The sequence below is a fragment of the Phenylobacterium composti DSM 19425 genome (assembly GCF_059568645.1).
In genome coordinates this window covers 1-57,671 of record NZ_JCANTT010000001.1, presented here as the reverse complement: position 1 = coordinate 57,671, position 57,671 = coordinate 1, and the positions used below count along the sequence as shown (strand labels likewise).

The window sequence follows — 57,671 nt, the reverse complement described above, 5'->3', positions numbered from 1 at the left end:
TCGTGCGGCTCACCCGCATGGTCGTCGCCCCCCTGGTTTTCGTCACCATCATGGCCGGGGTCATGGCGCTCGGCGATCCGAAGCGGCTGGGGGCCCTGGGGCTGCGGACGGTGGGCCTGTTCGTGGGCACCGCCGCGATCGCCGTCTGCATCGGAGTGAGCCTTGGCCTGCTGCTGCAGCCGGGGGTGGGCGTAAGCCTCGCCGCCGCCGTCCCGCAGGAGATCAAGCCCGGTCGGAGCCTGAGCGAGCAGCTCCTGGCGATCATCCCGCTCAACCCGGTGCAGGCCCTGGTGGAGGGCGACATGCTGGCGATCATCTTTTTCGCCGTTCTGTTCGCCGCGGCGCTTCTGAAGCTCGGCGAGCGGGCCAAGCCGCTGGTTGATGCGATCAACGTCGCATCGGACGCCATGTTGACGGTGGTGAAGTTCGTCATCGAGACCGCGCCGTTCGGCGTCTTCGGCCTGGTGGCCACTGCGGTGGGGGTGAACGGCTTGGGCGTCTTCGTGAACGTCTCCCTGCTGGCCCTGGGCACGCTGGTCTGCTGCACGATCCAGACGCTGGTGGTGCAGCCGGGGCTGATCCGGCTTGCGGGCGCTCTTCCGGCGGCGCCCTTTCTGCGGGGCGCGGCCGACGCCATCCTGGTCGCCTTTTCCACCTCGTCCAGCTCGGCGAGCCTGCCGGTGGAGATGACCGTCGCCGAGAAGAACCTCGGGCTGCACAAGAGCATTATCTCTACCGTCCTGCCGGTCGGCGTCAGCATCGGCCGTGACGGAACCGCCCTCTATGTGGCCTTGCTTTCTGTGTTCGCCGCCCAGGCCCTGGGCGTGGCGCTTCAGCCGGTGGATGTGGCCCTGATCATCGGTGCGGCGACGCTGCTGGCGGTCAGCACGCCGCCGGTTCCTTCGTCTTCGCTGTTCATGATGGCGGCGGTGCTGTCGGTGGTGGGGATCGATGACGCCCAGTCCGCGCTCATCGTCGGCTTCATATTGCCGTTCGACCGGCCGCTCGACATGATCCGGACCGTGCCGAACGTTATGAGCAATCTGACGAATGCGACGCTGGTGGCGCGCTGGTCCGGTGAGATGGATCCCGATGTCCTGCGCAAGCCGCCTCGCGTCTGAGAATTTCCCGCCGGGATTTTCGGCAGAGCGGCGATCCTTGCGCATGACGAAGCAGCAAGAGAGCGCCGTTCTCGCCGTCGCCGCGAGCGGATGCGCGTCAGCGCGCTGGTCTCGCGCCATTTCCTATGCAGCCGTTGGGAGGCGGTCGGGGACAGGGGGCGATTATCATGATGAACCTGAGACACATCGAGGTCTTTCACGCGGTCTATGTGAACGGCACGGTTAGCGGCGCGGCCCGCGCGCTGAACGTCTCCCAGCCATCCATCAGCAAGGTGCTGAGGCATGCGGAGATCCGGCTCGGCTTTCCGCTGTTCGAACGGGCGAAGGGGCGCCTCACCGCCACCGAGGAAGCCCATGCACTGTTCCGCGAGGTGGACGAAATCTACGGCCGGGTCGGGTCGCTGCAGCAGACGGCCAAGAACATTCGCCGGGGAGGCGAGGGCCGCATCCGCCTTGCGGTTCTGCCGGGTTTCGGCTTGAGCGTCGCCCCCCAGGCGGTGGCGCGCTTTCGCAAGGAACGGCCCAACGTCTCCTTCGACATCCAGACGCTCCATCACGCCGACATCCTGCGGACCCTCACCGAACGCGAGTGCGATCTCGCCATCGGCTACGAGCCCCCGAAGCATCCCCGCCTGGCCCATACCCAGATCGGTTCCGGCGAACTGGTTCTCATGTTCCGCAAGCAGGACCTGCCGGACGCGCCGCCGCGTCTGAGCCTCAGGGTCCTGGAAGGGCGCGAGTTCGTGAGCCTGGCCCACAGCGGGCCGATGGGCAACCTGTTCAACAACGAGGTGGCGCGCCAGAACCTCTCGCTCCAGGAGAGCATCACCATCCAGACGCTCTATACGGCCGCGCCCCTGGTCCGGCAGGGCATGGGCATGGCGGTGGTGGACGATTTCACGGCCCGGGCCTGTCTGGATCCCGAACTCGACTATCGGCCCCTGGATCCGCCGGTGCGTTTCGGCGTCCATTGCATCTACCTCGCCGACCGGCCGTTGCCGCGGCTCATGCAGCCCTTCATCCGCGTGCTGTCGCAGTTCACCACCGAGACTGTGGCGAAGCCGCCGACGAATCGGCCGCCGCTGCGCGTGATCGGCGCCCGCTGAGGCGCCATTCCCCAGCGGGACGGATAGCTGCCGGCTATGGCCTCGCAAAGCATTGATCACTCACCTCGCGAGGCGCCCGTGACACTCTCGTGTCGCTGTTGGCGACGCGGCTGAAGGGGCCGACGAACGCCGCGGACAGGCCCGCCGGCGTCGCCTGTCGCCGAGATGAGGCGATGAGGGACGAGACGCGGACGAGGGCCTCGACACGATCTGAGGGGGCCAGCCGATGCTGAACGAACTGATGACCTGCGACGCTCGCCAGCCGCGCGTCGCGGCCTTGTGGAAACAGGGGCTTGCGTACGGCGCCTCGGCGCTGGTGCTTGCGGTAAGCGCCGGACCCGCGGCCGCTCAAGCCGTACTTCCCACCACGATGGAGCCGGAAGCCCGGTCGGTTGAGGAGGTGGTGGTCACGGGGAGCCGTGTCGTCCGCGACGGCTTTCAGGCGCCGACCCCGCTGACGGTCATCAGCGAGCAGGATCTCGAGGCGGCGGCGCCGTCCAATCTCGCCGACTTCGTGAATGACATCCCGTCCATCCAAGGCAGCGCCACCGTCCAGACCGGCAACGCCAACATCAGCGCGGGCACCGCCGGCATCAACGCGCTGAACCTGCGCAACCTGGGCGGTTCGCGGACCCTGGTGCTGCTTGACGGTCAGCGCTCGGTGGCCTCGACCATCACCGGGCAGGTGGACATCAACACCTTCCCGCAGGGCCTCATCAAGAGCGTCGAGATCGTCACCGGCGGCGCCTCGGCCGCCTATGGTTCGGACGCGGTGTCGGGGGTGGTGAACTTCATCCTCGACAAGGAGCTCACCGGCATCAAGGGCTCGATCGAGGCGGGCCAGACGACCTATGGCGACAACGACCAGTATCGCCTCAACCTGAGCGCCGGCCTGCCCTTCATGCAGGGCCGCGGCAAGGTGCTGCTGAACGCCGAACTCACCGATCGCGAGGGCATCTATGGTGTGCCGCGCGACTGGAACAACAAAGGCTACTACATCGTCAACAACCCGGCCTACGCGCCGGGGAACGGTCAGCCCGAGCGCCTGGTCACCTACAACGCCGGCCCCATCGCCGCCCCCGGGGGCGTGATCTGGAACGGCCCCCTGCGGGGCACCGCCTTCGGCGTGGGCGGGGCGGTCTATCAGCAGTCTATGGACGTCGCCCGGGACCCGTGGCTGATCGGCGGCGACTGGGAACGCAACCAGGCCAACAAGCTAAACACCCTCGACGCCGACGAGCGGCGCAAGAGCCTCTTCGGACGTGTCAGCTACGAGATTGCCGACAATCTGGAGGTCTTTGGCCAAGCGTCGTGGACTAAGCATGCCTCCTACGGCTGGCTTGGCCGGCAATATAACCAGGGCAACGTCAGCATCCGATCGGACAACGCCTTCCTGCCGCAGAGCGTGCGCGAGGACCTCCAGGCGCTGAACATCACCAGCTTCAACCTGGGCACCAGCAACGCCGACTTCCCGGTTCGCGGCACCAACAACAACCGCCAAGTCGGGCGCTACGTGGTCGGCGCCAACGGCGAGTTCGAGGCCTTCGGCGACTCCTGGCGATGGGACGCCTACTACCAGTACGGGCGCACGCGCTCATTCGAGATGGCGAAGGACATCACCAACAATAACCGGCTCGCCATGGCCACGGACGCGGTGTTCCACCCCGTCACCGGCGAGATCGTCTGCCGCTCGACGCTGACCGATCCCAACAACGGTTGCGTGCCGCTGAACCGGTTCGGGGTGGGCGTCGCCTCTCCCGAGGCCATCGCCTGGACCCATGGGGACATCCACCGGATCCAGTACTTCACCCAGGAGGTGATGGCGGCAAACCTGTCGGGCGACCCTTTCTCGACCTGGGCTGGTCCGGTGTCGCTAGCGCTCGGTGTCGAGCACCGTAAGGAGAAGGTCAGCGGCTATGTGCCGCCGGGCCACAGCTCCGGGTGGTTCGTGGGCAACTACCTGCCGAATTTCGGCGCCTACGACGTGACCGAAGGCTACGTCGAGACGGTGATCCCGCTTTGGGAGGGCTTGGACTTCAACGGCGCCGTCCGCGCGACGGACTACTCGACCTCGGGCTTTGTGATGACCTGGAAGGCGGGTTTCACCTACTCGCCGATCCCCGACATCCGCTTCCGCGTCACCCGCTCGCGGGACATCCGGGCGCCAAACCTGAACGAGCTGTTCGCCGCCGGCACCAGCCGCTCGAACCAGTTGATCGACCCTTTCATGGGGAACACGAACACCCAGTTCCTGGAGGTGACGACCGGCAACCTGGCGCTGAAGCCCGAGAAGGCGGACACCCTGGGCCTTGGGGTGGTCGTCCAGCCGCGCTTCCTGCCGGGCTTCGCCGCCTCGCTCGACTATTATGACATCAAGATCAACGACGCGATCGGCTCGGTAGACGCCCAGCGCATCGTCGATCGCTGCTTCCAGGGCAAACAGGAGTACTGCGCCGCCATCCAGAGGTCGGGTCAGTTCATCACCCGGGTCTCGATCAGCCCGTTCAACTTTGCCAAGCGCCAGGCCCGCGGCTTCGACATGGAGGCCTCGTACCGCTTCGACCTGGGCGCGGGGACGATGACCCTGCGGGGCGTGGCTACCCGCTATCTGGAGAACTACAACGACAACGGCATCGACCCGCCGACCGACAGCGTCGGCTCGATCTCACTGCCGAAGTTCGTGTACCGGGCTACGGCCACCTGGCGCGCCGAGCCCTGGACGATCCAGGTCGTTGGCCGCGGCGTGAGCTCCTCCACCATCAGCAACGACTATGTGGTCTGCCAGAGCGCCTGCCCGGGCTCGACGACCTTCAACCCGACCATCAACTACAACCACGTCAACTCGGCCTTCTACCTGGATACGTCGATCACTTACGACATCGACGTGCCGCCGTTCTCGAGCACCCAGCTGTTCGTGAACGTGAACAACATCCTGAACGCGGATCCGGAACTGGTGCCCTACGGGCCGGCCGGCACGGCCTGGAGCGTGCCCCAGACCGACCAGGGGGTGTTCGACATCCTGGGGCGGGTGTTCCGGGTGGGGCTGCGGTTCCGCTACTGAGTTCGCGCGCAGAGAGATTTTGGGGGAGAGCATGACCCGTCGCAGATCGATCTTCCGTCGGTTCCGGACATTCGCAGCCGCGGCGGCCATGGTGCTGGGCGTCGGCGCGGCCGGCGCCCAGGCTGAGGACTATGACGTCATCATCCGGGGCGGCCTCGTCTATGACGGCACGGGAAGCCCGGGCCGGACGGTCGATGTGGCGCTCAAGGGCGACCGCATCGCCGAGGTCGGCGCCATCCCGGCGTCGGCGACGGCCTCCAGGGTGATCGACGCCAGGGGCCTCTATGTGACCCCCGGGTTCATCGATCCTCATTCCCACGCCGCGCCTGGGATCGGCACGCCCAAGCTCGCCGCGGCGGAGTCGATCCTCTACCAGGGGATCACCACCGTGATGATCAATCCCGACGGCGGCGGACCGGGCGATCTGCGTCCGCAGATCGCCGAGATCGAAAAGAATGTCCCTGGCGTGAACGTCATCCCGATGATCGGCCACAACGGCGTGCGCCAGGCGATCATGGGGCTCGACAACCGGGCGCCCACGTCGGCCGAGCTGGAGAAGATGCGGGGCCTGGTCAAACAGGCCATGGATCTCGGCGCCTTCGGGTTCTCCAGCGGCCCGTTCTACGTGCCGGGCAAGTATTCCCAGACGTCGGAACTGGTGGCCCTGGCCAAGGTGGCGGCCGCCTATCCGAATGCCTTCCACATCAGCCACATCCGGGACGAGTCCAGCTACGACGTGGGCGTCCTGGGCGCGATCAAGGAACTGATCGAGGTCTCTCGCCAGACCGGCATCATCGGCGTGGTCACCCACATGAAGATGCTCGGCCCTTCCGTGTGGGGGAAGTCGGCCGAGGCCATCAAGCTGATCGAGGACGCCCGGGCCGAGGGGCTCTCGATCTGGGCCGACCAGTATCCCTACGCCGCCTCGGGCACCTCGCTGCAGGCCTCGCTGGTGCCCGGCTGGGCGCAGGAGGGCGGCCGCGACGCTCTGGCCAAGCGCCTCGCCAACCCTGAACAGCGGGCGCTGATCCGCAAGGAAATGGCCGGCAATCTCGAACGGCGGGCCGGCGCCAACGCGATCATGATCCGCGGTTATGCGCCCGATCCGTCCCTAGAGGGCATGCGGCTGGACGAGATCGCCAAGCGCAAGCTGCAGGACCCGCTCGACACGGCGATCGATATGCTGATGAAGGGCGGCGCCGGCGTCGTCTCGTTCAACATGAATGAGGCCGACCTGGAAGCGATCATGAAGCAACCCTGGACCATGACCTCGACCGACGGAGCCCTGGTGGAGTTCGGCAAGGGCGCCGAGCACCCGCGGGCCTACGGCGCCTTCCCGCGGAAGTTCCGGCGCTATGTGCTGGACCGCGGAGTGATCAGCATGGAGCAGGCGGTCCATTCATCCACCGGGCTGCCCGCCCAGGTGTTCGCCATCAAGGACCGGGGCGTGCTGAAGCCCGGCGCCTATGCCGATGTGATCGTTTTTGACCCGAACACCATCCGCGACGTGGCTACCTACGAGAAGCCGCACGCCTATTCCGAAGGGATGCGGTACGTGTTCGTCAACGGCCGGCTCGCCCTGGCCGAGGGCAAGGTCACCGCGGAGCGCCACGGGCGGGTGCTGCTGCGGGAACGCTGAACCGGCGGGGAGAGGTCTTGGACGGCGGAGTGCAGGTTGGGGCAGGGCAGACCTGGGCGCGACGGTTGTCGGCGGAGGTCGGCAAGGCGGTGCTCGGGCAGGCCCATATCGTCGAGCGGTTGCAGGTCGCGCTCCTCGTCGGCGGGCATGTGCTGCTGGAGGGGCTGCCGGGCCTCGCCAAGACCCTGCTGGTGAAGTCGCTGGGCTCGGCCCTGGGGCTCTCCTGCGAGCGGATCCAGTTCACGCCGGACCTGCTGCCCAGCGACATCATCGGGACCATGGTCTATTCGCCCAAGGACGGGGGGTTCACGCCCCACCTCGGGCCGGTGTTCGCCAACCTGGTGCTCGCCGACGAGATCAACCGCGCTCCGGCCAAGGTCCAGAGCGCGCTGCTCGAGGCCATGCAGGAACGTCAGGTCACCATCGGCCGGACGCAGCATCGCCTCCCGGACCCGTTCCTGGTCCTGGCCACCCAGAACCCGGTGGAGCACGAGGGAGCCTATCCGCTGCCCGAAGCCCAGATGGACCGGTTCCTGTTCAAGCTCGGCCTGGACTACCCGTCGCATGACGACGAACTCGCCATGCTGCGCCGCTGGGGGTCGGCCGCCCAGGCGCCGGTGCTGGAGGCGGTGTCCGACGGGACTGAGCTTCTGCGCCTCCGGGCTGCGGTGGACGGGGTGCATGTCGCCACGGAGATCGAGGGCTATGTCCTGGCCTTGGTGCGGGCCACCCGGGATCTTGTGAAGCCGGGCGCCGACGGCGTGGCGCTGCTGGCTTTCGGCGCCTCGCCCCGGGCCTCCCTGGCGCTCTATCAGTCGGCCCGGGCCCTGGCCTTCCTGCGGGGGCGGGATCACGTGACGCCGGCCCTGGTGCAGGAGTTGGCGCAGGATGTCCTGCGGCATCGCATCGCCCTGACCTATGAGGCCGAGGCGCTGGGGCTCACGCCCGACGACGTGGTCGCCCGGACGGTCGCAACCGTGGCCGTGCCGGACTGAGCGAAACCCCATGCAGGCTCCGCCCCGGACGCTGGATCCCCGCGCGCTGGACGCCCTGCGCAAGCTCGAGTGGCGTCTGCGCCGCAGTCCCGTGGCGGGCCCCCTGGCGGGGGCGGCGCGGTCGATCTTCCGGGGGCGCGGACGGGACTTCGACCAGGTGACGCCATATGTCTTCGGCGACGATGTCCGCGACGTGGACTGGAACGTCACCGCCCGGCTCGGCGAGCTGCACCGCAAGGTCTTCATCGCCGAACGGGAGCCGACCGTGCTCGTGGTGGTCCAGGACGGCCCGGCCCTGCAGTTCGGCTCGGGCGCCGTCAGCAAGCGCGACGTTCTGCTGGAGCTGGCCGCCCTGATCATGCTGCTGGCGGTCATCAACCGCGAGCGGGTGGGTCTCATCCACCTGCGCGCCGACGGGGTGAGACTCCGGTCGCCCAGCCGCCATCGCGCCCACGCCCTCGCGGCGGCGGCCGAGCTGTTCGCGGGGACGGCGCCCGATCCCCTGGCCGGGCCGCCGCCATCGGTACTCGGCCAGCCGATCCCGCAGGGCGCCTTCCTCGTGCTGCTGGGCGATCCGCCGGAGGGGCCGCCGCCCCCGGATTGGACGCGGCTGAGGCGCCGGCACGACGCCATCGGCGTGCGCGTAGAAGACGCCTGGGAGCGGACCGGGCCGCCCGCCGGGGGCTTTGCGGCCTATGATCCCACGGCCCAGGCGCTGGCCTGGGTGGAGGCGAGTCCGGCGAGCCGGGCGGCCCACGCCGCCTGGCGGGCCGCGCGCGAGCAGGCCTGGGCGGCCTGGTGGCCGGATCCCGCCGACCGACTGATGGTGGATGCGGCGGCCGATCCCCTGGCGGCCCTGGCGAGCTTCCTGCGCCGCCGCGGCGCCCGCGGCGCGGCGGCATGAGCGCCCTCCGTTTTGAGCATCCCCTGGTCCTCGCGGGTCTGCTGATCATCCCCGCCGTGCTCGCCCTGCGCGCCTGGCGCGGCCGCGCGCCGGTGCTTCTCGTGCCCTATGCCGCCGCCTGGGCCTCGGGCCGCCGCCGCACCCGGCCAAGCCTTCGGCTGATCCTCGGCTGCCTGGCGATGGCCCTGATCACCGTGGCGGCCGCCCGTCCGCAGCGCATGGAACGCCATGCAGAGGCGATCACCCATGGCCATGACCTGATGCTGGTCATCGACCTGTCGACCTCCATGCTGGCGGAGGACTACCGGGGGGAAGATCGCCGGCCGATCAATCGGCTGGAGGCCGTGCGGCCGGTGATCCGGCGCTTCATCACCGACCGCCCCAATGACCGGATTGGCGTCGTAGTGTTCGCCGGCCGGGCCTACACCCTGGCGCCGCTCACCCGCGACCTCGCCTGGGTGGAGAGCCGGATCGAGGGGTTGAAGATCGGGCTGATCGAGGACGGTACGGCCATCGGCGATGGCCTCGGCCTCGCCCTCGCCGGCCTCGAACAGGGGCGGCGAGACGGTGAAGACGCCACGGGGCAGTTCGTAGTCCTGCTCACCGATGGGGCCAGCACCAGCGGCCGCCTGACCCCGCCTGAAGCGGCGATGATCGCCAGGACCCGCAAGATCCCGGTCTATACCATCGGAGCCGGGCGCGGGGGCGTGGCGCCGTTCCCGGTCTTCGATGACACCGGCCGGCGGATCGGTACGCGCCAGTTGCCTTCCAGCCTGGACGTGGAGGCCTTGCAGGCCATGTCCGCCGCGACGGGCGGACGATACCTCGCCGCGGGCGATGTCGAGGGGCTGAAGCAGGCTTTCGCCGCCATCGACAAGGCTCGCAAGGCCGAGGTCGAGGTGCGGCATCGCACGCAGGCCGTCGAACTCTACCCGTGGTTCGCCGGGCCGGCCTTGGCGGCCCTGTTGTTGGCCTTCCCGGGAACATCGCCCCGGTGGCGGAGGCGGGCGGCGGCATGAGTTTCGCCTGGCCGCACATGCTCTGGCTGTCGCTGCTCGCGCCGCTGGCCCTGGCGATCCAGGCCTGGCGCGACCGGCGCGCCGGGCCGGATGTTGAGGGGCCGCGAATTCTACGGGGCGAGGTTCTCGGCGGCCGGGTGCGTCTTGGCCGCATCGGGCGGCGTCGCGCCTGGCTGCACGCCGGGGCGGTGTTGCTGGTGGCGGCGGCCCTGGCCCGTCCGCAGGGCGCGCCCGGATCGGCGCCCGAAGCGGGTCTCCCCGCGGGACCGGTGGTGATCGCCCTCGACCTCTCCCGCAGCATGCTCGCCGCCGACGCCGCGCCGTCCCGCCTGGAACGGGCGCGGGCGCTCGCCCAAGGGCTGGAGGCCGAGTTGGCGGATCACCCTGTGGGGCTCCTGGCCTTCGCCGGCTCGACCCATGTCCTGGCGCCGCCCAGCGAGGATCGCGCCCTGATGGGCGCCTTTCTGCCGGCGCTGCAGCCGTGGCACCTGGTGGAGGCGGGGACGGATTTCGCGGCGATGCTGGATGGGTCCTTGGCGGCCTTCGGCGAGACGCCGCGGCCGGGCAGGGTGCTGGTGGTGCTGTCGGACGGCGAAGCCCAGCCCGGCGCATGGCGTGACCGCTTGGGCGCTCTGGACGAGGCCGGCGTCGCGGTGGTGGCCGTGGGGCTTGGCAGTCCGGATGGAGCTCCCGTCGTCGATGTGGATGGTCGGCCGGTGCGAGACGCCGCGGGGACGCCTGTGGTCTCGCGTGCGCAGCCCGCGGTCCTGACCTCCTTGGCCGAGGCGACGGGCGGCCGCTACCTGGAGGCGTCCAGGCTCGACGGCCCCGGGGCGCTGGCCGAGGCCGTCCGCACGATCCAGGCGCGCGCCGGAGAGGCGGCGAGTCCCGTTGCGATGGGCCCCGGCGCCGGACGGCGGGAGTGGTCTGCGCTTTTCCTCGCCGCGGCCCTGATCATGCTGGCGGTCAGTCTCGTGCGGGAGCATCCGGCCGAGCCGAGGCCCCCCCCGCGGCGGGGCGGTCGGTTTGCGGCGGCGACGATCTGCCTGGCCGCGCTTCTGCCGCTCCTGCCGCCGAGCGCCCTGTCGCAGAGCCGGCCACCGGATCCGTCTGAGGCCGAGCCGCTGGATCGCATGGTCGCCTTGGTCGAGCGCCTGATCGCGAAGCCCGCCCTGGACGCGGGCGACTATCTTGCGGTGGCCGAAGTGGCGATCCGGTATGGCGAGATCCACCGTGGACATGGCCACGCCTTGGAAGACGGCGTCCTGCGCGATGGCCTTGAGGCGGTGGACGCGGGGCGTCGGCTCGATCCGCGACGCGCCGACTGGACGGCCCTGGAAGCGCGTCTGCGGCGGCTGCGTGTTCCTCCGCCGCCCGTTCCCCTGGACGATCCCGGTCCGGCCGACCCTGCCAACGAGCCCCTGGACGGGACGGGCGAGCTCAAGGCGCCGGACGAGGCGGGCGACGCGGGCGGCCAGAAGGGGACGGCGGGCGAGACCCAGGAGCCCACGGCGGGCGAACAGGGCCTGCAGAGCGTCGGCGGCGCCCAACGAGACGTGTTCGATCCAGCGGAGTGGCGCAATACCGCCCTGGTGCGGCCGCTTGCGGTCCTGGAGGCGCTGCGTCGTGAAGACTCGCCTGCGGACCTATTCCGTCTCATGCAGCCGCCCGTCCCCCATGGCGAGCCTCTTGCGGAGCAGACCTGGTGATCTGCGCCTTGCTTCGTTCATGGCTGACGATCCCGGCGTTTGCGGGCTTGGCGGTCGCCTTGGCAGCCGGCGCCGGCCAAGCCCAGACGCCGCCCGCAGCGCCCAAGGCCACGGGCGCCTTTGAGACCCCCCGGGAAGTGTGGGCTGGAGAGGTGTTCGACCTCGCCCTGGCCTGGCGGGTGAACTGGGCGGATTTCGGACACCTCGAAGGCGACATGGCCTGGACCGCCGCGCCACTGGTGGCCGAGGCCTGGAGCGAGCCGAAGCTTCGCGAGATGGCGACGGGCTCGGACATGGCCGTGATCGAGCGGCGGACCCAGGCCGTGGCGCTAGAGCCGGGGACCGTCCGCCTGCAGCCCGCCCGCCAGATGATGGTGCTGCGCACGGGCGTGCTCAGGACTGAGGACTACGAGCGGGCGATCACCGCGGCCGTGCCGGTGCAGACGACGGCGGCCCAGTTGACGGTTCGCCCCTTGCCGTCGCCGCCGCCCGGTTTTTCCGGGGCAGTCGGCGCCTTCCACCTCACCTCCACGGTCGACCGGACTATGGTGCGCGTGGGCGAGACGCTGTCGTGGACCGTGTCCCTTGATGGCGCAGGCTCCTGGCCGGCGATCCGGGGGCTGCCCGCTCGCCGCCTGTCCCGGGACTTCGAGTTGATCGGGACGCCATCGGTGGAAGAAGCGGGCGAGACCCTATTCGCGCGTAGTCTGCGAGAGACGGTGAAGCTGACGCCCCGTCGCGCCGGCGACTATGTCCTGGGGGCGGTGGAACTCGTCGCCTTCGACCCGGCGGCGGGCCGATATGTCCGTCTGCGGTCCGCGCCGGTCCCGGTGCACGTCCAGCCGGGGCCCGGCGGCGAGGGCGCGGCGCCCCCGGTCGGTGCCTCGGCTCCGCCCGACGGCGAGGCCCTGCCGCAATTGCTGGCAAGCCCTGGCCAGGCGACGCCGCCGCCGCGGGACGGGGTCTGGTTCGCGGCTCTGGCGGCGGGCCCTGGCGCCGTGCTGGCCCTCTGGCTCTCCCTGGCGTTCGCGCGGGCACGGCGTCTCGATCCGCACCGCGGGCCCAGGAGGGCGCATGGCCGTCTCGCCCGCACCCTGGACCGGCTCGGTCGGGTGCGGGATCCGGCCGAGACTGCGCGCCTGCTGCGTGGTTGGCAGGCGGATGCGGCCGTGCGCCTTGGTGTTGGCAAGGCGGCGCCCACGCCCGAGGATTTGCCGGCGGATAGCGCCTGGCGGGTGCTCTGGGAGGAGGCTGACCTTGCGCTCTACGCCCGCGACGCCGCCTTGCCGGCGGACTGGCGCCAACGCGCGGTCGCCGCCCTGGGAGCCCTGGGGCGACCGCCGCCCTTCGATCCACGCAGTATCCTGCGGCGCGCTAGCTTGCTGCCGGCCCTGGCCGCCGCCGCGGTTTCGGTGTGTGCGCCGGACTTCGCCCGGGCGGCCGCGAGCGACGAGGCGGCTCTGACAGCGCGGCTTGCGGTCCAGCCCCTGGACTGGCGCTCCCGTCACGACTTGGCCGTGGTTCTGGGCGCTCAGCGGCGGTGGGACGAAGCTGCCGGACATGCCGCCGTGGCGTGGGTGCAGGCGCCGCGCGCGGCCGAGACGAGGCGGCTGTGGATACTCGTCGCCGACAAGGCCGGCGTTGATCCGCAGACGCCGCGGCCGGGGGCGAGGCTCGCCGACGCTCTGTCCGCGCCGGCGTGGCGTTGGGCTGTGCTGGGGGCAGCGCTGATCGGCTCCCTGGGCGCGGGTATGGGCGTTCTGGCGCGTTACCGGCGGCTGTCGCCCCTCTGGACGCGAGCCGGGGCGGCGCTGATTGTGGCCGGCGTTCTTGCAGGAGGCCTCGCCGCCTGGTCGCTCCGGGCCTATGGGCCGCTCGCCGCTCCCGATGCGGTGATCGTCTGGAAAGCCGCGCCCCTCCGTCCCGCGCCGGTCGAAACACCGGCGGAGACCGCGCCCGCACAGCTGCCGGCGGGCGCGACGGCCCGGGCCGACGGCGCGAGCTTCCTGGGCTGGCGCCGCGTCCGTCTGGCCGACGGCCGGACCGGCTGGGTCCGCACCGAGCATCTGGTCTGGGTCTGGCGGGCCACGCCGGGCTGATCCACAGCCGCACTTTCGGACGCTTGGCGATGGCGGGGGCCTTGGCCGATGCTGGCGGCGGCGACTCGGCGCGGCGCGATCGGCGGCCGGGCGCAGACGGGAGGAGTTTCATGGAACGCCGCAGCTTCCTGCTGTCCCTTGGCGCGGCCGCGGGCCTAGCCCCGTTCGGACCTGCCCCGGCCGCGGGGCCGACGACCCTGAGGGCGGCCGCCCGCGACGCCTGGCTGTACGGCCTGGCCCTGATCGAGATGGCGGGGTCGCGCAGCGAAGCGCTGAACAATGCGCCGCCCAACACCCTGATGCGTCAGCGCACGCTGACCACGGTGGAGACCCAGCGCGTCACGACGCCCAACAACGACACCCTCTACGCCCGGGCCTGGCTAGACCTGCGCCAGGGGCCGGTGCGGCTGACGCTGCCGCCGAGCCCCGGCCGCTACATGTCCGTGGCGCTGATGGACATGTATTCCAACAACTTCGCCATCCTCGGCACCCGCACCACGGGCGAGGACGGCGGCGAGTTCACTATCATCGGGCCCGACGCGGCGAACGCCGATTCCGGAGCCATCCGCTCGCCCACGCCCTGGGTCTGGCTGCTGGCCCGGACCCTGGTGGACGGGGAGGCGGACCTCGCCGCCGCCAACGCCGTGCAGGACCGCATCCTGGTGAAGGGGCCGACCGCGCCGACGCCGAAGCCGCCCGCCCGCCGCACCGCGCCCTGGGCCGAGTACTTCGCCTCGGTACATGAGCTGATGCGGGAGAACCCGCCGCCCGCCACCGACCGGCTCTGGCTGGCCCGCATGGCGCCGTTGGGCGTGGGAACCGCGGCCGGCTTCGACGCATCGCGGTTCAGTGCGGCCGAGGCGGTGGAGATCCAGGCTGGCGCCGTGGAAGCCCGGATGCTGCTGCTCTCCCGGCGCGCCGGGCGGCTTGAGCAGGGTTGGCTCTATCCCAGGGCCAATCTCGGCGACTTCGGCCAGGACTATCTCTATCGGGCGCAGATCGCGGTCGGCGGCCTCGCGGCCCTGCCGAACGTCGAGGCCATGTACATGCGGGCGGTGACCCCGGAAGGCCGGCCGACGTTCGACAGCGCAAAGCGCTACCGGCTGCGCCTGCCTGGCGACGCCCTGCCGCCCGCGGAGTCGTTCTGGTCGCTCACCGTGTACGAGGCCACGCCGGACGGGCAGTTCTTCTTCACGCCCAACCCGCTCAACCGCTGGGCCCTCGGCGACCGCTCGCCGGGGCTGGTGCGGACGCCCGACGGCGGGCTGGAGATCCTGATGCAGCGCGAGGCGCCCGCCGGGGCGATGCAGGCCAACTGGCTGCCGACACCGAGCGGCCGGCCGTTCTCGGCGATCCTGCGGGTCTATCTGCCGAAGGAGCCGCTGCTCGACGGCAGCTACCGCCTGCCGCCGCTCGAGGCGCTGTAGCGCCGAACCGGCTCAGGCCTGGAGGATCGGCAGGCGAATCGCGAAGGTGCTGCCCTGGTCGGGGGCGCTGCGCTTCAGCAACACGGCGCCGTCGTGCAGTTCGACCAGCTGCTTGACGAGGGCCAGGCCGATGCCGAGGCCCTCCTGGGCCCGGTCCACCGGCCCCTTCACCTGGGCGAACAGCTCGAAGATCTCGGCCTGCATGTGGTCGGGGATGCCGATTCCGGTGTCCGCCACCTCGATCTCAGCGAAGCCGTCCTGGGCGCGGGCCGAGAGGCTGATGCGCCCGCCGCGGGGGGTGTATTTGGCGGCGTTGTTGAGGAGGTTGCTGAGCACCTGGGCGAGCCGGGTGGCGTCGCCGTGCAGCCAGGTGGGCGGGGCCGCCACGTCGACGTCGAGGGTGTGGCCAGCGGCGTCGATCTGGGGCCGGCTGGCCTCAACCGCGAATTCCAGCACCGTCTGCAGCGAGACCCTGTCCTTGTTGAGGGCGATCTTGCCCTGGTCGATGCGCGAGATGTCGAGCAGGTCATCCACCAGGCGGGTCAGGTGCTGCACCTGACGCTCCATCTGGGCATGGATCTCGTCGACCTTGGCGGGATCGCGGGGGCGCTTGAGGAAGTGCAGGCCTGCCCCCAGAGCCATGATCGGATTGCGGAGTTCGTGGCCAAGGACCGCCAGGAACTCGTTCTTGTTGCGGTCGACGGTGCGCAGGCGCTCGGCATAGGCCTCCAGCTCGTCGCGCTGGACCATGATCTGGCGCCGCTGCTGGTAGAGGTCGAAGAAGACGTTGGCCTTGCTGCGGAGAATGTCGGCTTCCAGCGGCTTCTGGATGAAATCCACGGCCCCGGCCTCATAGCCCCGGAAGCGCCGCTGGAGATCGGCGGCGCCGGCGGTGAGGAAGATGATCGGCACGTGCCGCGTGCGCTCGGCGCCGCGCATGAATTCGGCCAGCTGGAAGCCGTCCATGCCGGGCATCTGGACATCGAGCAGGGCGAGGGCGACGTCGTGGACCAGCAGCAGCTCCAGCGCCTCCTCGCCGGAGCGGGCCTTCAGGCAGGCAAGGCCGTCCCGGCGGAGCAGGGCCTCGAGGGCCAGCAGGTTCTCCTCCAGGTCGTCCACGAGCAGGAAGTTGATGGGCTCCTCAAGGCGGGTCATCGGGCCCCCAGGCGCAGCAGGTAGGAAGTCATCTCATCCAGGTTCATGGGCGTCGCCGCCGGGCAGGCGCGCAGCGCCGCCTCGGGCATGGTCTGAGAGGCGGCGCTCGCCGGATCCTCGACAATGGCGATCCCGCCGGCCTCCGCCACCGCCTTCAGGCCCGCCGCCCCGTCCTCGTTGGCGCCCGTGAGGACGATGGCGGCCAGGCCCGGCCCCAGGGCGTCGGCGGCGCTTTCCAGCAGCACATCGATCGAGGGGCGGGAATGGTTCACCAGTTCGTCATAGGACAGGGCCAGGGCGCCGTCGGCCTCCAGCAGCAGATGATAGTCCGACGGGGCGAAATAGACGACGCCCGGCGCAGGAATCTCCTTGTCCTCCGCCTCCTTGACACTGACCCGGCAGCGGTCCTGCAGCAGCGGCACCAGCGCATTGTCCCGGTCGGCCGGCAGATGGACCACGGCCAGCATCGGCAGCGGATAGCCGGCGGGCAGGGCCGGGAGAAGTTGCAGCAGCGCCTGCACGGCCCCGGCGGAGCCGCCGATCGCCACCATGCGGATGTCCGGCCCGCTCACGGCTCGCGCCTCTGGTAGATCTTCTCCTCGCGCACGAATTCGGCGAAGGCGCCAGCGTGGGACGAGAAGCGCAGGCTCTCCTTTGAGCCGAGGCCCAGGAAGCCCTTGCGGGCCAGGGAGTCGTGGAAGAGGCCGATGGCCCGGTCCTGCAGGCCGCGATCGAAATAGATCAGCACGTTGCGGCAGGAGATGAGCTGCATCTCCGCAAACGAGGCGTCGGTGACGAGGCTGTGGTCGGAGAACACGACCCGGCTGCGCAGCGTCTTGTCGAAGATGGCCCGTCCGTAGTCCGCCACATAGTAGTCGGACAGGGAGGTGCGCGCGCCCGACTTCTGATGGTTCTCGGTGAACTTGCGGATGCGCTCCAGCGGATAGACGCCGGCCTCGGCGGCCCGTAGCGCCTCGGGGTTGATGTCGGTGGCGTAGAAAAGCGTCCGGTCGAGCAACCCTTCCTCGCGGAACAGGATCGCCAGGGAATAGAGCTCCTCGCCGTGGCTGCAGCCGGCCACCCACACCTTCAGCGAGGGATAGGTGCGCAGGTGCGGCAGCACCTTCTCGCGCAGGGCCCGGAAGTAGGACGGGTCGCGGAACATCTCGCTGACCTGCACCGTCAGGTAGCCCAGGAGCCGCGTCAGGGTCGCCGGATCGTGCAGCAGGCTCTCCTGCAGAGCCGAGATGCTGGAGAAGCCCATGTGCTGACGGGCCTGGACCAGGCGACGCTTGATCGACGCCCGCGCATAGTTGCGGAAGTCGTAGTGGTAGCGCCGATAGAGCGCCTCCAGCAGGAGATGAATCTCCAGGTCTTCGACGGCGTCAGGCACGGGTCACGCTCACCGGGGCATCCAGACGCGCACCAGAGACAGGAGTTTGTCCACGTCGATGGGCTTGGCCATGTAGTCGTTGGCGCCGGCGGCGATGCAGCGCTCCTGGTCGTCGGGCATGGCCTTGGCGGTGAGGGTGATGATGGGCAAGCCGCCCCAGCGGCCGTCGCGGCGGATCTCCCGGGTGGCGGTGAGGCCGTCCATCACCGGCATCATCACGTCCATCAGCACGAGGTCGATGGTGCGCTCGGGATAGTCCACGGACTCCCGCAGCGCGTCGAGCGCCTCCTGGCCGTTGCGGGCGATCTGCACCTTGGCGCCACGCGGCTCGAGGATGCTGGTGAGGGAGTAGATGTTCCGCACGTCGTCCTCGACCACCAGGATGCGGCGGCCCTCCAGCACGGCGTCGCGGTTGCGGGCCTTCTGGATCATCCGCTGCTGCTCAGGCGGCAGTTCGGACACCACCTGGTGCAGGAACAGCGAGACCTCGTCGAGCAGGCGCTCGGGCGACTTGGCCCCCTTGATGATGATCGAGTTGGAGTAGCGGCGCAGGCGCTGCTCGTCGTCGGGCGACAGGTCGTGGCCGGTGTAGACGATCACCGGCGGGAAGGCGTGTTCGCCGTCGCTCAGGGTCTCCAGCAGGGAGAAGCCCGAGGCGTCGGGCAGCGACAGGTCCAGCACCATGCAGTCGAAGACGCCGGAGCGCAGCTGTTCCAGGCATTCGGCCGCAGTGCCGACGCCCACGGTCTCCACATCGCGGGAGGACAGCAGCTTGCGCACGGCCTCGCGCTGGACGTCGTCGTCCTCGACGATCAGCACCCGCCGCACCGTGCGGGTGAGCTGGCTCTCCAGGCCTTGAAGCACCTCGGCGAGCTGATCCCGGCGGACGGGCTTCATCAGATAACCCACCGCCCCCAGCGAGAGCGCCGTCTGGGTATGGTCGGCGGCCGAAATCACATGGATCGGGATGTGGCGGGTCTGGTCGTCGCGTTTGAGGCGGTCGAGCACCGTGAGGCCGGACTGGTCCGGCAGGCCCACGTCGAGGACGATTGCGCTCGGCCGGTGCTGGCGGGCGAGGACGAGGGCCTCTTCGGCGGTGGTGGCCACGATGCACTGGAAGCCCAGTTCGTGTGACAGGTCGCGGACGATGCCCGCGAAGGCCGTGTCGTCCTCGATGACCAGGAGCAGCCGCCGCGCATCGGTGAGGGCTTCGCGGTCGTCATCGATGCTGGCCGGGGCGGGGCGCTGGCGCATCCGGGGCAGGGCGGGCGCGGCGGGGGCGGCCGCCTCGGGCTCCGGCGGCCGGGCCGGCTCGGCGGGGGCGGCGCCCTCATAGGCCAGCGGGATGGTCAGGGTGAAGGCGCTGCCCTCGCCAGGTTGGCTCTTGAGCGTGATCTGGCCGCCCAGCAGGCGGGCCAGTTCGCGGCAGATGGAAAGGCCAAGGCCTGTGCCGCCATAGCGCCGGCTGATGGTCCCGTCGGCCTGGCGGAAGGCCTCGAAGATGCTCTCCTGCTGCTCGGGCGCGATGCCGATGCCGGTGTCGATCACCGAGAGCGCCAGCCGATCCTCGCCGGCGGAGGCGATGGTCAGGCGCACGCCGCCGCGCTCGGTGAACTTGAAGGCGTTGGAGAGCAGGTTCTTGAGGATCTGCTCCAGCCGCTGCCGGTCGGTCTCGGCGGCGGGCGGGGCGTCCTTGGCCACCTCGACCTCGAAGGTGAGGCCCCGGGTTTCGGCCACCGGTTCGAACAGCTGGCGCAGGTCCGACGCCAGGCGGCGCACCGACACCTGCTCCGGATGGATCTGCAGGTGGCCAGCCTCGATCTTGGAGAGGTCGAGGATGTCATTGATCAGCAACAGCAGGTCGTTGCCGGACGACTGGATGGTCCGGGCGTATTCCACCTGGCTGTCGGTGAGGTTGCCGTCCGGATTGTCGGCCAGGAGCTTGGAGAGGATGAGCAGCGAGTTCAGCGGCGTGCGCAGCTCGTGGCTCATATTGGCCAGGAAGTCGGACTTGTACTGGCTGGCCTGTTCCAGCTGCCGCGCCTGTTCCTCGAGGGCCTGGGCCGTGCGCTCCAGCTCGTCGCGCTGGGCCTCCAGGGCTTGAGCCTGCTCCTCCAGCTGGCTGTTGGTCTGCTCCAGCTCGGCCTGCTGCTGTTCGAGCCGGATCTGCGACTCCTTCAGGGCCCGGCCCTGTTCTTCCAGCTCCTCGTTGGAGACGCGAAGCTCCTCGCTCTGGACCTGCAGTTCCTCGGACTGGCGCTGGGTCTCCTCCAGGGCCTGCTGCAGGTCGGCGCGGTAACGGGCCGAGCGCAGGGCCACGCCCATGGCGCCGGCCGAATGTTCCAGCAGGTCCAAGGCACGGTCCTCGACCGGCTGCAGGAAGCCCAGTTCCAGGACGGCGTTGACCTCTCCGTCGGCCTTGGCCGGCAGGATCACCAGATGCCGCGGCTTGTGGCGGCCCAGGGCGGAGCCGAAGGTCAGATAGCCGTCGGGAATGTCGGTTAGGACCATGGCCCGGCCTTCGGCCACCGCCTGGCCCAGGAGGCCCTCCTTGGTGTGGAACTGTTCCGGCACGTCGGCCTCGGCGGGCACGCCCAGGGTCGCCGCGCGATGGAACAGGCCGTTCTCACCCTTGAACAGGGCCCCTGCCTGGAAGCCCACATAGCGGGACAGGAAGGCGAGGATGTTCTCGGCGAGCTCCTCCACGGTCTTGTCGCCCATCATGGCCTCGGCCAGGCCGACCTGGCCGGACTGCAGCCACTCCTCCCGGGCCCGGGCCCGGGTGTTGCGACGTACGAGAGCCGAGACCGCGATCGCCAGGCCGCCCCCGAAGAGGGCGGAGACGATTCCGCTTATGACGGCGGTGCGATAGGCCGCCTCCATCTCCGTCAGATAGTCTTGGCGGATGCGCGTCTCTTCGCGGCGCATGACGTCGATGCGCGCGCGAATGGCGTCCATCTCGGCCCTGCCGCGGTTGGTGCCCACCAGCGCCAGGGCGACGTCCCGGCCCTGCTCGCGGCGGACGGTGATGGTATCCCGCAGTTCCTGGAGCTTGGCCTCGATGTGCAGGCGCAGCTGGGCCACGTTGGTCTGCTGGGTGGCGCTGTCGCGGGTCAGCTCGGCGACGGCATTGATCCGCGAGGTCGCCGTGGCGACCGCGGCCTCGTACGGTTCGAGGTAGCCGGCGTCGCCGGTGAGGAGATAGCCCCGCTGGCCGGTCTCGGCGTCCTGGAGCGTGGAGAGCAGTTCGTCCAGCGCGACGATCACATTGTGCGTGCCGACGATGCGCTGGTTGTTTTCCCGCAGGCTCTGGACGTTGGAATAGGCGATGGCGCCGCTGATGGCGAAGAAGAGCAGCGCCGCGGCCAGTCCCACGCCGGTCCAGATGTCGGCGGACCTCAGGGATGCTTGGCGGGCGCGGGGCTGCGACATGGGCATCCTCTCTGTGGGCAAGAGGCCCTGCCTAGCTGTTCAGCGGCCAAGCAATCAAGTTGCGTTCGCAAATCGTTGAATGACGCACGTATCGGAACGGAGGGGCGTGATGGCCCCTCCGGCCGATCAGGACCTGGGTGCGGCTTCGGCCTGCCAGCCCCCGCCCAGAGCCTTGAACAGGGTGATCTGGTTGGAGGTCACCTGGGCCTCGGACTGGGCCAGCTGGGCCTCGAGGGCCGCCAAGGTGCGCTCGGCGTCCAGCACCGTCAGGAAGCTGTCCAGGCCGGCCTCCTGGCGCAGGCGGGCGAGGCGGACCGCCTCGGCGCTTTCGTCCCGGGCGCGGCGCAGGGCCGCTCGGCGGTCCAACTCCCGGCCATAGGCGCTGAGCGCGGTTTCCGTCTCCTGCAGGGCCACGAGGGTCGTCTGCTCGAAGTTGGCCAAGGCCGCCTGGGCCGCCGCGTCGGCCTGGGCGATGCGAGCCCGGGCCACGAGGATGTTCGGGAAGCTCCAGGTGATGAGCGGGCCGACGCTGAAGGTGACCTGGTCGCCGAGGTCGCGCCCCTCGCCGCCGATGCTGGCCACAGAGCCGCCCAGGGTCACCTGCGGATAGAGCGAAGCGGTGGCCACGCCGATGCGGGCCGTGGCCGCCGCCAGGCGCCGTTCGGCCTGGCGCACGTCGGGCCGGCGGGCCAGCAGGGACGCGCCGTCGCCCACCGGAAGGTCGGCGGCGATCTGCGGGATGACGCGGCAGGCTGCGGCCTGCGGCGAGACCTCGGCCGGCGGGCGGCCCACCAGCACCGAGAGGCGGAAGAGAGCGGCGTCGCGCTGGGCCTGAAGCGGCGGGATCGCCGCCCGGGCGCTTTCGGCCTGGGCCTGGGCCCGGGAGACGTCGAGACCCGTGCCGCGGCCGGCGTCGAGCTGGCGGTGGGTGAGGGCGGCGGTCTCCTCCGACAGCGCCAGGGTCCGCTGGGCGACGTCGAGCTGGGCGCCGGCGGCGCAGGCGTCGGCATAGGCCCGGGCGGTTTCGGCGGCGACGGTGATCCGCACCACGTCCAGCGCCGCCTGGGCGGCGTCGCGGTCGGCGCGGGCCGCCTCGATCGAGCGGCCGACCCGGCCGAAGAAGTCCACCTCATAGGCCACGTCGAGGCCGGCCGAGACGGTCTCGCTGTCCACCAACTGCCCGGTGGCCGGGTTCGCTTGGCGCGCCCGGGTGGCGGCGCCGGAGGCGGTGGTGGCGGGCAGCCGGCCGACACGGGCCTCGGAGAGCGAGGCTCGCACCTGGGCGAGGTTGGCGGCCGCAGCCGCCAGGTCGCGATTGTTGGCCAGGGCCTCGGCCACCAGGCCGTCCAGGGCGGGATCCTGGTACAGCCGCCACCAGTCCGCGGGCGGCTGGTCGGCGTTCACCGGCGCCGTGGCGGCGCTGGTGAAGGGACCGGCGGTCCCGGCGATGGCGCCCGGCGCCCGGTAGTCGGGGCCGGCGGCGCAGGCGGTGAGGAGGGCGGCCGCCGCGGCGGCCGTCAGCAGGTTGCGGGCGCTCACGAGCGGCTCCCTTCGATCTCGGCTTCGGTCGCGGTGGTCTTCGGCGGCTTGGGCAGGCGTTCGGCGAGCTTGCGGCAGACCACGTAGAAGACCGGCGTGAACAGCAGGCCGAAGAAGGTCACGCCCAGCATCCCGAAGAACACCGCCGTGCCGAGGGCCTGGCGCATCTCCTGCCCCGGACCGGTGGCCAGCATCAGCGGCACCACGCCGAGGATGAAGGCGAAGGAGGTCATGAGGATGGGCCGCAGGCGGGTGCGGGCCGCGGTCACGGCCGCCTGGAAGCGGTCCTGGCCATGGTGCTCCTCCGCCTGCTTGGCGAACTCCACGATGAGGATGGCGTTCTTGGCCGCCAGGGCCACCAGCACCACCAGGCCGACCTGGGTGAGGATGTTGTTGTCCTGGCCACGCAGGGTGACGCCCACCAGGGCCGCCAGGATGCACATCGGCACGATCAGGATCACCGCCAGGGGCAGGGTGAAGGCCTCGTACTGGGCCGCGAGCACCAGGAACACCAGCACCACGGCCATGACGAACACCAGGGCCCCGGTGTTGCCCACCGCCTTTTCCTGGAACGCCAGCTCGGTCCATTCATAGCCCATGCCCTGGGGCAGCGTGCTGTCGGCGAGCTGCTCCATGGCCCCCAGGGCCTGTCCGGACGAGACGCCCGGCGCGGCGGAGCCGAGAATTTCGGCGGCGGGGAACAGGTTGAAGCGCACCACCCGGGTGGGGCCGGTGTCGTCGCGCAGCTGAGCCACCGAACCCAGCGGGACGAGGGCGCCCGACGAGGCGCGGACCCGCAGGTCGGCGATGTCGGCCATGTCGTCGCGGCCCGAGGCTTCGGCCTGGGCGGTGACGCGGAAGGTGCGGCCGCCGAGGGTGAAATCGTTGACGTAGGCCGAGCCCAGATAGGTGCCGAGGGTGTTGAAGACCGCCTGCGGCTGAACGCCCATCATCAGGGCGCGCTGCCGGTCGACGTCCGCGGTCACCCGCGGGGCCCCGGTGTTGAACTGGTTGTAGACGCCCTGGACCTGGGAGGAGCCGGCGGCGGCCATCATCAGGCCATTGGCGGCTTCCTCGAGCTGGCGGTAGCCGGCGCCGGAGCGGTCCTGGACCATCAGCTTGAAGCCGCCGCCATTGCCCAGACCCTGAACGGGCGGGGGCGAGAGGACGAAAATGTTGGCCTCTTCCACCGCGCCGAGCTTGCCCATGATGGCCCCGGCCACGGCGTCGGCGCTCAGCTTGGCGCCGCGCTCGTCCCAGTCCTTCAGACGGATGAACATGGTGGCCGCGTTGGAGGCGTTGGAGAAGCTCGCTCCGTCCAGCCCGGCCATGGCCGCCACGTTCTCGACGCCGGCCATCTGGGAGACCTCGGCCGCCGCCTGGCGCACGATGCTGTCGGTGCGCTCGAGCGAAGCGCCTGGCGGCAGCTGAACCACGCCGATCAGGACGCCCTGGTCCTGCTGCGGGATGAAGCCGGTGGGGGTGGCCACCAGGCGCCAGCCGGTGACGGCCAGGAGGCCGCCGTAGATCACCAGGACGATGAAGCTCGCCCGCACCAAGCGCGCCGTCATCCGGCCGTAGCGGTCGGACAGCGCATCGAAGGTCTGATTGAACCAGCCGCCCGCCCGCTGCAGCGGGCGCAGCCAGCGGGGACCGTGATGACCCTCCTGGTGCGGCTTGAGCAGCAGGGCCGCCAGGGCCGGGGACAGGGTGAGGGAGACGAGCAGCGAGATCGACGCCGCCGCGGCGATGGTCACCGCGAACTGGCGGTAGAACTCGCCCGGGATGCCCGGCACGAAGGCGGTGGGCACGAACACCGCCAGCAGCACGAGGCCGATGGCGATCAGGGCGCCGCTCACCTCGTCCATGGTGCGGTAAGCCGCCTCCTTGGGCGACATGCCGGCGCGGATGTTCCGCTCGACGTTTTCGACCACCACGATGGCGTCGTCGACGACGATGCCGACGGCCAGCACGAGGGCGAAGAGCGAGAGCGAGTTGATCGAGTAGCCCAGGGCCAGCTGCACCGCGAAGGTGCCCACCAGCGCCACCGGGATGGCGAGGATCGGGATGATCGCCGCCCGCCAGGTCTGCAGGAAGACCACAACCACCAGCACCACCAGCACGATGGCTTCGATCAGGGTGTGCTGCACGGCGTCCACCGAGGCCTGGACGTATTCGGTGGGGTTGTAGGGGATGGTGTAGGTCACGCCGGGCGGGAAGTCGGCCTTCGCCTCCTCCACGGCCTTGAGCACGCCCTTGGCGGTGGACAGGGCGTTGGAGCCGGGCTGCTGGATGACCGCAATGCCGATGCCGCGCTCGCCGCCGAAGTAGCCGCGGACGCTGTAGTCCTGCGAGCCGAGCTCGACGCGGGCGACGTCCCGGACCCGAGTGACCCGGCCGTCGGCGTCGGTGCGGATGACCACGTCGGCGAACTCGTCGGGGGTGCCCAGGCGGCCCTGGACCTGCACCGGCAGCTGGGTGGCGACGCCGCGATCGGCAGGGGCCTGGCCGAGGGCGCCGCCTGACGCCTGGACGTTCTGCGCCCGCAGGGCCGCGACGATCTCGTCGGCGGTGAGGTTGCGGGCCGCGGCCTTCTGCGGATCGATCCAGACCCGCATGGAGTAGAAGCCGCCGCCGAACAGCTGCACCCCGCCCACGCCCGGCACGCGCAGGAGCCGGTCGCGGAGGGTGGAGTTGGCGTAGTTGCCCACATAGTCCACGTCGACCGACGGGTCGTTCGACGTGAGGGCGATCAGCATCAGGAAGCCGGTGGACTGCTTGTTCACCGTCACGCCGATCTGGCGCACCTGCTCGGGCAGGCGAGGCTCGGCCAGGGCCACCCGGTTCTGGACCAGCACCTGGGCGGCGTCGAGGTCCGTGCCGGGCTGGAAGGTGACCGTAAGCTGCACCGTCCCGTTGGAGGACGACGAGGTCATGTAGAGCATGCCCTCGACGCCGTTGATCTCCTGCTCGAGCGGCGCGGCCACGGTCTCGGCGAGGGTCTCAGCCGAGGCGCCGGGATAGCTCGCCATCACCGCCACGGTCGGCGGGGCGATCTCCGGATATTGCGACAGCGGCAGCTGCGGATAGGCGAACAGGCCGAGCAGGGCCACGAACACCGAGATCACGCCGGCGAAGATCGGCCGGTCGATGAAGAAGCGGGAGAACTTCATGTGGGCGACGGCCTAGCGGACGATGGAGCCGGTGGAGGCCGGGGGCGTCGCCGGGGCGGGACGCGCCGCGGCTTCCGCCGGCTTGCGGGTCAGGGTGACGCTGCGGGGTTCGACCTTCTGGCCGGGCCGGACGCGCTGGACGCCGTTGACGATCACCCGGTCATCCGGACGCAGGCCGGCGCGGACCACGCGCATGCCGTCGATCACCGGGCCGAGGGTCAGCGGCCGCGACTGCGGCATGCCGTCGGCGCCCACCACATAGGCCACCTTCCGCGGGCCTTCCGAGACGATGGCGGTCTCGGGGATCAGCAGGGCCTCATAGGCGCCGGCTCCGGCCATGCGGGCCGCGCCGTACATGCCGGCTTTCAGGAAGCCGTTGGGGTTGCGGATCACGGCGCGGATGCGGGTGGAGCCCGACTGGGCGTCGATCGCATTGTCGAGGAAGTCGACGTGGCCGTCCCAGCGGTAGTCGGCCTCGTCCTGCAGGCGCACCTGCACCGGCGCCGAGGTCAGGCCGCCCGACTTGCCGCCCATCTGCCGCTGCAGCTTGAGGAGCTGGGCTTCCGAAGCGTCGAAGACGAAGTGGATCGGATCGGACGAGACGATGGTGGTCAGCACGTCGCCCTGGGAGGTCCCGCCGGCGATGAGGTTGCCGGGGTCGACCCGCCGGGCCGAGATGCGGCCGGAGATGGGCGCGGTGACGCGCGTGAACTCGACGTCCAGCTGGCGGGCGCGCAGCGTGGCCTCGGCCACGGCGGCGGCCGAGCGGCGGTTCTCATACTCTTCCTGGGAGATGGCCTTGGCGGCCAGCAGGCTCTCGGCCCGCCGCAGTTCGGTGCGGGCGAGGTCGGCCTGGGCCTTGGCGGCGGCGAGCTGGGCCTGGGCCGGGCGGTCGTCGAGGGTGAAGAGCAGCTGGCCCTTCTTTACGAAGTCGCCGTCCCGGAAGTGCAGCGCCTGCAGGTAGCCGCTGGTGCGGGCGCGAACCTCAACGGTCTGGGCGGCTTCGAAGCGGCCGGTGAAATCATCCCAGTCCCGAACCTTCTCCTTCAGCGGAGTGGCCACGGACACCACGGGAGCGGGCGGGACCGGTGCTCCCTCCTTCGCGCCACAAGCAACAAGCGCCAAGCTCGCCAGCGCGATCGGCGCCAGCGTTCGGAAGGTCTGCATAGGTCTGTTATCCCTCGGACGCGCTGGGGAGGCGCGCGGCATCAAGTCAACGGGCGGTGACTTATGGGCGCGAAGGCACTAAGTCAACGGCCGTTGACGACCAGGGAGACGCAATGAGCCAGCCGGAAAGTCCGTCCCGGAGCCGCAATGCGACCGCGACGCGCGCGGCGATCCTGTCGGCGGCGCGGTCGCGCTTCGCCGAGGATGGCTATGACCATGCGAGCGTGCGCGGCATCGCCGCGGAGGCTGGCGTGGATCCGGCCCTGGTGCTGCGCTACTTCGGCTCGAAGGAGGAACTGTTCGCCACCGTCCTGAACGAGAGCGGTTCGGTGCGTGATCTCCTGGAAGGCCCCCGCGAGGAGTTCGGGGTTCGCACGGCGCGGAGGCTGCTTCTGGATCCGTTGGAAGACGACAAGCAGCGCATGTTGCAGATCATCCTGCGCTCGGCCTCATCGCCCAAGGCGGGGCCGATGATCCGCTGCAACACCCAGGCGTCCTTCTACGGCCCGATGGAGGAATGGCTGGGGGGCGAGGACGCGCGGGCGCGCGCGCGGACACTTGGCGCCATCATTATGGGCGCTGCCATGTCCCGGGCGGTCGACAATAACGGCGCGGACGATCCGGCCGAGCGGCTGCGGCTCGCGGAACGTCTCGCCGATACGTTGCAGCGGGCCGTGGGGTGAACCTGGGGGCGGCGATTTCGTTGTGGCGTCGGCTCAACTCCGGGTAGGTGGTTTCGCCTGGCGTCCGTTTAGGAAAATGAGCGTCCGGCTTTGAGTGCATCGCGCGCCCGGGGAATGGTCTGGCGCGACGAGCCGGGCTAGATCTGAATGCTGGAGCGAGGTGGCGCGGGAATGCCGCTCAGACATCATCCTTCGGCCCAGGTGCGAGCCGACTATGCAACGGCCAACCTGTCGCCGGGGGCCGCCCTCGTCGTCGGCGTACATCTGCAATTCTGTTCGGTCTGCACCATCGCGGTGCAGGCGCTGAACGGCTTTCCGCCGCAGCCGGCGCCGGACGTCTTCGACATGGCGGGCGCCGGGGACGCCGACGCGCGCCTGCCGCCGTCTCTTCAGAACATTCCGCGGGGCCCCTGGCGGAGTCTCGGGCCCCGGATATTCGGCGCGCCGCTCCAAGGAGTAAGCGGGCTCGGCGAGGCCGCATGGCTGGTGGAGGCGGCCGACGGGGCGCCGTTGTCGTTGTCCCGCCGGGAGGGCGTGTGGGGCGCCGTCGTGCTCAGCGGCGAGGCCCAGTCAGGCGAGGCGATCTTCGGGCCGGGCGACTTCGTGGACAGTGCGGAGGCGCCGCTCGTCCGCCCGGCCATCCCCGACAAGCTGCTGCTGCTGGTGGTCGCCCGGGACACCTGGGGGCGCAGCCGCTGGCGGCGGCTCCTGCGGATGGGGCCGGCCTAGGACGGCCGGGAACGCTAGACCGCGTGCGGTTCGCGGCCGGCGAGCACGAGCAGTTCGCGCTGGTCGAGAAGGGTCACGCCCCCGAAACGGATGTCGAGCAGGCGCCGGACGCGCAGCATCCTGAGGCTGCGGTCGAGGTGTACGACGCTGAGGCCAAGGGCGTCGGCCAGATGCTCGCGCGTCAGAGGAAGGCGGAAGTGGTTGTCGCTGGCCAGACCAGCGACCCGCAGCCGCTCGTGGAGTTCCAGCAGCAGATGGGCCAGTCGCTGCGGCGCGCTGAGCTGGCCTAGCCGGGTCAGGTGGTCGTAGCGGCGCTCGGTCTGATCGCGCAGGCGGTTTTCGATCAGGGCGTTCATGTCCCCGGTCTCATCCAGCCCGTCGATCAGGCTCGGCACGTCGAGGCAGTCCAGGCGGGTCAGGGCGACGACACCGCGGCGCAGGTTCTGTCCCACCGGCGGCGCGGCGAAGATATCGCCCGGCAGCAGCAGGGAGCAGATCTGCCGACGGGTGTCGGGCAGGACATGCATCTCGCCGGCCCAGCCTGAGACGATCCACTTGAGCCGGCGCATCGGCGCGCCCGCGGTGACCCGTTCGCCCGCCGCGTGCCGCTCCAGCTTGCGAGGCAGGGTGCGGAGCTTCTCCACCCGTTCGGGCGGAAGCAGGTGTTCCGGATCGAGGCCCTGCAGCGCGTGATCAAGCGCCTCGTTGAACCACCCGAGGGTGGCAGGATCGAGCTCCGACATCCCTCTGCCCCTTGGCGGATCGCAGACGCTGACCGCGACCAGGGGGTTAGACGGCGCCTGAAGGAGCCCAGCTTTAACATTCGCGATGGGGGAGGGCGGGTTTCCCGCCCTCCGGCCATGCTAGCCCAGGAAAGAGCGGGGCCCGGGCTCTGGGGGCTCGTCAACGGGGCGGTAGCAGGCTCTCGCCGCCAGCCGCGCCCGGTTGGGCAGGGTCACCGACCCGTAGCTCAAGGAGATCAGCCCCTCCCGCCGGAGCTGCTGCAAGGTCCGGTTGATGTGGACGATGCTGAGCCCGAGCAGGTCGGCGAACGCCTCCTGCGTCAGGGGAATCCGGTAGGTGTCCTCCTTGACCAGGCCCACGGCGTCCAGCCGGTCGTAGAGATCAAGCAGCAGGTGCAGGATCCGCTCCTTGGCGGTCAGCCGGCCGATCCGCACCATATTGTCCAGCAGCCGGTCGTCGTGCCGCTGGAGCGAGTCCGCGATGGAGGCGCGCACGGCCTCCACCGAGGCGGGTTCGCCCGTGAGCAAGGCCTCGGAATCGATCACCTCGAGCCGGGTCATGGCCACGACCGCCCGGCGACCGATGTCTGCGCCGGCCCGCAGGACCACCGCATCACCCGGCACCAGGATCGAGAAAATCTGCCGTCGCCCGTCATGCAGGATGCGCGTCTCGCACGCCCATCCCGAGACGAGGACTATGGTCTTGCTCGGGACCGACGATCCAGGACGCAGGCTGGCGCCTGCTGGATATCGTTCCACCCTGGACCAGAAGTTCCTTACGCGGCTGATTTCCCCGCGTAACGCCCCAAGCCCCGCAAACGCCGTCGGCGACGGCGGCGCGGACGCGTGTCCGCTGGCATAGATCATCGACATCTGCACCCCTCCAGCGCAGCCGATCTCCTCCCCTCCCGGCGGCAAAACGCCCGGTTGCAGAGCACCCGTCCCTCTTACTGGGAGCGGGGAGACCCGGCCCTATGAAAGCCCGGAGGCGACGGTATGCAATGGTAAACGGATAAGAAATTCACCAATGTGTGGTTGGTCGATCTTTTTTCAACCTGACAGGAATACAGCTGACGAATCTGAGCGTTGGCCGTGTAAAGCGCCGAGTTAGAGGCCGAAACTTGTCGATTGTTAATATCATACTTCCTCACGCCGCAAGTGGGACTTCGTCGAAGTTCCCCATCGCTGACGGCCGCGGATGACCGCGGGGCTGGGACAGCAAACCTCCACGGTAGCCGTGGGGGGAGCGGAGGGCCGATTTTCCAATGCGGCCACAGGAGGTAGTCATGAACATCAAGCTTGTTACGTCGGTTTCGGCCCTGGCTTTCGGGCTCGCTCTGTCGGGCGCCGCCATGGCCCAGAGTGCGGGTGCGGATGAGGGCAATGCGGCGGCTGCCGCCAACGGCTCCATCGCCACGGCGTTCGACATCTCGGCGCTGAACGGCAACACGCTGGACAGCAGCTCGAACGACGACAACTCGGTCGACGTGTCGGGCCTGAACAACAACGACCTGTCCACCAACATGGATAACTCGGTCGACGTGTCGGGTCTGAACAACAACGACCTGTCCACCAGCACGGACAACTCGCTCGACGTGTCGGGCCTGAACAACAACGACCTGTCGACCAACACCGACTCTTCGGTCAACACGGACAACTCGCTCGACGTGTCGGGCTTCAACAACAACGACCTGTCGACCAACACTGACTCGTCGGTCAACACCGACAGCTCGATCGACGTGTCCGGGCTGAACGGCAATTCGGTCAACTCGAACAACGCGACCGACTCGTACAACACCGACAACTCCACCACGACCACGAACCTGAACCTGCGGGTGAACCTGTCGACCCAGGATCTCGGCGCCAACGTGTCGAACATCTCGTTCACCGGCGGCGACCAGGGCGATGGCAGCGACAGCCGCTCGCTCGAAACCGGCGCGATCAGCCTGTCGGGCAACGCCATGCAAGGCTTCGGCGGCATCAATACGTCGAGCAACAACAGCGGCTTCGGTTCGGCCGGCCAAGCCTCGACGATGGTGTCGGCGAACGCCAACGTCACCTTCCAGTAATGGCCTTTGGACCGGTCGGCGCTTGCCGACCGGTCTCTTCCTTTCAACCGGAGACGGCCATGATCCAGACTTCATTCCTCAGGCCCGGCGCCATGGCCGGCGTCCTGGCCGGCGTCCTGGTTCTGGCGCCCCATGCGGTCGCGCAGGAAACAGTGTCCCTGATCGATCCGGCCCAGCCGTTCGCGGCTCCGGGCCTGGTTCCGCCGTTGGGCGAACTGCCTGACCTGGAGGAGGTCGCCGTCGCGGACGACGCCCTCGACCACCTGAGCGGCAAGGGCGACACGACGATCTCGATCACCGACCAGGATCTCACCGCGGTGAGCAGCGGCAACACCATCTCTGCGGCGAGCGTGACGTCCGGCGCGATCAGCCTGACGGACAATGCGCTGGCGGGCTTCGGCGGTGTCGGCAACTTCCTGATGAACACCGGCCATAACAACAGCCTGCAGAGCAATGTGAGCGTGACGATCATCGTCACCCAGTAGTTCGCGGGGAGGCTACGGACATGCGCACCTGGCGGACTTTCGGCCGATGCTTCGGGGCAGGCGCATTGGCGGCGGTGGCTTGGATCGCCGCCTCGGCGCCGGCCGCGGGACAGATGCAGTTCCATGGGGAGGCGGCCGGCGCCCGATTGCGCGTCCTGAGCTGGCGGGACATTCCGTTCCGCACGGTGGTCAGGCAGGAGCACGACTTCAGCTGCGGCTCGGCCGCGCTGGCGACCCTGCTGACCTATCACTACAACCGGCCGACCACTGAGGCGCAGGCCTTCACCAGCATGTACGAGCGCGGCGATCAGGCGCTCATCCGCAAGGTCGGGTTCTCCATGCTGGACATGAAGCGCTACGTGGAAAGCCACGGGCTACAGGCCGAGGGCTACCGCATGACGGTGGACGACATCGGCGAGCAGGGCGTTCCGGTGATCGTCCTGATCCAGATGGGCGGCTATCGCCACTTCGTGGTGGTGAAGGGCGTCAAGGGCGACAAGGTCCTCCTTGGCGATCCCGCCCTGGGGTTGCGCAGCTTCACCAAAGCGCAGTTCGTCAGCATGTGGAACGGCATCGCCCTGGCGTTGCGCGAGGACGGCGAAACCGGGCCGGGCGCCTTCAACAAGGTGAACGAGTGGGGCCCCTGGACCACGCCGCCCATCAGGACGGCGGCGGCGCAGGACACCCTGAACGCCCTGACCCTGCACCTGATGCCGCTCTACCAAATCACGCCGGTGAGCGTGATCAACGGAGGCGAGCCGTGAAACTGAGCAGCCTTTTGGGCGCGGCGGCCGCCGCGGCGACCCTGAACCTTCACGTGGCGCCAGCCGCCGGTCAGATCCAGGGCGGCGCCTTTGAAGTCGTGTCCGACGACGAGCTGGCCGAACATCGCGGCGGCTACCTGCTGGCCGACGAGCTGGCCTTCCAGTTCGGGGCGGTGATGCGCACCTTCGAGAACGGCGCCCTCAGCCTTGAGACCCAGCTGGTCTGGACGCCGGACGGGCCGATGCTGGAGCAGGTGCTGGGCGAGGGCGTGACGCAGCTGACCGCCGCGGAGCTGAGTTCCGTCGGCCTGGGCGAGACCTACGTCACCCCCGGCGGGTCGGTGGTGATGCACGAGCTGGCTCAGGGGCAGCTCGTGAATCTGCTCACCAACACCTACAGCGATCGGAGCTACCGCCAGGAAGTCGACATCACCCTGGTGCTGCCGGGCTTTGGCGAGACCCAGACCGACATGGGTCGGCAACTGACCGGCCTGCGCCTGGTGGATGAGCTGTCGTTCGGCTCGATCTCGGCTCTCGGCGGGCTGTGACGGCCGATCAGAAGCGGATGGGAACCCGGAGCACCACCCGCATGTCGGGGGCGTCGCTGGTCGTGCCGATCTCGTAGCTGTTGGCGATCGAGACCCGCTCGCTCAGGGCCAGCGACCAGCCGAAGGTGAAGGCGCCTACCTGAAGACTGTCGGACTTCTGCAGGGTGTTTCCGAGCACCGACTTGGTCGGCCAGATGTAGCTGTGCTTGTAGCCTAGCGAGAACGAGAAGCGCGGGTTCAGGGCGAAGCCGAAGCCGGCGTTCATGCTCAGGGAGTCGCCGGGATCCACTTTCCGGACCAGCACCTCGCCGACGACCTTGTTGATGTCCTTCGGCTGGTGGGACAGGTAGCTGAGCCCGCCGAACAGCACGATCGGGTCGGTCGGGTAGAGGAAGTTCAGCGAGCCCTCGAGGCCCCAGAACCCGGACCCGGTGGCCAGTTCCTTGGCCACGCCGGCGGAGTCGCGATCAACCTCGAAGGGGCTGGTGCCAGTGTCGCTCTTGTAGCGCAGGCCGGCGATGAACACCGGCCAGCCCTTGAGGCCCCGGTTGATCTGGTAGCGGGCCGCCAGCTCGACGTCGCCGATGTCGTGACCGTCGAGGTTGAAGGTGCGGGTGATGGTTTCGTCCCGCTGGGCGAGGGTGGTCACCCGGTCGTCGCGATAGAGGTAAGGCACACGGGCCTCGACCTCCAGGCGATCCAGCAGGCCGTAGCGCAAGGACAGCGCACCGGAGATGGCGTTGCGGTCGGCGTCCGAGGCTTCGATCACCCCGATCTGAATGCCGGTGACGATCTCGACGCCGCGGAACACCAGGCGGTTGGTGGAGCCGTGGGTGAAATCGATCGAAGGTTCGACGACCCCGTGGCCCTTGGGCGTGAGCACGCCGTAGCCCTCAGGCACAGCCGCCACCTCCACCGGCGGGGCGGGCGGCGGCGGCTCGCCGACAGTGGGTTGGGTGGTCGGGACCTGAGCCACAGGTCCAGGTGATGCGGCCAGCGTCCCGGCGGCCGGCTGGCCGGGCGCCCCGGCGGGGCCCTGGCCGCGGCCCTGGGCGGCGGCCAGGATGGCGTCGGACAGCTGTTTCAGCCGTTCGATCTCGGCCGCTTGCCGTTCCAGCAGCGCCTGCTGGGCGACGACCTGGGCCTGAAGGGCCTCTACGGAGTCTCGCAGGTCCTCCGTCGTCTGCGCCTGGGCCGCTCCCCCGAACGTGGAAAGGCCGAGCGCAAGCGCCGAGGCCGTCCCGCAAAGCAAGGTCTTGGACACGCCGTTCCCCTTCGTCTTCGACAGGCGAGGGGGCAGTTAGCAGCGCCTGTAAGGCCTTCCCTTTTTCATAAGATGTACTGGCTGTCCGAAGTCGACGCCTGAAGGACAACCTTCACAATAAGATCATCGGAAAGCTTTGGGGGAAAGAGAAGCGCCCGGTGGCTTTTGACAATGTTTGGCCTTCGGAGCGCATGCGAGCGTCGCGGCTCAACGTCTCACAAGTAGAACGGACGGGTCGGTGATGATGATGCGCAGCGACGACCGAGGCCAGGCGATCAGCGGGGGGACGCCGTCGTTGGGGGCGCCGCGCGGGGGGCGGCGGCAGGCTGGTCGCGAAGGTGGAGATTCCGGGCAAGTCACGGAAATCCGAACGTTTTCAGAGGGCTCCGGGCGACGGATCGGGCGCGGGAGCGGCAAGGTGGTGGCCGTGGCCGGCGGGGCAGGCTTCATCGGCTCGCATCTCTGCGAGGCTCTGCTCGCCGCCGGCAACGAGGTGGTCTGTATCGACAACTTCCAGACGGGATCGGCCGAGAACATCGAAACCCTCATGGGGGCGCCGGGATTCACGCTCGTGGATCACGACATCTCGAAGCCGTTTCCCGAAGACTTGCCCCGCTTCGATGAGATCTACAACCTAGCGTGTCCGGCCTCGCCCATTCACTACCAGGCCGACAGGGTGCGCACGGCCCTGGCCTGCGCCGTGGGCTCGCTGAACGTGCTGGAGCGGGCGCACCGTGACGGGGCCTGCGCTTGCCAGGCCTCCACCTCGGAGGTCTATGGCGACCCGGAGGTCCACCCGCAGACCGAAACCTATCGCGGCCACGTCAATCCGGTAGGCCCGCGGGCCTGCTACGACGAAGGCAAGCGCTTCGCCGAGACCCTGTTTACCGACTACAGCACCCAATGGGGCGTGCCGGTGAAGATCGTCCGTATCTTCAATACCTACGGGCCCCGGATGCAGTTCGAGGACGGCCGGGTCGTCTCGAACTTCATTGTCCAGGCGCTGAACGGCGAGGACATCACCCTCTACGGCGACGGCACCCAGACGCGGTCGTTCTGCTACGTCGAAGACCTGGTCGACGGGTTCCTGCGGATGATGGAGTCCCCCGCCGACCTGCGCGGCCCGGTCAATCTGGGCAATCCGGTCGAGATCACCGTGCGCGAGCTGGCCGAACTGGTGCTCGAGATCACGGGCTCGCGCTCCCGCATCGTCTATCGCCCGCTGCCCGTCGACGATCCGCGGCGGCGCAAGCCGGACATACGCCTGGCGCAGAGCCGGCTCGGCTGGACGCCGCAGGTGCCGCTCCGCGAGGGCCTCGAACGCACGGTTGTCAGCTTCATGCGCCGGCTGCAGCGCGGTCGCGCGCCGATGGCCACCGCCCAGAGTGAAGGCGTGGCCTTGTGACCGGTCCGCTCAACCATCGGACCCAGCTGAGGATTGCCGCATGCTAGACGCCCTCGACATCACCGCATTCCTGGTGGTGGCCTTCGCCGTCACCCAGATCCTCTACGCGCTTGGGTTCCTGAACGAGCTCTACCTCTATGGCCTGCCCATCAACCGGGTCCGGCTCTCGGACGCCGAGCAGGTCCCGGAGCGTGACTATCCGCACATCGTGATGTTCTACCCGGTGCTGAACGAGCTGGAGTCCACCATGCGGACGACGCTCGTCTCCCTGGGGCGGATCCGCTACCCGGCCGCCAAGCGGCAGGTGGTCGCCATCCCCAACTGGGACGACACGCGCACCATCGCCGCCCTGCGCCGCCTGCAGGGCGAATTTCCGTTCCTGGAGGTCATGGAGGTCCCGCCCACCGACCATCCGAGCTGGCAGCTCGTGTGGGACGCCTGGGACGCCAACCCCAAGTGCTACTGGTGGCACGTGGGCCGCCGGGCGGGCGAGCGCAAGCTGCCCCCGAAGAAGACGCGGCAGCTGATCTACGCCTTCTATCATCTCTATCAGGACCGCGGCGGCGAGGAGTTCCTGGTCAACTACATCGACGCCGACAGCTGTCCGCCGCCCGGCCATTTCATGGCCGCCGTCGCGGGCATGCGCAGCTACGACGTGCTGCAGGCCAAGAACGTGGCCGGCAACCTCAACGCCAGCCTGGCCGCCAGCTGGCACGCCTTCGACCATATGAACTGGGACGGCATGAAGTACGCCCATCTGTCGGGCGGCGGGCGCCAGCCGTTCTGGATGCTGGGCAAGGGCCTCTTCTTCAAGGCGAGCGATCTCTACGAGCTCGGCAGCTTCCATCCCTGGATCACCATCGAGGATCCGGAAGTCGGCATGCGCTTCTGGAAGAACGGCAAGCGTCTGGGGGTCATCGAGAGCCCGTTGATCGAGGAGGTGCCGCTCACCTTCGGGCGCGGCATCACCCAGCGCAAACGCTGGATCTGCGGCTTCTTTCAGAGCCTGGGCGAGCCCCTGACGCGGATGGAGTTCACCCTGCTCGAGAAGGCCAAGGCCTGGCTGAACTTCCTGCCGTGCCTGTCCCTCTGGATCAATGTGGTGGGCTATCCCGTGGGCGCCTGGGCCCTGTGGACCCTGTTCACCGGCCAGAACGTGCTGCCCGTGTGGCTGGTGTGGCTGGCGGTGATCAACACGCTCGCCTTCCTCGTCGCCCTGATGTGTCTCTACGTGAACACCTGGCGGCGCACCGGGCTGGTGCTCGACAGCTTCGGGGAGCGGGTCGCCTACATGCTGCGGGTCAATCCGCTGTTCGTGATCGCCTACTGGTGGCTGTGGCTGGTGCCCCAGGCGATCGGCATCTGGATGTACCTGCGTGACCTCGGCCAGGTCTGGGAGCGCACCGAGAAGGTCAACGCCAACGAGGACCTGATCCAGGTCCACTACGGCGGCGCCGCCCACCAGATCGCCAGCTGATCCCCGAAAACATCCAACTTTGGAGTTTGCCCCATGGCCCCGCGTCATGCGCTCATCACCGGCGGCGCCGGCTTCATCGGCTCGCATCTGGCCGACACCCTGCTCGCCCGCGGCTACGAAGTGACTGTCCTCGACTGCCTGCTTCCGCAGGTCCACGAACTGGCCGACCGCGACGCCGACGGTTGGCCCGTCTATCTCGACCGGCGCGTCCGGCGGCGGCGCGGCGACATCCTGCAGCCGGGCGTCTTCGAGGCGGCCCTGCCCGGGGTGACCCACCTCGTCCATCTCGCGGCTTCGGTGGGCGTGGGCCAGAGCATGACCAACATGGTCGACTACACCCGCAACAACACCCTGGCGGCGGCCGTGGTGCTGGAGGCCCTGGCCAAGGGCGGCCACAGCGTCCGCCGGATGGCGGTGGCCTCGTCCATGTCGATCTACGGCGAGGGCGCCTACCGTCGCCCGTCCACCGGCGAGGTGATCACGCCGGAGCCGCGCAGCCGCGAGCAGCTCATGGCCCGTCGATGGGACGTGGAGTTCGATGGCGAGCCGCTGGAGCCCATGCCGACGCCGGAGGACAAGCGCCTGCAGCCGGCCTCCATCTACGCGATCAACAAGCGCGACCACGAGGACATGTTCCTGGCGGTCGGTCGCGCGCTGGACATTCCCACAGTGGCCCTGCGGCTGTTCAATGCCTACGGCTCGCGCCAGGCGCTGAGCAATCCGTACACCGGGGTGGCGGCCATCTTCATCTCACGCCTGCTCAACGACCGGCCGCCCCTGGTCTTCGAGGACGGGGCGCAGCTCCGCGATTTCGTGCATGTGTCGGACGTGGCCGAGGCCTTCGCCACGGTGCTGGAGCACGACGGAGCCATATGGGACGCCTTCAACGTCGGCAGCGGCCGGCCGATCAGCGTCGGGGACCTGGCCATTCTGCTGGCTCGGGTGCTGCATCGGAACATCGCGCCCGAGTTCCTGCAGCAGTACCGGGCCGGAGACATCCGCCATTGCTATCCGGACGTGAGCCGGTTCGCGGCGACCTTCGGCGCCTCGTCGCCGCGGGACCTGGAGACGGGGCTCGGCGAGCTGGTGGACTGGGTGGCCAGCGTGGGCCGGCCCGAGGACCGGGCCGAAGAGAGCCTGCGGCAGCTGGCCGAAAGCCGGCTGGTGGTGTGAGCCGTGGCCGCGGCCTCAGGCGCTCGCGAAGGCGTCCCGCAGCGCGCGGTACATCGGTTTAGGCCGCAGCGCCGCGTCGTAGGGCAGGCCGCGGTTGAGGCCGTGAGCCTCGACGAGCTCGGGCTGCTGGAGCCAGGAATGGATGTCGCTGAGGCCCCAGGTGATCACGCCCTCCACTGCCGGCTGGTCCAGGGCGATGTCGAGGTAGCGGCGCACCTCGTCGGCGACCCGGCGATCGCGCTCGGCCAGGGGCAGGGTGAAGTCCCGCTCCTGAACGTCGAGCTCGCTGATGACGATCCGCAGGTCGAGGTCAGCGATGGCCTGGAGGAAGGGCGCGACCACGTCTCGGCGGATCGGGCCCTTGCCCAGATCGAGGTGCGCCTGGACCCCGACCTCGTGCAGCGGCGCGCCCGCGGCCTTCAGCTGTTCCAGCAGGCGAAGGAAGCTGCGGCGGCGGGCCGCTTCGGTGGGGTTGTCGTAGTCGAAGCCGTAGTCGTTGACGGCGAGGCGCGCCTGCGGATCAAGCCCATGGGCTTCGTCGAGCGCCCGGCGCACGTAGTCCGGGCCGAAGGCCTGCAGGAAGACGTTGGGCAGCAGGCCGTCCCCGTCGCGGGCGATGGGTTCGTTGACCACGTTCCAGGCGTCCACCCGCGGCCCCCAGCGGCCGATGAGCGTCCGGAAGTGACGGCGGACGAGGCTCCAGTCGCCGTCCTCCGCCAGGGCCGCGGCGGCCCAGGCGGGCGTGCTTTGGTCCCAGATCAGGCTGTGGCCGCGGATCTTGAGGCCGGCGTCGGATGCGAAGGTCACGAGGCCGTCGGCGGCGCGAAAGTTCCAGCGGCGAGGGGCCGGGGCCACATAGTCCCAGTTCATGTGGAACTCGGGCGTCACCCAGGCGCAGTCGCGCAGCAGCGTCCGGCGTAGCGCGGTGTCCTCGGCGAGCTGGTCGATGCGGGCGGCGGCGCCGAAATACCGGCCCTGGGCCGCGGCGGCTGCGGCCAGCCCCCGGCTGCCCAGCGGCGCCGGGCCGGCCGGGGCGGGCGCCGCCGCCATCAGCGGGGCGGCGACCAGGCCCGCAAGCATGTCCCTTCGGCGAAGACGCCGCTGCATCACCTTTCCCCACCACCGTAGCGGTCGCGTGGACGATGGCCGAACTGGCTTAACCGACCGTGAGGACGCCCGACGGGAGGAACCGTCATGGCGGCGGACGTGACGCGCCGGGCCGTCATCGCCGGCGCCGGAAGCGCCATGGCCGGAGCCGCCTGCATGGCTCGCCCCCAACCGGACACGCTCGCGGCCGCCGCTCGTCGGAGCGGGCGAACCTACGGCGCGGCCGTCGAGCTGAGAGCCCTACGGGAAGACTTCGCCTTCGCCGAGACGGTGATGCGCGAGTGCGACACCCTGACGCCGGAGCTCTCCCTGAAGTGGGACGCCATCGAACCCGAGCCGGGTCGGCCGGACCTGACCCGGATGGACGCCCTGGCGGCGTTCGCCCGTCGGCGGGGCAAACCGCTCTATGGTCACGCCCTCCTGTGGGACCAGAGCACGCCCGGCTGGGCGGCGTTCCAGATGCAGCGGGACCGGGACTGGGGGCTGGTTCACCGGCATTTCGCCCTGGTCACCGGCCGTTACGGCGAACAGGTCCGCCTGTGGGACGTGGTCAATGAGCCGGTGGAGCCCCAGCACCAGGCCGATGGCCTGAGGGAAAGCGCTTTCCTGGCGGCCTTCGGGCCGGACTACATCCGCCGCGCTTTCGACAGCGCCCGGAGCCTGGCGCCGAGCGCCGGGCTGCTGCTCAACGAGTACGGGCTGGAATACGACGACGCGATCGACGAGGCCCGTCGTTCCCGCCTGCTGCGGCTGATCGACGAGCTGCGGCGCACCGGGGCGCCCCTGGACGGCGTCGGGCTCCAAGGGCACCTGGACCTTCGGCGGGGCCACGTCGCCCAGGAGAAGGTGGCCGGCCTCGTGGAGGAACTGGCGTCGCGCGGCCTGTTCGTGCTCGTCACGGAACTGGATGTGAAGGAGGCTGAGTACGTCCTGCCTGCCGAGCGCCGGGACGCCGAGGCGGCGGCGGCGGTGAAGGCCTATCTGGACGCGGTGCTGGCTTCTCCCGCGGTCCGGAGCGTGACCACCTGGGGCCTGGCGGACCGCTATTCCTGGCTGAAGGTCACCGAGGACGACCGCGCGCGCTGGCCCATGGCGTGGCGCGATGGGACCGACCCGGGGCTCAACCGCGGCCTGCCCCTGGATGCGGCCCTGGAGCGCAAGCCGATGTATGTGGCGATCCGCGACGCTTTCCTCGCGGCGCCGCCGGCGGGGCGTGCGGGCGGTAGGAATCCTACCGGCGGCCTATCATCTGACGGGTCGATCAACTGACCGGCATGCGACCAAGGGCGGGCCGCCGGGCTGCGGCGAGGAGGTTGCAAGATGGCGGCAGCAAGCCGGATCGCGAGTAGGCTGGCGCTTGGCCTCATTTCCGCGAGCGTGCCCCTGGGGGCCTCCCTGGCCCAGCCGGGGCCCACGGTGTTCGGGGGCGTCGGCGTGGGCGCTGATCGACTGGCCTTCGCCGGGGTCACCGTACCCGTCGCCCGGATGAGCGGCGAGGGAGGCCTGGCCGTGCGCGGCATCGTCTCGGGCAGCGACAATCGCTACGACGGCCCGACCGGGCGCGTGAAGAGCGAGCAGGTGCGGGGCGAGGCGGCGCTGCTCTACCAGCGCTGGGGACCCTGGGGCTATTTCGACGCCGGAGTGGGCGCACGTTACACCGACACGGACCTGTCGCCCGATGATCCCGGCAATCCCAATCGGGGCAGCCAGTGGGACCCGATGGTGTCGATCAGCGGCGAGACCACCCCGGCGAGGGCCTGGCAGGTGGGGGGCTTTGCGTCCTACGGGTTCAATTCCGAGGACTATTATGTCCGGGCGGAGGTGACCCGCGCAGTGGGGCCGGGGTTCCGGCTCGGCGTCGAGGCGATCCTCGACGGCGATCCGAACTACGACCGCCAGAGGGCCGGGGCGGTGGCGGCGTTCGGCGGGGGCGACTGGCAGATCCGCTTCGCGGCGGGGGCGGCCGACTCCAAGGCCAGGGACGGGGCCTACGGCAGCGTCAGCCTGCGGCGGACCTTCTAGGGCCGAATGAAAAAGGGGCCGGCTTGGCCGGCCCCTTCCGCATCCTCAGAACTTGTAGCCGAGGCCGCCGGAGACGACCCACGGGTCGAGGTTCACCTTGGACTTGACGCCGTTGAAGCGGTCCTTGGCGTCGGTCTCGAAGAAGATCTTCTTCACGTCGACATTGACGCTCCAGCGGTCGCGCAGGGCGACGTCGACGCCGGCCTGCAGGGCATAGCCGAAGCCGTCGTCCACCTTCAGGCCGAAGCCGTTGTGGTCCTTCTCGCTGTAGAACAGCATGTAGTTCACGCCCGCTCCCACATAGGGGCTGACCCGGGCGGCCGGGGCGAAGTGGTACTGCAGCGACACCACCGGCGGCAGCACCCAGGTCTCCTGCACCTTCACGTCGGCGCCGGCGCCCTTGGCGCGGATGGTGTGCTCGGTGGTGCCGGCGATCACCTCGACAGCGACATTGTCGGTGAAGAAGTAGGTGAGGCCGAGGGTCGGCATGACGTCGTCGCTCACCTCGGCCTTCAGGCCGGTGGCCGCGCCGCCGAGGGTGGTGATCGGATCGCCAGCATCAGGCGCCACCACGCTCAGGCGGGTGTTCAGCATCACCGTGCCGGCGCTCTTGGGGGTGAAGTCCTGAGCCTGGGCGGCGCCCGCGGCCAGGAGGGTGGCGGCGGCGGCCAGGAAGACGGACTTGGCGGTCATAGGATATCCCCTTGTTCTTGGCGGCCTGGGGGAGGGCCGCCCTGACGTTGGGGTCGCAGGCGCCGGCAAGCTGCGCCTTGATCTGCCGCAAACCTCAGTCGGGGTGGGTCTTGCCCGCGACCCGGGTGGCGACCGGGGCGACGCGGCGGGCCGGGCGGACCGCAGCGACGAGGGCCGACAGGCCGGCCAAGGCGAAGCCGGCCGTGGCGTAGCACCAGCCGCAGTGGGGATGCGTCGCGTCGCCGCAGATGGCCGACAGCCAGGCCATGTGTTCGCGGGCGGCGTCCAAGGCGAGGGCGGCGCTCGCCAGCAGGATCACGCCGAGGAGAGCGAAGCCGCGACGCAGCAGCACGTCTTCGTCGAGATGGGGCTGGCGCGACATTAAAGACTCCTGCAGGGATGGGCGGCCGCGTTCTGGCTCGATGCGCCCGAGGGGTCGTTGACCGATATCAAGGCCGCAGATTCCGCATCGCGGCATGGACTGGGCGTCTCTCAACCGCCCGTTCGGATCCATGACCCAGGCAGTCGCACCTCCGGAGGACGCGCCGTTCGACGCGATCCTTCTCTACACATTCACCGGCCTGCTGGCCTTCGGATCGATCCTGGCGACGGCGTTCACGCCGGACCCGGCCTTCCGTTTCCACGGTTACGTCATGATCGCGGGCTTCGTGTCCGCGTTCCTGCTGATGACCGTCGGGCTAGGCTCGGGCCGCTTCCGGTCTGACCCCACCCGCTACAACGATGGCGTCGTCCGCGCCGGCGTCATCGCCACCATGTTCTGGGCCATCGCGGGCCTGGCGGCCGGCGTGTTCGTCGCCGCCCAACTCGCCTGGCCCAACCTGCTTTATTTCCCGGAGGCGGGCTGGCTTAACTTCGGCCGCCTGCGGCCGCTGCACACCAGCGCCGTGATCTTCGCCTTCGGCGGCAACGCCCTGATCGCCACGTCCTTCTACGTCGTCCAGCGCACCTGCAAGACCAGGCTCGCGGGGGGCGCCTGGCCGTGGTTCGTCTTCTGGGGCTACCAGCTGTTCATCGTCCTGGCGGCCACCGGCTACCTGGCCGGCATCACCCAGTCGCGGGAATACGCCGAGCCCGAGTGGTACGTGGACCTGTGGCTGACCATCGTCTGGGTCGCCTACCTGCTGGTGTTCCTGGGCACGATCTGGAAGCGCAAGGAACGCCACATCTACGTGGCCAACTGGTTCTACCTCGCCTTCATCATCACCATCGCCATGCTGCACATCGTCAACAACCTGGCGATGCCGGTGGGGCTGCTCGAGGCGAAGAGCTATTCAGCCTTCGCGGGCGTCCAGGACGCCCTGACCCAATGGTGGTACGGCCACAACGCCGTCGGCTTCTTCCTGACGGCCGGCTTCCTGGCGATGATGTACTACTTCGTGCCCAAGCGCGCGGAGCGGCCGGTCTATTCGTACCGCCTGTCCATCGTCCACTTCTGGTCGCTGATCTTCATCTACATCTGGGCCGGTCCCCACCACCTGCACTTCACGGCCCTGCCGCAGTGGACGCAGACCCTGGGGATGACCTTCTCGATCATGCTGTGGATGCCCTCGTGGGGCGGCATGATCAACGGCCTGATGACGCTCTCGGGCGCCTGGGACAAGGTCCGCACCGACCCCGTCATCCGCATGATGGTGGTGGCCATCGCCTTCTACGGCATGGCGACCTTCGAAGGGCCGCTGATGAGCGTCCGCTCCGTCAATGCGCTCAGCCACTACACCGACTGGACCATCGGCCACGTGCACTCCGGCGCGCTCGGCTGGAACGGCTTCATCACCTTCGCCTGCATCTACTGCCTGGTGCCGTGGCTGTGGAAGAAGGAGCGGCTGTACTCGACCGCCCTCGTCGAGTGGCACTTCTGGATCGCGACCACCGGCGTGCTCCTCTACATCTCCTCGATGTGGGTCTCCGGGATCATGGAAGGCCTGATGTGGCGGGAATACACGCCGCAGGGCTACCTCGCGAACGCCTTCGTCGAGACCGTGGCGGCCAAGCACATCCCCAACATCATCCGCACCCTCGGCGGTCTCATGTTCCTCGCGGGCGCGGTGATCATGTCTTACAACCTGTGGCGTACGATCCGCATGCCGAGCCCGGCCAAGGCTGAGCTCGAGACCCCGATCGCCGCGCCCGCCCCCGCCCTCGTGGCGGCTGAGTAAGGGCCGCGAACATGTGGAAAAAACACCAGAACCTCGAGAAGAACTCGATCTGGCTGGTGATCGGCATCCTGATCGTGGTGTCGATCGGCGGCCTCGTGGAGATCTCGCCGCTCTTCTACCTGGAGAGCACCGTCGAGAAGGTGGACGGCGTGCGGCCCTACACGCCGCTGGAGCAGGCCGGGCGGGACATCTATGTCCGCGAAGGCTGCTACGTGTGCCACTCGCAGATGGTCCGCCCGCTGCGGGACGAGGTCGAGCGCTACGGCCACTACAGCCTGGCGGCCGAGAGCATGTACGACCACCCCTTCCAATGGGGCTCCAAGCGCACGGGGCCTGACCTGGCGCGTGTCGGCGGCAAGTACTCCGACAGCTGGCACCGCGACCACCTGGTGGATCCGCGCTCGGTGGTGCCGGAGTCCAACATGCCGCCCTATCGCTTCCTGGCGGACAAGGACCTGGACTACCGCGCCATCGAGGCCCGGCTGAAGGCCCTGCGCAAGGTCGGCGTGCCCTACACCGACGCGCAGATCCAGAACGCCAAGCTCGACCTCGAGACCCAGGTCGACCCGTACGCCGGCGAAAAGTCAGGCCTGAAGCAACGCTACGGGGCCAAGGTCGCCCAGCGCGACTTCGACGGCGACCCGAGCCGGATCACCGAACTCGACGCCCTGGTGGCCTACCTCCAGGTGCTCGGGACCATGGTCGACTTCCGGACCTACAAGGCCGAGGACCCGGAGAACCTGCGATGAGCGGCCTGACCTACGAGACGGTCGCCCGGTTCGCCCAGCAGGGCGGGACCCTCTACTTCGCCGCCGTCTTCATCGCCGGCCTGATCTACGCGCTCTGGCCCAAGAACAAGGAGGCGTTCGAACGCCTCGCCCACCTGCCGCTCGAGAAGGACGAGAGCGATCATGTCTGAGCGCGAACGCGACGATCATTCCGGCGTCGAGACCACCGGTCACGAGTGGGACGGCATCAAGGAACTCGACAACCCGCTGCCGCGGTGGTGGCTCTGGGTGTTCTGGGGCACGGTCATCTGGGCGACCATCTACTGGGTGCTGATGCCGGCCTGGCCGGGCATCACCGGCTACACGAAGGGCCTGCGCGGCGCGTCCGACCGGGCCGCCGTGGCCCAGGAACTGGCCAAGCTCGACACCGTGCGCGGCGCCCAGGGCGCGCAGCTGAAGTCGGTGAGCCTGCAGCAGATCGAGCAGGACCCTGACCTGCAGGCCTTCGCCCTGCAGGTCGGCCAGTCGGTGTTCGGCGACAACTGCGCCACCTGCCACGGGGCCGGCGGTCAGGGCGCCAAGGGCTATCCGAACCTGCGTGACGACGTGTGGCTGTACGGCGGCTCGCTCGACGAGATCCACGAGACGATCCGGGTCGGCATCCGCTCGGGTCACTCGCAGGCGCGGGGCGAGACCGTCATGCCGGCCTTCGGGCGCGACCAGATGCTGCCGGCGGACCAGATCCGCGACCTGACCGAATATGTGGTGGCGCTCTCGGGCCGGAAGGCCGACCGGGCCGCCGTCGACCGGGCGCGTCAGACCTTCCTCGACCAGTGCAGCTCGTGCCACGGCGCGGGCGGGCAGGGCGATCCCACCAAGGGCGCGCCGGACCTGACCGACGCGGAGTGGCTGTACGGCTCGGATCGGGATTCCATCTACGAGCAGATCTGGAACGGGCGGAACGGGGTCATGCCCACCTGGGAGGCCCGGTTTAGCCCCGAGACCCTGAAGGCGCTCGCCGTCTACATCCACGCCAACGCCGGCGGTGGTGAAGACGAGGACGTCGGCGCCGGAGCCGGACAAGGCAAATGACCGTCGTCATCGATCGCGTGTCCAAGCAGGAGCCTGCCGAGCGGCAGGCTCCGGTCTCCGCCGCCGCCCGCGTGCGGCGCAAGAGCGGGGGCGGGGGCCTCTACGCCCCCCGGACGCCGATCTATCCCAAGCTGGTCCACGGGAAGTGGCGCACCATCAAGTGGGCGCTGCTGATCGTGATGCTGGGCATCTACTACATCACGCCCTGGCTCCGCTGGGAGCGGCCGGGCGCGTTGCCGGACCAGGCGGTGCTCGTCGATTTCGAGGGCGCGCGTTTCTACTTCTTCGGCATCCAGCTGTGGCCGCAGGAGGTGCACTTCATCACCGGCCTGCTGGTGATCTCGGCCCTCGGGCTGTTTCTGGTGACGGCCCTGTTCGGCCGGCTGTGGTGCGGTTACGCCTGCCCGCAGACGGTCTGGACGGACCTGTTCATCTATGTCGAGCGCGCCTTCGAGGGTGACCGCAACGCGCGGATGCGCCTGGACGCTTCGCCGTGGACCTTCAACAAGGTCTGGCGCAAGACCGGCAAGCACCTGACGTGGCTGGCCATCGGCTTCGCCACCGGCGGGGCCTGGATCTTCTACTTCCACGACGCCCCGACCCTGATCCGGCAGTACTGGGTGGGCGAGGCGCCGGCGACCGCCTACATCTTCTCGCTGCTGCTGACGGCCACGACCTATGTGTTCGCCGGCCACATGCGCGAGCAGGTCTGCACCTACATGTGCCCCTGGCCGCGCATCCAGGGCGCCATGCTCGACCACCACTCGCTGCAGGTGACCTACCGCTACGATCGCGGCGAGCCCCGCGGCCCGCACAAGAAGGGTGCGGGCTGGGAAGGCCGGGGCGACTGCATCGACTGCAACGCCTGTGTCACCGCCTGCCCGATGGGCATCGACATCCGCAACGGCCCGCAGCTGGAGTGCATCAACTGCGCCCTGTGCATCGACGCCTGCGACGAGATCATGAAGCGGGTGGGGCGGCCTGCCGCCCTGATCGCCTACGACACCGACAGCGCCGTCGCGGAGCGTCAGCGCGGGAATACGCCCCGCTACAAGCTGCTGCGTCCGCGCACCGTCTACTACGCCGTGGCCCTGGTGATGGTCTCGTCGCTGATGGTCTGGGGCCTGCTCAATCGCACGCCTCTGGACATGCATGTCCTGCGTGACCGCAACCCCACCTTCGTGCGCCTGCACGATGGGGCTGTCCGCAACGGCTATACCCTGAAGATCGCCAATCGCGGCTTCGAGCCGACGCCCGTCGAGGTGCGCTTCACCGGCGTCAAGGACGCCCGCGTGCGGACGCCGGGCCAGCCGGCGGACGACGTCCTGCGCGTCACCCTCGAGCCCAACGCGGTCACCGCCGTTCGCGTGTTCGTCACCGCCCAGCCCGAGGCGCTCGCCGCCTCCAGCCTCCCGGCCGCCTTCGAGGTGAAGGGCTCCGGCCGGACGGTCCAGGCCAAGACCACCTTCCTCTCCGGAGCTGCGAACGCCCCATGAGCGCGACCCATCCCGTCCAACCGCGTGGCTTCCGCTTCACCGGTTGGCATATGCTGTGGGGCGTGACCGCCTTCTTCGCGGTGATCATCGCTGTGGACGTGGTGTTCACCGTGCTGGCCGTGCGGACCTATCCCGGCCAGGTGTCGGTGACGCCCTACGAGGACGGCATCCTCTACAATCAGCGGATCGCCCAGCAGGAGGCCCAGGCGGCGCTCGGCTGGCGGGTGGCGGCCGAGGCCGAGCCGGGGCTGGTGGTGCTGACGGTGCAGGACGCCGAGGGGCGGCCGGTCCGCGGCCTGACGGTCACCGCCCGACTGGAGCGCCCCGCCACCGAGGCGGGCCGTCGAACCCCGACCTTCGTCGAGACGACGCCCGGTCGCTACGAGGGGACCACCGGCGCCATCGACGGCGCCTGGGACCTCACGGCCGAAGCGGTGGACGCGGGCGGGCGCCGCTTCGTCGCCGAGCGGAGGCTGACATGGCCCTGACCTATGACACGGGAGCCGCCGCCGACCTGTCGGCTTTCCTGCGTCGCAAGGACGACGGCGGCGCGTCCGTCGAGCTGCTGGTGCGCGGCGCCCGCTGCGCCGGCTGCCTCTCGAAGATCGAGCGGGAGGTGAGGGCGCTGCCCGGCGTCGCCCTGGCCCGGCTCAACCTCACCACCGGCAAGCTGACGGTGGAGTTCACCGATGCGAGCGCCGATCCGGGCCGCGTCGTCGCCGCCCTGGACCGCCTGGGCTATCCGGCCACGCCCTACGACCCCGGCCAGGCCCAGGCCGCCTACGACCGCGAAGGCCGCGCCCTGATCCTGGCCATGGCGGTGGCGGCCTTTGGGGCCATGAACACCATGATGTTCTCGGTGCCATTGTGGGCAGGGCTGTTCGGCCAGGAACTCGGCCCGGCCACCCGCACGGTGATGATGTGGCTGTCGGGGGCGGTTGGCGCGCCCTGCGCCATCTACGCCGGGATGCCGTTCTTCAGGTCGGCCTGGCGTTCGCTGAAGGCCGGCCGGGCCAACATGGACGTGCCGATCTCCATCGGCGTGATCCTGACCCTGGCCATCAGCTTCTCCGAGACGGTCCTGAAGGGCCGCGACGCCTATTTCGACGCCGCCGTCAGCCTGCTCTTCCTGCTGCTCATCGGGCGGTGGCTGGATCATCAGCTGCGCGCCAAGGCCCGCAGCGCCGCGGGCGACCTGCTGGCGCTGCAGGCGCCGGCCGCAACCCGCATCGAGGGCGGGGCCGAGCGCCGCGTGCCGCTCAGCGACCTGGCCCCGGGCGACATTCTCCTGGTCCGCCCCGGCGAGCGGCTGCCCGTCGACGCCATGGTCGAGGAAGGCGCGTCTGAACTCGACAACGCACTGCTCACCGGCGAGACGGCGCCTGTGGCCGTGACGCGCGGCGAGCTCTGCCGGGCGGGCGCGGTGAACCTCACCGGGGTCCTGCGCCTGAAGGTGGTCGCCCGGTCCGAGGACTCAGCCCTGGCGGGCATCGCCCGGCTGGTGGAGGCCGGCGCCCAGGCGCGCTCGCGCTACGTCCGCCTCGCGGACAAGGCGGCGGCGGTCTATGTGCCCGTGGTTCACACCGTCGCGGCCCTGACCTTCGTCGGCGGCTGGGCCCTGGGCCTGGGGCCGCGCGAAGCCCTGATCCGGGCGGTGGCGGTGCTGATCGTCACCTGCCCCTGCGCTCTCGGCCTGGCTGTCCCGGCGGTGCAGATCACCGCCTCGGCGCGTCTCTTCCGCAAGGGCGTGCTGGTGAAGTCGGGCGCCGCCCTTGAGCGTCTGGCCGAGGTGGACCATGTGGTGTTCGACAAGACCGGCGTTCTCACCGAGGGGCGGCCCGGGCTGGTCGATCCCGTTCCGGCCGTCGTGGCCCTGGCCGCGCCCCTGGCCCGCGCATCGCGCCATCCGCTGGCCCGCGCCCTGGCGGCCGAGGCGGGGCCTGGGCCGATGGCTACGGAGGTGCGTGAACACGCCGGCCTCGGCGTCGAAGGCGTCATCGACGGCCGCCGGGCCCGCCTGGGCCGGGCCGCCTTTGTCGGCGTGGCCAATCACGACCACACCGAGACCGAGCTGTGGTTCGGCTTCGATGGCGACATCAAGATCCGCTTCCGCTTCACCGACGCCCTACGCCCGGACGCGGCCGAGACGGTCAAGGCGCTCCGCGCGCGGGGCCTGACGGTGGAGATCCTGTCGGGCGACGCCCCCGCCGCGGTCGCCCGCATCGCCGAGGAGGCGGGGGTGGAAGCCTGGCGCGCGGGCCTGACGCCCGCCGAGAAGGCCGCGGCCGTGGACGCCTGCCGCGAGATGGGCCGCAAGGTGCTGATGGTGGGCGACGGCCTGAACGACGCCGCAGCCCTGGCCCGGGCCCATGCGGCCATGGCCCCCGGCACGGCCCTGGAGGCCAGCCAGAACGCCGCCGACCTCGTCTTCTCGGGCGAGGGGCTGACCGCGGTGGTCGAGGCCGTCGATCTGTCGCGCTCGGCCCGCTGCCGGGCGCTGGAGAACTTCGGCTTCGCGGCGCTCTACAACCTGGTGGCGGCGCCCGCGGCGATCCTTGGGTTCGTCAATCCCTTCGTGGCGGCCCTGGCCATGTCGGGCTCCTCGCTGGTCGTCACTCTCAACGCGCTCAGGACCGGGGGCCGCTGATGGAGATCCTGATGTTTCTGGCCCCGCTGTCGGTGGGGCTTGGCCTGATGGCGGTGGCCGCCTTTTGGTGGACCTTGCGAGACGGCCAGTACGAGGACCCCGTCGGCGACGCCAACCGCATCCTGGTGGATGATCCGGAGGACCGGCCGCTCGTCTGACCGCGCCCTCCGAGAGCGTTGATCCAGATCACGGCGCGCCCGTGCAGACGGGGTGATCAGGGGGCATGAGCCTCGCCTTCGCCCCCCAGCCCTCGCTCGCTGACATCGTCGCCCGTTACGACGGCCGCGCCCCCCGCTACACGAGCTATCCCACGGCCGTGCAGTTCACGCCGGAGGTGGACGAAGCGGCCTACCGGGCCTGGCTGGCCCAGCTGCCGGATGACGAGGCAGTCTCCCTCTATCTGCACATCCCGTTCTGCCAGCGGCTGTGCTGGTACTGCGGCTGCAACACCCGGGCGGTGAACCGCCACGAGCCGATCGGCGAATATGTCCAGCTGCTGCTCGCCGAACTCGCCCTTCTGGAGCGGGCTTTGCCGGGGCGCATGAAGGCCAGCGCCGTCCACCTGGGCGGCGGCACGCCCAACATGCTGAACCCCGACGAGCTGGCGGCCCTGTTCGGGGCGCTGAAGCAGGCGTTCCGCTTCACGCCGGGCTACGAGATCGCGGCCGAGCTGGACCCGGCGGTGCTCACCCCGGCCTGGGTGGATGCGGCCGCCTTCCACGGCCTCAGCCGCGCCAGCCTCGGCGTCCAGAACCTGGATCCCAAGGTGCAGGCGGCGGTGAACCGGCCCGAACGGTTCGAGGACATCGCCCGCTGCGTGCGCTGGCTGCGCGAGGCCCAGGTCGGCTCCATCAACATCGACTTGATGTACGGCCTGCCCCACCAGACGGTGCAGGGCACGATCGACACTATCGACGCGGTCACCAGCCTTCGCCCTGAGCGGATCGCCCTGTTCGGCTACGCCCATGTGCCGTGGATGAAGGCTCACCAGCAGCTGATCGAAGAGGCGGCCTTGCCGGGGGCGGCCGAGCGGCTGGAGCAGAGCGAGGCGGCGGCGGCCCGCCTGGAGGCCCTGGGCTATGTGCGGATCGGCCTCGACCACTTTGCGGCCCCGCACGACCCCATGGCCAAGGCCCTGACCGAGGGCCGTCTGCGGCGCAACTTCCAGGGCTACACGACCGACGCGGCCCAGACCCTCCTGGGCCTCGGCGCTTCGGCCATCGGCTCTCTGCCGCAGGGATTCGTGCAGAATATAACCCAGGAGCTGGGCTGGCGGGCGGCGGTGCGAGAGGGGCGGCTGCCCGTGGCCCGGGGCGTGGCTGTGACCCCCGACGACCGCTTCCGTGGCGAGATCATCGAGCGGCTGATGTGCGACCTGCAGGTGGACCTGGATGCGGTCTGCGCGCGCCATGGCCGTCGCCGCGAGGACGTGGCCGCATGCACGGCGCGGCTGGCCCCGTTCGTGCAGGACGGGTTGGTGCGCATCGACGGCGGGCTGATCGAGGCCGTGGGCGCCGGGCGACTGGTGATCCGGTCGATCGCGGCGGTGTTCGACGCGTACTTCACCCCCGACTCCGGACGCCACTCGCGGGCTATCTGAGCCTGTTCAGGCGTCGAGGGCGGCGCGGATGTGCTCCAGCAGAACGTCGCCAAGCAGGGGTTTTTCAACGATCGGCGCGGCCACGGCCTTCGCGCCTTTCCGGACGGCTTCGCCCGGATGGGTGGTGATCATCACGGCGGGCAGGGTGACGCCGCGGCGGCGCAGCTGGCCGAGGGCGTCCAGGCCGCTGACGTTCGGCAACCGGTCGTCCACCACCAGACAGGTCCCGTGCGCCGGCAGCGACCGCCGCAGAAGGTCTTCGCCGTCGGCGCAGGTGGCGACGTCGAAGCCCTCGGCCTCCAGGGAGAACTTCAGGGCGTCGCAAAGGGCGGCGTCCGCATCGGCGACGACCACCAGGGGGCGTGAGTCGAAGGGCGACAAGGGAGCCGGCATGCGGCTGAGCGTGCCAGGGGCGCGCCAGCGGCGCCTTGACGCAGCGCAATCCGCTCAGAAGCGGGCGAGGAGGGCCATCCGCACTAGGTCCGAGAGGCTCCCGGCGCCGGTCTTGGTCATGACGTTGGCGCGATAGACCTCCACTGTGCGCGGGCTGATCCCGAGCTCCATGGCGATCACCTTGTTGGGCTTGCCGGCCACCACGCCGTGCAGCACGTCCTTCTCGCGCGGCGAGAGGGAAGCCAGCATGGTCTCGAACCGCTGGCGTTCGGCCTCCTGGCGCTGGGCTTCTTCGTTGCTGTCGAGGGCGGCGGCCACGGCGGCCAGCAGCACCTCGTCATTGAACGGCTTTTCCAGGAAATCCTTCACCCCGGCCTTCATCGCCTCCACCGCCAGGGGCACGTCGCCGTGGCCGGTGAGGACGATGACCGGCAGGCTGACGCCCTCGGCCTTGAGCCGGCGGACGAGATCAAGCCCGCTCATCTCGGGCATCCGCACATCGGTCAGGATGCACCCCGGTTCGAGGGTCTTCAGATGCTGCAGGAACTGGGGGGCGGACTCGTAGGTGCGGGCGGCGTAGCCGGCGGTGTCGAGCAGGAACTCCAGCGACTGACGCATGGCCTCGTCGTCGTCGATCACATGGACAAGACCATTACTCAATGTCGCTAAGCTCCTCGTCACGCACACGCCGAAGCGTGAAGTGGAAGATAGCACCGCCCCCTGGGTTGGCCTCAACCCAGATGCGGCCGCCGTGGGCCTCCACGATGGTGCGGCTGATCGACAGGCCCACGCCCATGCCCTCGCGCTTGGTGGTCACGAACGGCTGGAAGAGCTGGTCGGCGACCTCGGGGCTCACGCCGGGCCCGGTGTCGGCCACCCATACCTCGGCCATGTCGTCGTCGAACGGGCGGGTCCCCACCTCAAGTTCGCGACGCGGCGAGTCCTCCATGGCGTCGATGGCGTTGCGCATCAGGTTGAGGACCACCTGCTGGATCTGCACCTTGTCCGCGAGGACCAGGCTGACCCGCGGGTCGATCAGGAAACGCAGGCGCACGCCGCGCTCCTTGGCCCCGATCATCGCCAGGGCGCCGGCCTGTTCGAGGAGGTCCGGCAGGCTCTCGAGCCGGCGCTCGGTCTCGCCCTTGGAGACGAAGTCGCGCAGGCGGCGGATGATCTGGCCGGCCCGCAGGGTCTGTTCGCCGGCCTGCACGAGGGCGTCGCGGATCTTGGCCTTGTCCAACGGCTCCCGGTCGAGGAGGCGCACCGACCCCTTCACATAGTTCGAGGTGGCCGACAGCGGCTGGTTCAGCTCGTGCGCCAGGGCCGAGGCCATCTCCCCCAGGGCGGTGAGGCGGGCCACGTGGACCAGTTCGGATTGCAGGTCCTGAAGTCGCCGCTCGGTGCGCTGGCGTTCGGTCAGGTCGCGCACGAAGCCGGTGAAGTAGCGTCGGTCGCCCGACCGCATCTCGCCCACCGCCAGCTCCATGGGGAAGGTCGAGCCGTCCTTGCGCTCGCCGACCACCACGCGCCCGATGCCAATGATCCGCCGCTCGCCGGTGGCGATATAGCGGTCGAGGTAGGCGTCATGCGCCTCCCGGTGCGGGGTCGGCATCAGCAGGCTGACGTTCCGGCCCACGGCCTCGGCGGCCGTCCAGCCGAACAGCCGTTCGGCGGCTGCGCTGAACGACTGCATGATCCCGTGCTCGTCGATGACGATCATGGCGTCCGGCACGGTGTCGAGGATCGAGCGCAAATGGGCCTCGCGGGCCTCGAGGTCGTCCAGGGCGTGGGCGGTGTCGGCGGCGGCGCGGCGCAGGAACGAGCCGGCCACGCCGCTGGCGAGACCAAGGGCGAGGAAGACGGCGGCGCTGATGAGGTTGGAGGCGTCCTCGAACAGCGCCGGCCCCAGCAGCACGGAATTGATCACCAGCGCCAGCAAGGTGGCGGCGAGGGCTGGGCCGAACCCGCCGGCCACTGCCGAGGCCATCAGGGCGGGCACGAACAGCAGGAACACCACCCGGCTATGGAAAAGGGGCTCGAGGGCCACCGTGGCGGCGGCGCAGAGAATGGTAGCGGCCAGTGCGACGCCGTAGCCGAGGGCGGGGTTCATGCGGGCGCGACGGCCCGGGGGCGGCGCCATCTAGGCCAAGCCTCCAGCTGCGGCGCGCACGTCAGGCCAGGCCGTCATCGCCTCGATCCCCAAGGACATCCTCCACATAGACCATGCGCACCACCACATAGGCCACCACGGCGAGCGGCGTCGCGAAGAGCACCCCCAGCGGCCCCAGGAGCACCCCCATGGCGAGCACGGCGAAGAGCGTCACCGCCATGGGCAGCTCCACCATCTGCCGCATGACCAGCGGCGTGAACAGATTCGCCTCCAGCTGCATGGCTCCGACGTAGACAAGGGCCGTCCAGGCCAGGGTCTCCCAGCCAGCTCCGGCGGCGAGAATCAGGCCGGGGATGGTGGAGACCATGGGGCCGACCACGGGCACGAACTGGCCGACGCCGGCCACCACGCCCAGCGCCAGGGGCGAGGGGACGCCCGCCAGCCATAAGCCGACGCCGGTGGTGACGCCCACCAGCAGCATGGAGATGAGCTGGGCCACAAGCCAGCGGTTCAGCGCCTTGCCGCAGGCGAGCAGCACCGCCTCGGCGCGCGGCCGCCAGGCCTTGGGCGCCAGACGGAGCAGGCCGCCGAGGTAGGTCCGCGGGTGGAAGGCGAGGTAGAGGCCGGCGAACAGGACGATCAGAGCCGCCGCGCCGCCGGCCGCCGAGCTGCGGATCAGGCGGGCCCCCAGCTGCATGACCAGCCCCTCCGCCGGGCGCAGGTCGCGCAGCTCGTCGAGGAGGTACGCGCCCAGGGGCGAGCGGGAGAGGTCGGCCTGCAGAGCGTCCCAGGCGCGCGGGAGGAGTTCGCTGAGCGCCGCGAGCTGGACGGCCGCCTCTCGCCCGAAGAGCCAGAGCATCGCCGTGACGGCGGCGGTGACGCCGCCCACCGCGGCCGTGAGCGCCCAGCGTCGGGACAGGCCCGCCCGCTTCACCAGCGGATCGGCGAGGGCGTGAAGCAGCACGGCGGTGAGCACCGCGCCGAAGGCCAGCAGCAGCACATCGGCGAGGCGCACGATCAGCAGGGCGAGGACCAGGAGCGCGCCGATGCTGGCCGCCCGCCCCATGAAGAGATCCGCCGGCCGCCGCGGCCGGGACGTCTCGTCACTCATCCGCCCACCTCCGGACCGCCATGCTCGCCTGTTGAAGCGGCGAGCACCAGGGGCAAGAGGGCTAATAAAGAAGACGCCGGATGGAGGTCCATCCGGCGTCTGCGCGTCGTCGTGTCGGGGGAAGGTAGGTCCACGTACGGCGCGATCAGTCGACCAGTTCCTCCAGCGCGTCCCACTTGCGCACGTGGAAGCGACGGAAGGTCGGAAACGCGACGATGTCCTCCTCCTGGAGCTGGGTCAGCATCCGGGAGACGGTCTCGATGGTCAGGCCGAGGTAGTCGGCCATGTCCTGACGGCCCATGGGCAGTTCGACGCCGTCGGCGGCGTGGTTCTGGGCCAGGCTCATGAGGAAGGCGGCGACCCGTTCCCGGGCGCTGCGGCGGCCCAGCAGCAGGACGTGGTCCTGGGCCCGTTGCAGCTCGCGGCGCGTGGCCTCCAGGATGGCGCGGTCGAGCTCGGTGTCGCCGGCGAAGGCGCGGACCGAGCTGCGGCGCACCCGCTGGACCTCGCATTCGGTCAGGGCCTCGGCCGAGAACTGGTGCTCGGGCCCGACCTCAAGACCGAAGAGGTCGCCGGGATAGTAGAAGTCGCCCACCTGCCGGCGGCCGTCGGCGGCCACCCGGGTCGTGCGGACGACGCCGCGGACCAGGCGATAGAGGTATTCCACGTCGTCGCCCTGAGCATAGATCTCTTCGTCCCGCTCGAAGGTCGACTTGGCGCCCAGGCGGTCCATAGCCTCCACGAGGGCGGCGGCGGGGCGGGCGGTGCGAGGATCGTCGAGGTCGTAGGCGAGGGTCATCGGAGGTGGTCCTTCGTGATGACGAAGGGGTACGCGCGAGACCTGCGCCGGAAAATTCGGGTCGTCCCCCTAAGGGGCGTCCCCTACGTAGTGATACGGAGGGCCGCCGGGGCCGCGGGTTTGATCCCCGTCACAGTCGGGTCTTCAAGCGGTCGTCTACCCATGTTGTGACAGCAAGGAGGTCGGACATGGATGTCACCGGAACCACCTGGATCGTCGCCGCCGATGGGGTGCAGGCCCGCGTCTTTGAGGAGCGGGTGCGGGCCGGCGAGGTGCGCGAGCGGACCGACCTGCGTCTCGTGGCGGATGACGGCGATCATCCCGGAGCCCATCGACATGTCTCCGCCGCCCACGGCGAGCCGGGCCGGGAAGCCGCGGACGAGGCTGAGCGCCGTTTCCTGCGCCGGGTGGCGGAGGCGCTGGAACGCGCGGCCCAGGCGGGCGCCTACGAGCGTCTGGCGATCCTGGCGCCGCCGCGGGCTCTGGGCATGCTGCGCGGCGAACTCGGGCCGGCAGCCCAGCGCCGGCTGGAGGTCTGCGACCCGCACGAGCGGATCCGGGACGATGCCGACGCCATCCGCCAGCACCTGCGTGAGGCGCGCGCCCGCACCTGAGCTTGACGAAGATCAAGGCGCAGGCGGGCGGTCGGAGCGAGCCTTGGGGCCAAGGTTCCGATCCGAGGACAATCCGACGTCTGACGCGCCTCTCGCCCGCGACCTACGGCACGCTGTCGGAGAGGGCGCCAAGGACCTGGTGCGCAAGGCTGCTCAGGAAGTTCGGGACCACCCGGTCGCCTCTGCGGCGGTGACGCTGACCGTCGCCGCGGCTCTGATCTCTGTCCTGTCGAGCGGACGGAGAAAGGTCGCCTGAGGGCGGCAGCGGCCCCTGGGCTGCGACTGATCGAGATCAAGGCCGCTACCCCAAGAGCGGCCGATGATCCTGATCTCGCTAGTACCAGGGGCCGCCCTTTCATGGATTACCGTCACGCCTTTGCCGCCGCGCTCTCCAAGGTTCAGGCCGAGGGTCGCTATCGTGTGTTTGCGGACCTGAAGCGTCATCGAGGGGAGTTTCCGAAGGCGACGTGGACGAAGCCGGACGGGACGCAGGCCGAGGTGACGGTCTGGTGCTCGAACGACTATCTGGGCCAGGGCCAGAACCCGGTGGTGTTGGATGCGATGCACCAGGCCATCGAGGAGGCTGGGGCCGGTTCGGGGGGCACCCGGAACATCTCGGGGACGACGCGCTATCACGTGGAGCTGGAGCGCGAGCTGGCGGATCTGCACGGCAAGGAAGCGGCGCTGCTGTTCACCTCGGGCTATGTGTCCAACGAGGCGACGCTGTCGACGCTCTACAAGATCCTGCCGGGCCTGCAGGTGTTCTCGGACGAGCTGAACCACAACTCGATGATCTCGGGGAT

The 57,671-nt window shown here is 69.7% G+C and carries 50 protein-coding genes (1 of these 50 running past the window's edge); 32 read left to right on the top strand and 18 right to left on the bottom strand.

What is annotated here, in order from left to right; translation table 11 throughout:
- From BO64_RS00250 to BO64_RS00205, 10 genes are all read left to right on the top strand, one after another.
- Positions 1-1,121 carry the 3' portion of a dicarboxylate/amino acid:cation symporter gene (locus BO64_RS00250; RefSeq protein ID WP_496401258.1) on the top strand. The gene continues 175 nt to the left of window position 1, outside the view, so the window shows 1,121 of its 1,296 coding nt (coding positions 176-1,296); its start codon lies beyond the left edge, outside the window; the stop codon is at positions 1,119-1,121.
- A 167-nt stretch (positions 1,122-1,288) separates the two neighbouring features.
- Positions 1,289-2,227: a LysR family transcriptional regulator gene (locus BO64_RS00245; protein WP_496401257.1), complete on the top strand. Its 939-nt coding sequence runs from the start codon at positions 1,289-1,291 to the stop codon at positions 2,225-2,227.
- A gap of 226 nt (positions 2,228-2,453) precedes the next feature.
- Entirely contained in the window at positions 2,454-5,288 is a 2,835-nt protein-coding gene (locus BO64_RS00240; RefSeq protein WP_496401256.1) for a TonB-dependent receptor plug domain-containing protein, read from the top strand.
- 31 nt (positions 5,289-5,319) lie between these two features.
- Positions 5,320-6,927, top strand: coding sequence for an N-acyl-D-amino-acid deacylase family protein (locus BO64_RS00235; RefSeq protein WP_496401255.1), 1,608 nt, complete (start codon positions 5,320-5,322; stop codon positions 6,925-6,927).
- 65 nt (positions 6,928-6,992) lie between these two features.
- Positions 6,993-7,922, top strand: coding sequence for an AAA family ATPase (locus tag BO64_RS00230; protein WP_496401254.1), 930 nt, complete (start codon positions 6,993-6,995; stop codon positions 7,920-7,922).
- 10 nt (positions 7,923-7,932) lie between these two features.
- Positions 7,933-8,826, top strand: coding sequence for a DUF58 domain-containing protein (locus tag BO64_RS00225; RefSeq protein ID WP_496401253.1), 894 nt, complete (start codon positions 7,933-7,935; stop codon positions 8,824-8,826).
- Complete coding sequence (locus tag BO64_RS00220) at positions 8,823-9,845, top strand: vWA domain-containing protein (RefSeq protein ID WP_496401252.1); 1,023 nt, start codon at positions 8,823-8,825, stop codon at positions 9,843-9,845. The genes BO64_RS00225 and BO64_RS00220 overlap by 4 nt, the downstream gene beginning before the upstream one ends.
- Positions 9,842-11,554: a vWA domain-containing protein gene (locus tag BO64_RS00215; RefSeq protein WP_496401251.1), complete on the top strand. Its 1,713-nt coding sequence runs from the start codon at positions 9,842-9,844 to the stop codon at positions 11,552-11,554. Before BO64_RS00220 ends, BO64_RS00215 begins: the two co-directional genes overlap by 4 nt.
- A 47-nt stretch (positions 11,555-11,601) precedes the next feature.
- A complete protein-coding gene (locus BO64_RS00210; protein WP_496401250.1) occupies positions 11,602-13,653 on the top strand; it encodes a BatD family protein in 2,052 nt (683 codons plus the stop codon).
- Positions 13,654-13,763: 110 nt separating this feature from the next.
- The gene (locus BO64_RS00205) at positions 13,764-15,080 is read left to right on the top strand and encodes a DUF1254 domain-containing protein (protein ID WP_496401249.1); all 1,317 of its coding nucleotides are present in this window, start codon (positions 13,764-13,766) and stop codon (positions 15,078-15,080) included.
- A gap of 12 nt (positions 15,081-15,092) precedes the next feature.
- On the opposite strand, the gene BO64_RS00200 is transcribed toward BO64_RS00205, so the two are convergent.
- The 7 genes from BO64_RS00200 to BO64_RS00170 form a co-directional block, all read right to left on the bottom strand.
- Positions 15,093-16,235: a hybrid sensor histidine kinase/response regulator gene (locus tag BO64_RS00200; RefSeq protein WP_496401248.1), complete on the bottom strand. Its 1,143-nt coding sequence runs from the start codon at positions 16,233-16,235 to the stop codon at positions 15,093-15,095.
- Positions 16,232-16,807 (bottom strand): chemotaxis protein CheB, encoded by a 576-nt coding sequence (locus BO64_RS00195; RefSeq protein WP_496401247.1) that lies wholly within the window; start codon positions 16,805-16,807, stop codon positions 16,232-16,234. Before BO64_RS00195 ends, BO64_RS00200 begins: the two co-directional genes overlap by 4 nt.
- A complete protein-coding gene (locus BO64_RS00190; RefSeq protein WP_496401246.1) occupies positions 16,804-17,628 on the bottom strand; it encodes a CheR family methyltransferase in 825 nt (274 codons plus the stop codon). The genes BO64_RS00195 and BO64_RS00190 overlap by 4 nt, the downstream gene beginning before the upstream one ends.
- A gap of 9 nt (positions 17,629-17,637) precedes the next feature.
- Complete coding sequence (locus BO64_RS00185) at positions 17,638-21,060, bottom strand: response regulator (RefSeq protein WP_496401245.1); 3,423 nt, start codon at positions 21,058-21,060, stop codon at positions 17,638-17,640.
- 126 nt (positions 21,061-21,186) lie between these two features.
- Entirely contained in the window at positions 21,187-22,599 is a 1,413-nt protein-coding gene (locus BO64_RS00180; protein ID WP_496401244.1) for an efflux transporter outer membrane subunit, read from the bottom strand.
- Complete coding sequence (locus BO64_RS00175; RefSeq protein WP_496401243.1) at positions 22,596-25,772, bottom strand: efflux RND transporter permease subunit; 3,177 nt, start codon at positions 25,770-25,772, stop codon at positions 22,596-22,598. Before BO64_RS00175 ends, BO64_RS00180 begins: the two co-directional genes overlap by 4 nt.
- Before the next feature lie 12 nt (positions 25,773-25,784).
- The gene (locus BO64_RS00170) at positions 25,785-26,834 is read right to left on the bottom strand and encodes an efflux RND transporter periplasmic adaptor subunit (RefSeq protein ID WP_496401242.1); all 1,050 of its coding nucleotides are present in this window, start codon (positions 26,832-26,834) and stop codon (positions 25,785-25,787) included.
- Positions 26,835-27,052: 218 nt separating this feature from the next.
- Here BO64_RS00170 and BO64_RS00165 point away from each other — a divergent pair, with 218 nt between their 5' ends.
- Positions 27,053-27,622: a TetR/AcrR family transcriptional regulator gene (locus BO64_RS00165; protein WP_496401241.1), complete on the top strand. Its 570-nt coding sequence runs from the start codon at positions 27,053-27,055 to the stop codon at positions 27,620-27,622.
- A gap of 171 nt (positions 27,623-27,793) precedes the next feature.
- A complete protein-coding gene (locus BO64_RS00160) occupies positions 27,794-28,351 on the top strand; it encodes a cupin domain-containing protein (RefSeq protein ID WP_496401240.1) in 558 nt (185 codons plus the stop codon).
- A gap of 14 nt (positions 28,352-28,365) precedes the next feature.
- Here the strand turns inward: BO64_RS00160 and BO64_RS00155 are convergent, their stop codons facing one another.
- Together BO64_RS00155 and BO64_RS00150 are read right to left on the bottom strand one after the other, a co-directional pair.
- Positions 28,366-29,094: a Crp/Fnr family transcriptional regulator gene (locus tag BO64_RS00155; protein ID WP_496401239.1), complete on the bottom strand. Its 729-nt coding sequence runs from the start codon at positions 29,092-29,094 to the stop codon at positions 28,366-28,368.
- A 120-nt stretch (positions 29,095-29,214) separates the two neighbouring features.
- Entirely contained in the window at positions 29,215-29,853 is a 639-nt protein-coding gene (locus BO64_RS00150; protein WP_496401238.1) for a Crp/Fnr family transcriptional regulator, read from the bottom strand.
- A gap of 527 nt (positions 29,854-30,380) precedes the next feature.
- Between BO64_RS00150 and BO64_RS00145 the strand changes: the two genes are divergently transcribed.
- The 4 genes from BO64_RS00145 to BO64_RS00130 all read left to right on the top strand — a co-directional run bounded on the left by BO64_RS00145 (position 30,381) and on the right by BO64_RS00130 (position 32,960).
- Positions 30,381-31,163 carry a hypothetical protein gene (locus tag BO64_RS00145; RefSeq protein ID WP_496401237.1) on the top strand — a complete coding sequence of 261 codons (783 nt, stop codon included), beginning with the start codon at positions 30,381-30,383 and terminating at the stop codon, positions 31,161-31,163.
- 59 nt (positions 31,164-31,222) lie between these two features.
- Positions 31,223-31,648, top strand: coding sequence for a hypothetical protein (locus tag BO64_RS00140; protein WP_496401236.1), 426 nt, complete (start codon positions 31,223-31,225; stop codon positions 31,646-31,648).
- Between the two features lie 146 nt (positions 31,649-31,794).
- Positions 31,795-32,412 (top strand): C39 family peptidase, encoded by a 618-nt coding sequence (locus BO64_RS00135; protein ID WP_496401235.1) that lies wholly within the window; start codon positions 31,795-31,797, stop codon positions 32,410-32,412.
- The gene (locus BO64_RS00130; protein ID WP_496401234.1) at positions 32,409-32,960 is read left to right on the top strand and encodes a hypothetical protein; all 552 of its coding nucleotides are present in this window, start codon (positions 32,409-32,411) and stop codon (positions 32,958-32,960) included. Before BO64_RS00135 ends, BO64_RS00130 begins: the two co-directional genes overlap by 4 nt.
- A 7-nt stretch (positions 32,961-32,967) precedes the next feature.
- Here BO64_RS00130 and BO64_RS00125 read toward each other — a convergent pair whose 3' ends face one another.
- Positions 32,968-34,224, bottom strand: coding sequence for a TonB-dependent receptor (locus BO64_RS00125; protein ID WP_496401233.1), 1,257 nt, complete (start codon positions 34,222-34,224; stop codon positions 32,968-32,970).
- Between the two features lie 421 nt (positions 34,225-34,645).
- Here BO64_RS00125 and BO64_RS00120 point away from each other — a divergent pair, with 421 nt between their 5' ends.
- From BO64_RS00120 to BO64_RS00110, 3 genes are read left to right on the top strand one after another with little or no spacing between them, the layout of a single operon-like run.
- On the top strand, positions 34,646-35,629 hold the full coding sequence (locus tag BO64_RS00120) for a UDP-glucuronic acid decarboxylase family protein (RefSeq protein ID WP_496401320.1): 984 nt from the start codon (positions 34,646-34,648) through the stop codon (positions 35,627-35,629).
- Positions 35,630-35,669: 40 nt separating this feature from the next.
- Positions 35,670-37,106: a glycosyltransferase family 2 protein gene (locus BO64_RS00115; RefSeq protein ID WP_496401232.1), complete on the top strand. Its 1,437-nt coding sequence runs from the start codon at positions 35,670-35,672 to the stop codon at positions 37,104-37,106.
- A 33-nt stretch (positions 37,107-37,139) separates the two neighbouring features.
- Positions 37,140-38,279 (top strand): NAD-dependent epimerase/dehydratase family protein, encoded by a 1,140-nt coding sequence (locus tag BO64_RS00110; protein WP_496401231.1) that lies wholly within the window; start codon positions 37,140-37,142, stop codon positions 38,277-38,279.
- A 15-nt stretch (positions 38,280-38,294) separates the two neighbouring features.
- Here the strand turns inward: BO64_RS00110 and BO64_RS00105 are convergent, their stop codons facing one another.
- Complete coding sequence (locus tag BO64_RS00105; RefSeq protein WP_496401230.1) at positions 38,295-39,359, bottom strand: endo-1,4-beta-xylanase; 1,065 nt, start codon at positions 39,357-39,359, stop codon at positions 38,295-38,297.
- Positions 39,360-39,473: 114 nt separating this feature from the next.
- Here BO64_RS00105 and BO64_RS00100 point away from each other — a divergent pair, with 114 nt between their 5' ends.
- Together BO64_RS00100 and bcsS are read left to right on the top strand one after the other, a co-directional pair.
- Complete coding sequence (locus tag BO64_RS00100) at positions 39,474-40,655, top strand: endo-1,4-beta-xylanase (protein ID WP_496401229.1); 1,182 nt, start codon at positions 39,474-39,476, stop codon at positions 40,653-40,655.
- Positions 40,656-40,706: 51 nt separating this feature from the next.
- Entirely contained in the window at positions 40,707-41,408 is a 702-nt protein-coding gene (gene bcsS / locus BO64_RS00095) for a cellulose biosynthesis protein BcsS (protein ID WP_496401228.1), read from the top strand.
- A 45-nt stretch (positions 41,409-41,453) separates the two neighbouring features.
- On the opposite strand, the gene BO64_RS00090 is transcribed toward bcsS, so the two are convergent.
- Both BO64_RS00090 and BO64_RS00085 read right to left on the bottom strand, forming a co-directional pair.
- Positions 41,454-42,101 (bottom strand): OmpW/AlkL family protein, encoded by a 648-nt coding sequence (locus BO64_RS00090; RefSeq protein WP_496401227.1) that lies wholly within the window; start codon positions 42,099-42,101, stop codon positions 41,454-41,456.
- A 94-nt stretch (positions 42,102-42,195) separates the two neighbouring features.
- Complete coding sequence (locus tag BO64_RS00085) at positions 42,196-42,483, bottom strand: hypothetical protein (protein WP_496401226.1); 288 nt, start codon at positions 42,481-42,483, stop codon at positions 42,196-42,198.
- A gap of 130 nt (positions 42,484-42,613) precedes the next feature.
- Between BO64_RS00085 and ccoN the strand changes: the two genes are divergently transcribed.
- The 9 genes from ccoN to hemN all read left to right on the top strand — a co-directional run bounded on the left by ccoN (position 42,614) and on the right by hemN (position 51,841).
- The gene (gene ccoN / locus BO64_RS00080; protein WP_496401225.1) at positions 42,614-44,278 is read left to right on the top strand and encodes a cytochrome-c oxidase, cbb3-type subunit I; all 1,665 of its coding nucleotides are present in this window, start codon (positions 42,614-42,616) and stop codon (positions 44,276-44,278) included.
- 11 nt (positions 44,279-44,289) lie between these two features.
- Positions 44,290-45,027 (top strand): cytochrome-c oxidase, cbb3-type subunit II, encoded by a 738-nt coding sequence (gene ccoO, locus BO64_RS00075; protein WP_496401224.1) that lies wholly within the window; start codon positions 44,290-44,292, stop codon positions 45,025-45,027.
- The gene (locus BO64_RS00070) at positions 45,024-45,197 is read left to right on the top strand and encodes a cbb3-type cytochrome c oxidase subunit 3 (RefSeq protein WP_496401223.1); all 174 of its coding nucleotides are present in this window, start codon (positions 45,024-45,026) and stop codon (positions 45,195-45,197) included. Before ccoO ends, BO64_RS00070 begins: the two co-directional genes overlap by 4 nt.
- Entirely contained in the window at positions 45,190-46,098 is a 909-nt protein-coding gene (gene ccoP / locus BO64_RS00065) for a cytochrome-c oxidase, cbb3-type subunit III (RefSeq protein WP_496401222.1), read from the top strand. The genes BO64_RS00070 and ccoP overlap by 8 nt, the downstream gene beginning before the upstream one ends.
- Entirely contained in the window at positions 46,095-47,594 is a 1,500-nt protein-coding gene (gene ccoG / locus BO64_RS00060; RefSeq protein ID WP_496401221.1) for a cytochrome c oxidase accessory protein CcoG, read from the top strand. The genes ccoP and ccoG overlap by 4 nt, the downstream gene beginning before the upstream one ends.
- Positions 47,591-48,082, top strand: coding sequence for a FixH family protein (locus BO64_RS00055; protein WP_496401220.1), 492 nt, complete (start codon positions 47,591-47,593; stop codon positions 48,080-48,082). The genes ccoG and BO64_RS00055 overlap by 4 nt, the downstream gene beginning before the upstream one ends.
- Positions 48,073-50,241 (top strand): heavy metal translocating P-type ATPase, encoded by a 2,169-nt coding sequence (locus BO64_RS00050; protein WP_496401219.1) that lies wholly within the window; start codon positions 48,073-48,075, stop codon positions 50,239-50,241. The genes BO64_RS00055 and BO64_RS00050 overlap by 10 nt, the downstream gene beginning before the upstream one ends.
- Positions 50,241-50,399 (top strand): cbb3-type cytochrome oxidase assembly protein CcoS, encoded by a 159-nt coding sequence (gene ccoS / locus BO64_RS00045; protein ID WP_496401218.1) that lies wholly within the window; start codon positions 50,241-50,243, stop codon positions 50,397-50,399. The genes BO64_RS00050 and ccoS overlap by 1 nt, the downstream gene beginning before the upstream one ends.
- Positions 50,400-50,464: 65 nt before the next feature.
- Positions 50,465-51,841, top strand: a complete 1,377-nt coding sequence (hemN, locus tag BO64_RS00040; protein WP_496401217.1) for an oxygen-independent coproporphyrinogen III oxidase — start codon at positions 50,465-50,467, stop codon at positions 51,839-51,841.
- Positions 51,842-51,847: 6 nt separating this feature from the next.
- Here the strand turns inward: hemN and BO64_RS00035 are convergent, their stop codons facing one another.
- The 5 genes from BO64_RS00035 to BO64_RS00015 form a co-directional block, all read right to left on the bottom strand.
- Positions 51,848-52,234, bottom strand: coding sequence for a response regulator (locus tag BO64_RS00035; protein ID WP_496401216.1), 387 nt, complete (start codon positions 52,232-52,234; stop codon positions 51,848-51,850).
- A gap of 54 nt (positions 52,235-52,288) precedes the next feature.
- Positions 52,289-52,894: a response regulator FixJ gene (gene fixJ, locus BO64_RS00030; protein ID WP_496401215.1), complete on the bottom strand. Its 606-nt coding sequence runs from the start codon at positions 52,892-52,894 to the stop codon at positions 52,289-52,291.
- Positions 52,887-54,374: a PAS domain S-box protein gene (locus tag BO64_RS00025; protein WP_496401214.1), complete on the bottom strand. Its 1,488-nt coding sequence runs from the start codon at positions 54,372-54,374 to the stop codon at positions 52,887-52,889. The genes fixJ and BO64_RS00025 overlap by 8 nt, the downstream gene beginning before the upstream one ends.
- A 31-nt stretch (positions 54,375-54,405) precedes the next feature.
- Complete coding sequence (locus tag BO64_RS00020; RefSeq protein ID WP_496401213.1) at positions 54,406-55,455, bottom strand: AI-2E family transporter; 1,050 nt, start codon at positions 55,453-55,455, stop codon at positions 54,406-54,408.
- A gap of 145 nt (positions 55,456-55,600) precedes the next feature.
- On the bottom strand, positions 55,601-56,254 hold the full coding sequence (locus tag BO64_RS00015) for a helix-turn-helix domain-containing protein (RefSeq protein WP_496401212.1): 654 nt from the start codon (positions 56,252-56,254) through the stop codon (positions 55,601-55,603).
- Between the two features lie 188 nt (positions 56,255-56,442).
- On the opposite strand from BO64_RS00015, the gene BO64_RS00010 reads away from it, so the two are divergent.
- A complete protein-coding gene (locus BO64_RS00010; protein WP_496401211.1) occupies positions 56,443-56,868 on the top strand; it encodes a host attachment protein in 426 nt (141 codons plus the stop codon).
- A gap of 357 nt (positions 56,869-57,225) precedes the next feature.
- Positions 57,226-57,671: aminotransferase class I/II-fold pyridoxal phosphate-dependent enzyme (locus BO64_RS00005; RefSeq protein ID WP_496401210.1), on the top strand; the 446-nt coding region annotated here is incomplete at its 3' end.

Coding starts and splice junctions, on each gene's coding strand:
- ccoO (WP_496401224.1), top strand. CDS start 44,290: ATGTGGAAAAAACACCAGAACCTCGAGAAGAACTCGATCTGGCTGGTG.
- BO64_RS00155 (WP_496401239.1), bottom strand. CDS start 29,094: ATGTCGGAGCTCGATCCTGCCACCCTCGGGTGGTTCAACGAGGCGCTT.
- BO64_RS00105 (WP_496401230.1), bottom strand. CDS start 39,359: ATGCTTGCGGGCCTGGTCGCCGCCCCGCTGATGGCGGCGGCGCCCGCC.
- BO64_RS00055 (WP_496401220.1), top strand. CDS start 47,591: ATGAGCGCGACCCATCCCGTCCAACCGCGTGGCTTCCGCTTCACCGGT.
- BO64_RS00245 (WP_496401257.1), top strand. CDS start 1,289: ATGATGAACCTGAGACACATCGAGGTCTTTCACGCGGTCTATGTGAAC.
- BO64_RS00090 (WP_496401227.1), bottom strand. CDS start 42,101: ATGACCGCCAAGTCCGTCTTCCTGGCCGCCGCCGCCACCCTCCTGGCC.
- BO64_RS00100 (WP_496401229.1), top strand. CDS start 39,474: ATGGCGGCGGACGTGACGCGCCGGGCCGTCATCGCCGGCGCCGGAAGC.
- BO64_RS00215 (WP_496401251.1), top strand. CDS start 9,842: ATGAGTTTCGCCTGGCCGCACATGCTCTGGCTGTCGCTGCTCGCGCCG.
- ccoG (WP_496401221.1), top strand. CDS start 46,095: ATGACCGTCGTCATCGATCGCGTGTCCAAGCAGGAGCCTGCCGAGCGG.
- BO64_RS00145 (WP_496401237.1), top strand. CDS start 30,381: ATGAACATCAAGCTTGTTACGTCGGTTTCGGCCCTGGCTTTCGGGCTC.
- BO64_RS00185 (WP_496401245.1), bottom strand. CDS start 21,060: ATGTCGCAGCCCCGCGCCCGCCAAGCATCCCTGAGGTCCGCCGACATC.
- BO64_RS00175 (WP_496401243.1), bottom strand. CDS start 25,772: ATGAAGTTCTCCCGCTTCTTCATCGACCGGCCGATCTTCGCCGGCGTG.
- BO64_RS00220 (WP_496401252.1), top strand. CDS start 8,823: ATGAGCGCCCTCCGTTTTGAGCATCCCCTGGTCCTCGCGGGTCTGCTG.
- ccoP (WP_496401222.1), top strand. CDS start 45,190: ATGTCTGAGCGCGAACGCGACGATCATTCCGGCGTCGAGACCACCGGT.
- BO64_RS00115 (WP_496401232.1), top strand. CDS start 35,670: ATGCTAGACGCCCTCGACATCACCGCATTCCTGGTGGTGGCCTTCGCC.
- hemN (WP_496401217.1), top strand. CDS start 50,465: ATGAGCCTCGCCTTCGCCCCCCAGCCCTCGCTCGCTGACATCGTCGCC.
- BO64_RS00225 (WP_496401253.1), top strand. CDS start 7,933: ATGCAGGCTCCGCCCCGGACGCTGGATCCCCGCGCGCTGGACGCCCTG.
- BO64_RS00015 (WP_496401212.1), bottom strand. CDS start 56,254: ATGACCCTCGCCTACGACCTCGACGATCCTCGCACCGCCCGCCCCGCC.
- BO64_RS00110 (WP_496401231.1), top strand. CDS start 37,140: ATGGCCCCGCGTCATGCGCTCATCACCGGCGGCGCCGGCTTCATCGGC.
- BO64_RS00165 (WP_496401241.1), top strand. CDS start 27,053: ATGAGCCAGCCGGAAAGTCCGTCCCGGAGCCGCAATGCGACCGCGACG.
- BO64_RS00235 (WP_496401255.1), top strand. CDS start 5,320: ATGACCCGTCGCAGATCGATCTTCCGTCGGTTCCGGACATTCGCAGCC.
- BO64_RS00200 (WP_496401248.1), bottom strand. CDS start 16,235: ATGACCCGCCTTGAGGAGCCCATCAACTTCCTGCTCGTGGACGACCTG.
- BO64_RS00050 (WP_496401219.1), top strand. CDS start 48,073: ATGGCCCTGACCTATGACACGGGAGCCGCCGCCGACCTGTCGGCTTTC.
- BO64_RS00010 (WP_496401211.1), top strand. CDS start 56,443: ATGGATGTCACCGGAACCACCTGGATCGTCGCCGCCGATGGGGTGCAG.
- BO64_RS00160 (WP_496401240.1), top strand. CDS start 27,794: ATGCCGCTCAGACATCATCCTTCGGCCCAGGTGCGAGCCGACTATGCA.
- bcsS (WP_496401228.1), top strand. CDS start 40,707: ATGGCGGCAGCAAGCCGGATCGCGAGTAGGCTGGCGCTTGGCCTCATT.
- BO64_RS00020 (WP_496401213.1), bottom strand. CDS start 55,455: ATGAGTGACGAGACGTCCCGGCCGCGGCGGCCGGCGGATCTCTTCATG.
- BO64_RS00070 (WP_496401223.1), top strand. CDS start 45,024: ATGAGCGGCCTGACCTACGAGACGGTCGCCCGGTTCGCCCAGCAGGGC.
- ccoS (WP_496401218.1), top strand. CDS start 50,241: ATGGAGATCCTGATGTTTCTGGCCCCGCTGTCGGTGGGGCTTGGCCTG.
- BO64_RS00085 (WP_496401226.1), bottom strand. CDS start 42,483: ATGTCGCGCCAGCCCCATCTCGACGAAGACGTGCTGCTGCGTCGCGGC.
- BO64_RS00035 (WP_496401216.1), bottom strand. CDS start 52,234: ATGCCGGCTCCCTTGTCGCCCTTCGACTCACGCCCCCTGGTGGTCGTC.
- ccoN (WP_496401225.1), top strand. CDS start 42,614: ATGACCCAGGCAGTCGCACCTCCGGAGGACGCGCCGTTCGACGCGATC.
- BO64_RS00140 (WP_496401236.1), top strand. CDS start 31,223: ATGATCCAGACTTCATTCCTCAGGCCCGGCGCCATGGCCGGCGTCCTG.
- BO64_RS00205 (WP_496401249.1), top strand. CDS start 13,764: ATGGAACGCCGCAGCTTCCTGCTGTCCCTTGGCGCGGCCGCGGGCCTA.
- BO64_RS00240 (WP_496401256.1), top strand. CDS start 2,454: ATGCTGAACGAACTGATGACCTGCGACGCTCGCCAGCCGCGCGTCGCG.
- BO64_RS00025 (WP_496401214.1), bottom strand. CDS start 54,374: ATGGCGCCGCCCCCGGGCCGTCGCGCCCGCATGAACCCCGCCCTCGGC.